The organism is Bacillus basilensis (assembly GCF_050630465.1).
GTDB classification, from domain to species: Bacteria; Bacillota; Bacilli; order Bacillales; family Bacillaceae_G; genus Bacillus_A; species Bacillus_A basilensis.
Genome location: NZ_JBNTQO010000026.1, coordinates 1 through 56257 on the forward strand (window position 1 = coordinate 1; position 56257 = coordinate 56257).

The 56257-nt window shown below is 39.1% G+C and carries 72 protein-coding genes and 2 other annotated features (1 of these 74 cut by a window edge); of the genes, 2 read left to right on the forward strand and 70 right to left on the reverse strand.

Annotated elements, in window-relative coordinates; genetic code table 11:
• Window positions 1-162 precede the first annotated feature (162 nt).
• Entirely contained in the window at window positions 163-381 is a 219-nt protein-coding gene (locus ACQVV1_RS27455; protein ID WP_016089662.1) for a hypothetical protein, read from the reverse strand.
• A 170-nt stretch (window positions 382-551) separates the two neighbouring features.
• Here ACQVV1_RS27455 and pdaB point away from each other — a divergent pair, with 170 nt between their 5' ends.
• Window positions 552-1316 carry a polysaccharide deacetylase family sporulation protein PdaB gene (pdaB, locus tag ACQVV1_RS27460; protein ID WP_063222360.1) on the forward strand — a complete coding sequence of 255 codons (765 nt, stop codon included), beginning with the start codon at window positions 552-554 and terminating at the stop codon, window positions 1314-1316.
• A 118-nt stretch (window positions 1317-1434) separates the two neighbouring features.
• Here pdaB and kbaA read toward each other — a convergent pair whose 3' ends face one another.
• Entirely contained in the window at window positions 1435-2046 is a 612-nt protein-coding gene (gene kbaA, locus ACQVV1_RS27465; protein WP_242256471.1) for a KinB signaling pathway activation protein KbaA, read from the reverse strand.
• Window positions 2047-2185: 139 nt separating this feature from the next.
• Between kbaA and gerD the strand changes: the two genes are divergently transcribed.
• Window positions 2186-2803 carry a spore germination protein GerD gene (gerD, locus tag ACQVV1_RS27470; protein WP_048562644.1) on the forward strand — a complete coding sequence of 206 codons (618 nt, stop codon included), beginning with the start codon at window positions 2186-2188 and terminating at the stop codon, window positions 2801-2803.
• Between the two features lie 56 nt (window positions 2804-2859).
• Here gerD and ACQVV1_RS27475 read toward each other — a convergent pair whose 3' ends face one another.
• The 68 genes from ACQVV1_RS27475 to mcsB form a co-directional block, all read right to left on the reverse strand.
• Window positions 2860-3927, reverse strand: coding sequence for an Mrp/NBP35 family ATP-binding protein (locus ACQVV1_RS27475; protein WP_016089666.1), 1068 nt, complete (start codon window positions 3925-3927; stop codon window positions 2860-2862).
• A 145-nt stretch (window positions 3928-4072) separates the two neighbouring features.
• Entirely contained in the window at window positions 4073-4786 is a 714-nt protein-coding gene (gene cwlD / locus ACQVV1_RS27480; RefSeq protein WP_309259596.1) for an N-acetylmuramoyl-L-alanine amidase CwlD, read from the reverse strand.
• 66 nt (window positions 4787-4852) lie between these two features.
• Window positions 4853-5281 carry a YbaK family protein gene (locus ACQVV1_RS27485; protein ID WP_001101006.1) on the reverse strand — a complete coding sequence of 143 codons (429 nt, stop codon included), beginning with the start codon at window positions 5279-5281 and terminating at the stop codon, window positions 4853-4855.
• A 162-nt stretch (window positions 5282-5443) separates the two neighbouring features.
• Window positions 5444-5836: a 30S ribosomal protein S9 gene (gene rpsI / locus ACQVV1_RS27490; protein ID WP_000079986.1), complete on the reverse strand. Its 393-nt coding sequence runs from the start codon at window positions 5834-5836 to the stop codon at window positions 5444-5446.
• Window positions 5837-5857: 21 nt separating this feature from the next.
• The gene (rplM, locus tag ACQVV1_RS27495; protein WP_001260793.1) at window positions 5858-6295 is read right to left on the reverse strand and encodes a 50S ribosomal protein L13; all 438 of its coding nucleotides are present in this window, start codon (window positions 6293-6295) and stop codon (window positions 5858-5860) included.
• A 152-nt stretch (window positions 6296-6447) separates the two neighbouring features.
• A complete protein-coding gene (truA, locus tag ACQVV1_RS27500; protein WP_309259595.1) occupies window positions 6448-7191 on the reverse strand; it encodes a tRNA pseudouridine(38-40) synthase TruA in 744 nt (247 codons plus the stop codon).
• A 14-nt stretch (window positions 7192-7205) separates the two neighbouring features.
• Window positions 7206-8000: an energy-coupling factor transporter transmembrane component T family protein gene (locus ACQVV1_RS27505; protein ID WP_242256475.1), complete on the reverse strand. Its 795-nt coding sequence runs from the start codon at window positions 7998-8000 to the stop codon at window positions 7206-7208.
• Window positions 7988-8869 carry an energy-coupling factor ABC transporter ATP-binding protein gene (locus tag ACQVV1_RS27510; protein ID WP_242256477.1) on the reverse strand — a complete coding sequence of 294 codons (882 nt, stop codon included), beginning with the start codon at window positions 8867-8869 and terminating at the stop codon, window positions 7988-7990. Before ACQVV1_RS27510 ends, ACQVV1_RS27505 begins: the two co-directional genes overlap by 13 nt.
• Window positions 8845-9687, reverse strand: a complete 843-nt coding sequence (locus ACQVV1_RS27515) for an energy-coupling factor ABC transporter ATP-binding protein (protein WP_142332871.1) — start codon at window positions 9685-9687, stop codon at window positions 8845-8847. The genes ACQVV1_RS27510 and ACQVV1_RS27515 overlap by 25 nt, the downstream gene beginning before the upstream one ends.
• Window positions 9688-9790: 103 nt before the next feature.
• The gene (gene rplQ, locus ACQVV1_RS27520) at window positions 9791-10153 is read right to left on the reverse strand and encodes a 50S ribosomal protein L17 (RefSeq protein WP_000331490.1); all 363 of its coding nucleotides are present in this window, start codon (window positions 10151-10153) and stop codon (window positions 9791-9793) included.
• Between the two features lie 35 nt (window positions 10154-10188).
• Window positions 10189-11133, reverse strand: coding sequence for a DNA-directed RNA polymerase subunit alpha (locus ACQVV1_RS27525; RefSeq protein WP_000569643.1), 945 nt, complete (start codon window positions 11131-11133; stop codon window positions 10189-10191).
• A 180-nt stretch (window positions 11134-11313) separates the two neighbouring features.
• Window positions 11314-11703, reverse strand: a complete 390-nt coding sequence (gene rpsK / locus ACQVV1_RS27530; protein WP_000101797.1) for a 30S ribosomal protein S11 — start codon at window positions 11701-11703, stop codon at window positions 11314-11316.
• A gap of 24 nt (window positions 11704-11727) precedes the next feature.
• Window positions 11728-12093, reverse strand: a complete 366-nt coding sequence (rpsM, locus tag ACQVV1_RS27535; protein WP_000090790.1) for a 30S ribosomal protein S13 — start codon at window positions 12091-12093, stop codon at window positions 11728-11730.
• 21 nt (window positions 12094-12114) lie between these two features.
• Window positions 12115-12228 carry a 50S ribosomal protein L36 gene (rpmJ, locus tag ACQVV1_RS27540; RefSeq protein ID WP_000868344.1) on the reverse strand — a complete coding sequence of 38 codons (114 nt, stop codon included), beginning with the start codon at window positions 12226-12228 and terminating at the stop codon, window positions 12115-12117.
• 35 nt (window positions 12229-12263) lie between these two features.
• Window positions 12264-12482 carry a translation initiation factor IF-1 gene (gene infA, locus ACQVV1_RS27545; RefSeq protein WP_001029884.1) on the reverse strand — a complete coding sequence of 73 codons (219 nt, stop codon included), beginning with the start codon at window positions 12480-12482 and terminating at the stop codon, window positions 12264-12266.
• Window positions 12483-12550: 68 nt separating this feature from the next.
• Window positions 12551-13297: a type I methionyl aminopeptidase gene (map, locus tag ACQVV1_RS27550; RefSeq protein ID WP_000582539.1), complete on the reverse strand. Its 747-nt coding sequence runs from the start codon at window positions 13295-13297 to the stop codon at window positions 12551-12553.
• Window positions 13297-13947 (reverse strand): adenylate kinase, encoded by a 651-nt coding sequence (locus ACQVV1_RS27555; RefSeq protein ID WP_060629213.1) that lies wholly within the window; start codon window positions 13945-13947, stop codon window positions 13297-13299. Before ACQVV1_RS27555 ends, map begins: the two co-directional genes overlap by 1 nt.
• A gap of 56 nt (window positions 13948-14003) precedes the next feature.
• On the reverse strand, window positions 14004-15305 hold the full coding sequence (gene secY, locus ACQVV1_RS27560; protein WP_060629212.1) for a preprotein translocase subunit SecY: 1302 nt from the start codon (window positions 15303-15305) through the stop codon (window positions 14004-14006).
• The gene (gene rplO, locus ACQVV1_RS27565; RefSeq protein ID WP_000766083.1) at window positions 15305-15745 is read right to left on the reverse strand and encodes a 50S ribosomal protein L15; all 441 of its coding nucleotides are present in this window, start codon (window positions 15743-15745) and stop codon (window positions 15305-15307) included. The genes secY and rplO overlap by 1 nt, the downstream gene beginning before the upstream one ends.
• A gap of 33 nt (window positions 15746-15778) precedes the next feature.
• A complete protein-coding gene (gene rpmD / locus ACQVV1_RS27570) occupies window positions 15779-15961 on the reverse strand; it encodes a 50S ribosomal protein L30 (protein WP_001085231.1) in 183 nt (60 codons plus the stop codon).
• 13 nt (window positions 15962-15974) lie between these two features.
• Window positions 15975-16475 carry a 30S ribosomal protein S5 gene (gene rpsE / locus ACQVV1_RS27575; RefSeq protein ID WP_000554646.1) on the reverse strand — a complete coding sequence of 167 codons (501 nt, stop codon included), beginning with the start codon at window positions 16473-16475 and terminating at the stop codon, window positions 15975-15977.
• A 21-nt stretch (window positions 16476-16496) separates the two neighbouring features.
• Window positions 16497-16859 (reverse strand): 50S ribosomal protein L18, encoded by a 363-nt coding sequence (rplR, locus tag ACQVV1_RS27580; protein WP_000628818.1) that lies wholly within the window; start codon window positions 16857-16859, stop codon window positions 16497-16499.
• 31 nt (window positions 16860-16890) lie between these two features.
• Window positions 16891-17430 (reverse strand): 50S ribosomal protein L6, encoded by a 540-nt coding sequence (gene rplF, locus ACQVV1_RS27585; protein ID WP_063222355.1) that lies wholly within the window; start codon window positions 17428-17430, stop codon window positions 16891-16893.
• Window positions 17431-17462: 32 nt separating this feature from the next.
• Window positions 17463-17861: a 30S ribosomal protein S8 gene (rpsH, locus tag ACQVV1_RS27590; protein WP_000245511.1), complete on the reverse strand. Its 399-nt coding sequence runs from the start codon at window positions 17859-17861 to the stop codon at window positions 17463-17465.
• Between the two features lie 29 nt (window positions 17862-17890).
• Window positions 17891-18076, reverse strand: a complete 186-nt coding sequence (gene rpsN, locus ACQVV1_RS27595) for a 30S ribosomal protein S14 (protein ID WP_001085700.1) — start codon at window positions 18074-18076, stop codon at window positions 17891-17893.
• A 33-nt stretch (window positions 18077-18109) separates the two neighbouring features.
• Window positions 18110-18649, reverse strand: coding sequence for a 50S ribosomal protein L5 (gene rplE / locus ACQVV1_RS27600; protein WP_001080830.1), 540 nt, complete (start codon window positions 18647-18649; stop codon window positions 18110-18112).
• Between the two features lie 26 nt (window positions 18650-18675).
• Window positions 18676-18987: a 50S ribosomal protein L24 gene (gene rplX, locus ACQVV1_RS27605; RefSeq protein WP_000558200.1), complete on the reverse strand. Its 312-nt coding sequence runs from the start codon at window positions 18985-18987 to the stop codon at window positions 18676-18678.
• A 38-nt stretch (window positions 18988-19025) separates the two neighbouring features.
• Window positions 19026-19394, reverse strand: a complete 369-nt coding sequence (gene rplN / locus ACQVV1_RS27610) for a 50S ribosomal protein L14 (RefSeq protein WP_000615912.1) — start codon at window positions 19392-19394, stop codon at window positions 19026-19028.
• A 43-nt stretch (window positions 19395-19437) separates the two neighbouring features.
• Window positions 19438-19701, reverse strand: coding sequence for a 30S ribosomal protein S17 (rpsQ, locus tag ACQVV1_RS27615; protein WP_000004106.1), 264 nt, complete (start codon window positions 19699-19701; stop codon window positions 19438-19440).
• 20 nt (window positions 19702-19721) lie between these two features.
• Complete coding sequence (gene rpmC / locus ACQVV1_RS27620; protein ID WP_000855718.1) at window positions 19722-19922, reverse strand: 50S ribosomal protein L29; 201 nt, start codon at window positions 19920-19922, stop codon at window positions 19722-19724.
• Window positions 19912-20346 carry a 50S ribosomal protein L16 gene (gene rplP, locus ACQVV1_RS27625; RefSeq protein ID WP_000928969.1) on the reverse strand — a complete coding sequence of 145 codons (435 nt, stop codon included), beginning with the start codon at window positions 20344-20346 and terminating at the stop codon, window positions 19912-19914. Before rplP ends, rpmC begins: the two co-directional genes overlap by 11 nt.
• Window position 20347: 1 nt before the next feature.
• Complete coding sequence (gene rpsC / locus ACQVV1_RS27630; RefSeq protein WP_000529958.1) at window positions 20348-21007, reverse strand: 30S ribosomal protein S3; 660 nt, start codon at window positions 21005-21007, stop codon at window positions 20348-20350.
• 3 nt (window positions 21008-21010) lie between these two features.
• Window positions 21011-21352, reverse strand: a complete 342-nt coding sequence (gene rplV, locus ACQVV1_RS27635) for a 50S ribosomal protein L22 (RefSeq protein WP_001148024.1) — start codon at window positions 21350-21352, stop codon at window positions 21011-21013.
• A gap of 17 nt (window positions 21353-21369) precedes the next feature.
• Window positions 21370-21648: a 30S ribosomal protein S19 gene (rpsS, locus tag ACQVV1_RS27640; protein ID WP_000124454.1), complete on the reverse strand. Its 279-nt coding sequence runs from the start codon at window positions 21646-21648 to the stop codon at window positions 21370-21372.
• Window positions 21649-21708: 60 nt separating this feature from the next.
• Window positions 21709-22539 carry a 50S ribosomal protein L2 gene (gene rplB / locus ACQVV1_RS27645; RefSeq protein WP_000511584.1) on the reverse strand — a complete coding sequence of 277 codons (831 nt, stop codon included), beginning with the start codon at window positions 22537-22539 and terminating at the stop codon, window positions 21709-21711.
• Between the two features lie 28 nt (window positions 22540-22567).
• Window positions 22568-22858 carry a 50S ribosomal protein L23 gene (gene rplW / locus ACQVV1_RS27650; protein ID WP_001205558.1) on the reverse strand — a complete coding sequence of 97 codons (291 nt, stop codon included), beginning with the start codon at window positions 22856-22858 and terminating at the stop codon, window positions 22568-22570.
• A complete protein-coding gene (gene rplD, locus ACQVV1_RS27655) occupies window positions 22858-23481 on the reverse strand; it encodes a 50S ribosomal protein L4 (RefSeq protein ID WP_001127258.1) in 624 nt (207 codons plus the stop codon). Before rplD ends, rplW begins: the two co-directional genes overlap by 1 nt.
• A gap of 25 nt (window positions 23482-23506) precedes the next feature.
• On the reverse strand, window positions 23507-24139 hold the full coding sequence (gene rplC, locus ACQVV1_RS27660; RefSeq protein ID WP_000160209.1) for a 50S ribosomal protein L3: 633 nt from the start codon (window positions 24137-24139) through the stop codon (window positions 23507-23509).
• Window positions 24140-24173: 34 nt separating this feature from the next.
• The gene (gene rpsJ / locus ACQVV1_RS27665) at window positions 24174-24482 is read right to left on the reverse strand and encodes a 30S ribosomal protein S10 (RefSeq protein ID WP_001040595.1); all 309 of its coding nucleotides are present in this window, start codon (window positions 24480-24482) and stop codon (window positions 24174-24176) included.
• Window positions 24483-24964: 482 nt separating this feature from the next.
• A complete protein-coding gene (gene tuf, locus ACQVV1_RS27670; protein ID WP_001029617.1) occupies window positions 24965-26152 on the reverse strand; it encodes an elongation factor Tu in 1188 nt (395 codons plus the stop codon).
• A 117-nt stretch (window positions 26153-26269) separates the two neighbouring features.
• Window positions 26270-28348, reverse strand: coding sequence for an elongation factor G (gene fusA, locus ACQVV1_RS27675; RefSeq protein ID WP_242256479.1), 2079 nt, complete (start codon window positions 28346-28348; stop codon window positions 26270-26272).
• A 207-nt stretch (window positions 28349-28555) separates the two neighbouring features.
• Window positions 28556-29026: a 30S ribosomal protein S7 gene (gene rpsG, locus ACQVV1_RS27680; RefSeq protein ID WP_063222353.1), complete on the reverse strand. Its 471-nt coding sequence runs from the start codon at window positions 29024-29026 to the stop codon at window positions 28556-28558.
• A 29-nt stretch (window positions 29027-29055) separates the two neighbouring features.
• Complete coding sequence (rpsL, locus tag ACQVV1_RS27685) at window positions 29056-29478, reverse strand: 30S ribosomal protein S12 (protein WP_001142341.1); 423 nt, start codon at window positions 29476-29478, stop codon at window positions 29056-29058.
• 114 nt (window positions 29479-29592) lie between these two features.
• Window positions 29593-29841, reverse strand: a complete 249-nt coding sequence (locus ACQVV1_RS27690; protein ID WP_000121828.1) for a 50S ribosomal protein L7ae-like protein — start codon at window positions 29839-29841, stop codon at window positions 29593-29595.
• Between the two features lie 113 nt (window positions 29842-29954).
• Complete coding sequence (gene rpoC, locus ACQVV1_RS27695; RefSeq protein ID WP_063222352.1) at window positions 29955-33566, reverse strand: DNA-directed RNA polymerase subunit beta'; 3612 nt, start codon at window positions 33564-33566, stop codon at window positions 29955-29957.
• 37 nt (window positions 33567-33603) lie between these two features.
• Complete coding sequence (rpoB, locus tag ACQVV1_RS27700) at window positions 33604-37137, reverse strand: DNA-directed RNA polymerase subunit beta (RefSeq protein WP_060629208.1); 3534 nt, start codon at window positions 37135-37137, stop codon at window positions 33604-33606.
• Between the two features lie 291 nt (window positions 37138-37428).
• On the reverse strand, window positions 37429-38028 hold the full coding sequence (locus ACQVV1_RS27705) for a class I SAM-dependent methyltransferase (RefSeq protein ID WP_063222351.1): 600 nt from the start codon (window positions 38026-38028) through the stop codon (window positions 37429-37431).
• A gap of 76 nt (window positions 38029-38104) precedes the next feature.
• Window positions 38105-38464 carry a 50S ribosomal protein L7/L12 gene (gene rplL, locus ACQVV1_RS27710; protein ID WP_000159737.1) on the reverse strand — a complete coding sequence of 120 codons (360 nt, stop codon included), beginning with the start codon at window positions 38462-38464 and terminating at the stop codon, window positions 38105-38107.
• 67 nt (window positions 38465-38531) lie between these two features.
• Window positions 38532-39032, reverse strand: coding sequence for a 50S ribosomal protein L10 (rplJ, locus tag ACQVV1_RS27715; protein ID WP_029439120.1), 501 nt, complete (start codon window positions 39030-39032; stop codon window positions 38532-38534).
• A gap of 39 nt (window positions 39033-39071) precedes the next feature.
• Window positions 39072-39215, reverse strand: a sequence feature (ribosomal protein L10 leader region).
• Window positions 39216-39264: 49 nt separating this feature from the next.
• Window positions 39265-39957 carry a 50S ribosomal protein L1 gene (gene rplA / locus ACQVV1_RS27720; RefSeq protein WP_063222350.1) on the reverse strand — a complete coding sequence of 231 codons (693 nt, stop codon included), beginning with the start codon at window positions 39955-39957 and terminating at the stop codon, window positions 39265-39267.
• A gap of 176 nt (window positions 39958-40133) precedes the next feature.
• A complete protein-coding gene (gene rplK, locus ACQVV1_RS27725; RefSeq protein ID WP_001085872.1) occupies window positions 40134-40559 on the reverse strand; it encodes a 50S ribosomal protein L11 in 426 nt (141 codons plus the stop codon).
• Window positions 40560-40726: 167 nt separating this feature from the next.
• Window positions 40727-41260, reverse strand: coding sequence for a transcription termination/antitermination protein NusG (gene nusG, locus ACQVV1_RS27730; protein ID WP_000415794.1), 534 nt, complete (start codon window positions 41258-41260; stop codon window positions 40727-40729).
• Between the two features lie 131 nt (window positions 41261-41391).
• The gene (gene secE / locus ACQVV1_RS27735) at window positions 41392-41571 is read right to left on the reverse strand and encodes a preprotein translocase subunit SecE (RefSeq protein ID WP_001241321.1); all 180 of its coding nucleotides are present in this window, start codon (window positions 41569-41571) and stop codon (window positions 41392-41394) included.
• A 32-nt stretch (window positions 41572-41603) separates the two neighbouring features.
• Window positions 41604-41750 (reverse strand): 50S ribosomal protein L33, encoded by a 147-nt coding sequence (rpmG, locus tag ACQVV1_RS27740; RefSeq protein ID WP_002070160.1) that lies wholly within the window; start codon window positions 41748-41750, stop codon window positions 41604-41606.
• 128 nt (window positions 41751-41878) lie between these two features.
• Window positions 41879-42538, reverse strand: coding sequence for an RNA polymerase factor sigma-70 (locus ACQVV1_RS27745; protein ID WP_000387198.1), 660 nt, complete (start codon window positions 42536-42538; stop codon window positions 41879-41881).
• A 67-nt stretch (window positions 42539-42605) separates the two neighbouring features.
• The gene (locus tag ACQVV1_RS27750; protein ID WP_063222349.1) at window positions 42606-43118 is read right to left on the reverse strand and encodes an NYN domain-containing protein; all 513 of its coding nucleotides are present in this window, start codon (window positions 43116-43118) and stop codon (window positions 42606-42608) included.
• A 3-nt stretch (window positions 43119-43121) separates the two neighbouring features.
• The gene (gene rlmB, locus ACQVV1_RS27755) at window positions 43122-43865 is read right to left on the reverse strand and encodes a 23S rRNA (guanosine(2251)-2'-O)-methyltransferase RlmB (protein ID WP_063222348.1); all 744 of its coding nucleotides are present in this window, start codon (window positions 43863-43865) and stop codon (window positions 43122-43124) included.
• Complete coding sequence (locus ACQVV1_RS27760; protein ID WP_000564261.1) at window positions 43862-44269, reverse strand: Mini-ribonuclease 3; 408 nt, start codon at window positions 44267-44269, stop codon at window positions 43862-43864. The genes rlmB and ACQVV1_RS27760 overlap by 4 nt, the downstream gene beginning before the upstream one ends.
• Window positions 44270-44271: 2 nt before the next feature.
• A complete protein-coding gene (cysS, locus tag ACQVV1_RS27765) occupies window positions 44272-45669 on the reverse strand; it encodes a cysteine--tRNA ligase (protein WP_060629205.1) in 1398 nt (465 codons plus the stop codon).
• Window positions 45650-46315 carry a serine O-acetyltransferase gene (cysE, locus tag ACQVV1_RS27770; protein ID WP_431169818.1) on the reverse strand — a complete coding sequence of 222 codons (666 nt, stop codon included), beginning with the start codon at window positions 46313-46315 and terminating at the stop codon, window positions 45650-45652. Before cysE ends, cysS begins: the two co-directional genes overlap by 20 nt.
• 146 nt (window positions 46316-46461) lie before the next feature.
• Window positions 46462-46707 (reverse strand) — a binding site (T-box leader).
• A gap of 47 nt (window positions 46708-46754) precedes the next feature.
• A complete protein-coding gene (gene gltX / locus ACQVV1_RS27775) occupies window positions 46755-48212 on the reverse strand; it encodes a glutamate--tRNA ligase (protein ID WP_098557118.1) in 1458 nt (485 codons plus the stop codon).
• A gap of 89 nt (window positions 48213-48301) precedes the next feature.
• Complete coding sequence (gene ispF, locus ACQVV1_RS27780; RefSeq protein ID WP_000488389.1) at window positions 48302-48778, reverse strand: 2-C-methyl-D-erythritol 2,4-cyclodiphosphate synthase; 477 nt, start codon at window positions 48776-48778, stop codon at window positions 48302-48304.
• Window positions 48779-48893: 115 nt separating this feature from the next.
• Window positions 48894-49574: a 2-C-methyl-D-erythritol 4-phosphate cytidylyltransferase gene (gene ispD, locus ACQVV1_RS27785; protein WP_242256484.1), complete on the reverse strand. Its 681-nt coding sequence runs from the start codon at window positions 49572-49574 to the stop codon at window positions 48894-48896.
• 16 nt (window positions 49575-49590) lie between these two features.
• Entirely contained in the window at window positions 49591-50700 is a 1110-nt protein-coding gene (locus tag ACQVV1_RS27790) for a PIN/TRAM domain-containing protein (RefSeq protein ID WP_242256486.1), read from the reverse strand.
• 160 nt (window positions 50701-50860) lie between these two features.
• Window positions 50861-51934, reverse strand: coding sequence for a DNA integrity scanning diadenylate cyclase DisA (disA, locus tag ACQVV1_RS27795; RefSeq protein ID WP_309259592.1), 1074 nt, complete (start codon window positions 51932-51934; stop codon window positions 50861-50863).
• Between the two features lie 3 nt (window positions 51935-51937).
• Window positions 51938-53314, reverse strand: coding sequence for a DNA repair protein RadA (gene radA / locus ACQVV1_RS27800; protein WP_063222341.1), 1377 nt, complete (start codon window positions 53312-53314; stop codon window positions 51938-51940).
• A gap of 96 nt (window positions 53315-53410) precedes the next feature.
• Window positions 53411-55846: an ATP-dependent protease ATP-binding subunit ClpC gene (gene clpC, locus ACQVV1_RS27805; RefSeq protein WP_060629199.1), complete on the reverse strand. Its 2436-nt coding sequence runs from the start codon at window positions 55844-55846 to the stop codon at window positions 53411-53413.
• Between the two features lie 22 nt (window positions 55847-55868).
• Window positions 55869-56257: the end of a protein-arginine kinase McsB gene (mcsB, locus tag ACQVV1_RS27810; protein WP_063222340.1), read on the reverse strand. It continues 676 nt past the right edge of the window; the window shows 389 of its 1065 coding nt (coding positions 677-1065); its start codon lies off the right edge, out of view — the gene reads right to left on this strand; it ends in the stop codon at window positions 55869-55871.

Here is a 56257-nt window from a genome sequence, read left to right on the forward strand (position 1 = left end):
TTCAAAGAACTACTTGGTCGCTCATTTGCGACTTCCTTATGTTAACATCTTCGTTTTTCGATGTCAACTAAGTTTTTTAATTTCTTTTTTTTCGTCTTCTGCGTTTCTGCATCAGCGACGGTTATTAATTTATCATATAATAACCATTAACGTCAATACTTTTTAATAAAAAGTTCTTTTTCTTACATAACGAATACATTCCTCTGCATTGGCGACTCTTCGAAACAAACAAAAAATGATTTTATATCTTTCTTCCATCGCTTTTTTTACAACCTCATGAATGCGTTCATCTTCAAAGTCAAATAAAAGTTCTTCTAACTCTCTCTTCAATATGTATTCCATTTCTTTTTTCTCTTCTTTCGTTAACATAAATCCAAGCAACTCATCACCTCAATCATTTCTTACAGAGCAATAAACATTCCGCTCATTTTCACTTATCAAAATCCTATCATTCATTATATCCACTACCTACGATATTAATCCCTTGTTCTCTTTTTTATATTTACAGCATATATGTAACTGAAAAGGATTGGACAAAGGGGCGTAATATTATGTTTTTCTTTTTTATTACGAGTAAAAGAAACTTTAAACACATTAGCTTAATAGTGATACTTTCCTTATTTACAGCATGGCTACTCTTTTTGAAAACATATTCACATGAGTCTGCTTTTTCAACTGCTACAGGACCTAAAGTTATTTACAAAGGCGACACCTCTAAAAAACAAGTTGCATTCACGTTTGATATTAGTTGGGGAGACAAAAAAGCAATTCCAATCCTTGATACACTTAAAGAAAAGGACATTAAGAATGCAACCTTCTTCCTTTCTGCAGCATGGGCAGAAAGACACCCTGATGTTGTTGAACGCATCATAAAAGATGGACATGAAATCGGTAGTATGGGTTATAATTACACATCCTACACTTCTCTAGAGACAAATGAAATACGAAGAGATCTTTTGCGAGCACAAGATGTTTTTACAAAACTCGGTGTGAAACAAGTCAAGCTATTACGTCCACCTAGTGGAGACTTTAACAAAGCAACACTTAAAATAGCAGAATCACTCGGATACACTATCGTTCATTGGAGTAATAACTCAAACGACTGGAAAAACCCTGGTGTAAACAATATCGTTTCCACTGTCTCTAACAATTTGAAAGGTGGAGATATCGTCTTATTACACGCATCCGATTCTGCTCTTCAAACAAATAAAGCTTTACCACTGCTCCTACAAAAATTAAAGAGTGATGGGTATGAACAAATATCAGTATCACAACTTATTTCCAACACAAGTACAAAAAGTGAAGATGTACAGTAATTCTTTTCCCTCGTGCCTTCACTCATAAAAAGCTCTACTACCTTTCATTAAGGTAGTAGAGCTTTTTTTATCCCGATATTTACATTCGGACAACTACTCTGCTAAAAAACTATCTTCGTTAGGCCGACTTACTCGTTTTCCCAATTAAACGATGTAATATAAGTAACTGATATGCATTACATAATAATAGCGGTATAACCATTAAATATAACCAATCGGTATCATTAATCCGAAGCGCTGGTACCCATTCGAGAATTGTTACAACAACCATAAAGAACAAAGCAGGCACAAATGCCTTTTTATTCGTTTCTTTACTCTTTACATAAGCAACAATTGCTCCGAACACAAATAATATTCCAGCAACAAGTATGTTATTCCCTAATGAAACTTCCCCATTTGCAATCAGTACGGATCTTAAATACACGAAATCAAATAAAACAAATGCAATAAAGAAAAGCTGTACTGCATTCCATAAAGAAGATGATCGAAACATACCTAGCCCAAAACGATGGATTGTTAAATAGGCAAAGAACCCCATTTGACTTATAACACTAAAAATAAATCCTACACCCATCAACCAAAAGGAAACTGCTAAAATCTCCTTTCCGTCGAAATTTTGAAAAAATTTAGCGTACTTGTCCCACTCCAAAACAAACCCAATAATGACCGTACTAATCCCACCAAGAAACAACGTCGTAAAAAATAGTCGTACCCACTTGCGGCTATTCACAACACATCCCCCATTATCCTTATATTTCTAATTAAATTGTATCAATGACAATTTCAAAAAGCTAGCCATGTTCATGTATAAATTCCTTAAAGATATTTATATTAAAAAGAGAGAACTGTGCTGAAAGGAGTTCCAACTTATGAAACGGATGCTGCTCGTTTTGACTTCTTCTTTTCTATTTCTTGTACTTGTAGCATGTGCACAAGAAAAAGAAGCAAAGTCCGAACTTGATTATGATCAAACAAAGAAAATGATTGTTGATATTTTAAAAACCGATCAAGGTAAGAAAGCCATTCAAGATGTGTTAACTGATGAAAAAATGAAACAAGCACTCATACTAGATGAAACAGTAGTAAAGAAAACGATTGAAGATGCAATGGTATCCGACAAAGGGCAACAATTCTGGGAAAAGCTCTTTAAAGACCCTGAGTTCTCATCAAAATTTGCTAAAAGTATGGGGAAAGAACAAACAACCTTAATGAAAACATTACTAAAAGACCCAGAATACCAAGCAGGCGTTATAGAAATTATGAAAAACCCTGAAGTAGAAAAAATGATGTTACAAACAATGAAGAGCAAAGAATACCGTCAATATTTACAACAAGTACTAACAGAAACTGCTGAAAGCCCACTCTTCCAAGCTAAGATGATTGATATTATTAGTAAAGGTGTACAAAAAGCCGAAAAAAGCGGATCTGATAAGAAAGAAGCAGGCGGCGAGGGGGGTTCCCAAGACGGTAAAAAGGAACAGCAGTAAAAATAATAACGATAATAATGAGTGGACAATATATGTATCGCCCACTCATTATCATTTTATTTTTGTGCAACAGCTGTTTTATCAATTACTGTCTCAGCTATCGTGCGATAAATAAGACCTGTCGTATGTGTATCTTCATATACTGACGGTGCAAAGTCTTCTTTATTCCAATCGGGTTGTTGAAGCGGGATTCTGCCAAGTACTTCTGTTTGAAGTTCTGTAGCTAATTTATCTCCTCCACCTCTTCCGAACACATATTCTTTTTCACCGGTTGTTTTACTTTCGAAATAAGCCATATTTTCAACAACACCAAGAATACTATGTTCTGTACGTAAAGCCATAGCTCCAGCACGCGCTGCTACAAATGCCGCTGTTGGATGCGGCGTTGTTACAATAATCTCTTTACAAGCCGGCAACATTGAATGTAAATCTAGCGCAACATCACCTGTACCCGGTGGTAAATCTAAAACTAAATAGTCTAAATCGCCCCACTCCACTTCTGTAAAGAAATGATTTAACATTTTCCCAAGCATAGGCCCTCTCCAAATAACCGGTGCATTATCTTCTACAAAGAATCCCATCGAGATTACCTTTACACCTAGACGCTCCACTGGAATTATTTTATCTCCTCTTACAACAGGACGTTTTTCTATCCCCATCATATCCGGTACGCTAAAACCATAAATATCGGCATCAATTATACCAACCTTTTTCCCTAGACGAGCTAAAGCAATGGCAAGGTTAACAGAAACTGTTGATTTTCCGACTCCACCTTTTCCACTCGCTACTGCTAAAAATGTCGTTTTTGAATTTGGCGACAATAAAGATTCATTTTGCTCTTCTTCCTGTTCCGGTGCAAACTGAGCTAATTCCTCTTCTGTAAATTCTGCAAAGCGAAGCCCTACTGTTGCTGCCCCTAGTTCTTTTACTAATTTTACAATTCCAGATTGCAACTGCATTTGTTCCGCAGTACCGGTTTTTACAATTGCAATTTTAACACTTACATGTTCCTTCTCAGGCTTGACTGTTACCTCTTTAATTGCACCTGTTTCTTTTAACGTTTTATGTAAAAACGGATCTACAATCCCTTCTAACGCTTCCACTACTTGCTCTTTCGTTACCATAATTAGCCCAGCCCCCTGTATGAAAAATAACGTAATGTTAAATTAAATGTCTCTCTCTTTATTTTTGAAATAAATGCGTTTACATTTCCAGTATAACATATTTTCGGAAAACTTCGTTAACGAGAGAAACTCAAAAAAATCCTCCTTATTCTGGAGGATTTCCTTTTTCCGTGAAATAACGTAATATACCACGATATACTGCAGCCGCTACCTTTTGCTGATATTTCTCCGAATTTAACATATACCTTTCATTTACATTCGATAAAAATCCAGCTTCAATTAAAGCGCCTGGTGTTTTCGCATGCTTTAATAAATACACATGAGAAATTGTTTTAGCAGAACGATTCGTATTCTCTAAACTCGTTCTCAATTCAGCTTGTATAAATTTCGCAGCACGTTCATTTTCAATCGAAGAACGGTAATAGAACGTTTGTGCGCCTTTCGATCCACTACTAGTTAAAGCGTTTAAATGAATACTCGCAAAAAAGTCTACATCAGGTTTATTAATAATCTCTACACGCTTTTTTAAATCCTCTGCTTTACGTCTACTATATGATTTTGTATCTTTCTGAGCTAAATCATAATCTCCATCACGCGTTAAAATGACTAGTGCACCTTGCTCTTGTAAATAATCTTGTACCTTCTTTGTAATCTCAAGCGTAATATCCTTTTCTACAATATCCTTTCCACCAACAGCCCCTCCGTCTGGCCCACCATGCCCAGCATCTAATACAATTACTTTCCCTGATAAGGGTAAATTCCAAGCTCGCCACGATTTTGTAATTTGAAACTCTTGTTTGACTAAAAAAAACAAAACAACCGCAGCGAGTGCAAAAGAGATAATTCGAATTCTCTTCATACCTTTCCTCCTCCAGCTAGTCCCTCTAATTACTTATATGGGACAAGAGGAAAGTTTATGCTTGTCTTAATGAAGCTTTAAACGATATCTTCTTTCACCTTTTTCATACCCCTCCTGCCACCATAAGCCGATAAACTGTTGGCAAGATTCAAAAAGCAATTCCTCATCTTGTAACTTAATTTCCCTCATAGTCATGCTAGTTAAAAATTGAAATAGTGTTTCTGTTAATTGTTGCTCTTCTTCTAAGGCTCTATATTTCACATCAAAGAATGATTCACCATAATAACCAAACTTACTGTATCTCGCTCCTAATAAATACGACTCTATCCCTAATTCAATACAATAATCTTCATACTGACGATGAAGTTCCTGCATCTGAAAGGCATCCCTAATATTTGAACGTAATGTTTTTAATGATAATTCTCGCAGCATCTTCCGTTCATATTTCAACTGCTTTTCTTTTTGTTTTTCTTGTAAGCTGACAATGACATTCATAGTACTTATAAACCTCCCTAATACGTATTAGTCTAAACTTCTAAAGAAGAAGCATACGCGAGAGGATAGCACTAAAATATTCCAAACTACAAAAATCAAAAAAGAGGAATGAAACATAAAAAAACCCCAACCAAAATGGTTGGGGTTTGTAGTTCGCAAAAATTAACGTTTTGAGAACTGAGGTGCACGACGTGCGCCTTTAAGACCGTATTTTTTACGCTCTTTCATACGTGCGTCACGAGTTAATAGACCTGCACGTTTTAGTGTTAGACGGTATTCTGGATCAGCTTTTAATAAAGCGCGAGAAATACCGTGACGAATAGCACCAGCTTGACCAGTGTATCCACCACCATTTACGTTTACAAGTACATCGTAGTTACCTAAAGTTTCTGTTGCAACTAGAGGTTGTTTCACTACTTCACGTAATGCAGCAAATGGGATATAGTTTTCAAAATCACGACCGTTAATGATAACGCGTCCTTCGCCTGGAACTAGGCGTACGCGCGCTACTGAACTCTTACGACGTCCAGTGCCATAGTATTGAACCTGTGCCAAAGTAAGCCCTCCTTTAATTGATTATCCGCGAAGTTCGTAAACTTCTGGTTTTTGTGCTTGGTGTGGATGCTCTGCTCCAGCATACACGTTTAGTTTCTTAGAAACTTGACGGCCTAAGCGTCCTTTTGGAAGCATGCCTTTAATTGCAAGCTCTAACATTTGTACAGGGTAGTTTGTACGCATTTCTAGAGCTGTTCTTTGTTTAAGTCCACCTGGGTGGTTAGTGTGACGGTAGTAAATTTTATCGTTTAATTTATTACCTGTTAAATGAATTTTCTCAGCGTTAATAATAATTACATGATCACCCGTGTCAACGTGTGGTGTAAATGTAGGTTTGTTTTTACCACGTAAAATGGATGCTACTTCACTAGCAAGGCGACCTAAAGTTTGACCTTCAGCATCAACCACATACCATTTACGCTCAACTTCGTTAGCTTTTGCCATAAAAGTCGTACGCATGTGTTTCCCTCCTCGTTATCTTTTCCATAGAAAAAATCTATTGTTTATCTTAAACACGATTTCCTTCCGGGGCTAATCGTGGTTTTAGAAACAATACCATATGTTATGATATACTTTTGAGTTTCTAATGTCAAGCAAATGTTACACCAGGATTAGTTGTTATAGTTTACCTGCCATAAGTAAAGCCCATGACCTGGAGCCATCTTTCCAGCAAACTGACGATTTTGTTTCGCCAAAATCTCTGGAATGCTATCAGGATCAAGCTTTCCCTGCCCTACGCTAAGCAACGTACCAACAATAATTCTGACCATATTATATAAAAATCCATTCCCTACAAAACGAAAAATTAATTCATCGTCTTGCTCAATTAACTCAATTTCATAAATTGTTCGCACTTTATCTTTTTTGTCAGTTTTTGCCGAACAAAAAGAAGTGAAATCATGCGTTCCGATAAAATAAGGAATCGCTTTTCTTATAGAATTGATTTCGAGCGGATATGGATATTGATATACGTAATTTCTACGGAATACATCCGCAGTCTTTGATAATAATACACGGTAACGATATTCTTTTCTCTCGACACCGTAACGCGCATGAAATTCTTCTGTTTTTTTCTCTACCTGTCTGATAACAATATCATCTGGCAGCATTGTGTTTAATGCATTACTCCATTGCCACTCTTCAAGAGACAACGGTGTATCAAAATGTATGACTTGTCCTTTAGCATGAACGGTAGAATCCGTCCTGCCCGATGCCTGAACACGAACAAGTTCTCCTTTATGCAATTTCTGCAAAGCTTTCTCTATCTCTTGTTGAACAGTACGATGCTGCGGCTGAATTTGATAACCACAAAAATGCAGGCCATCATATGCAACCGTACATTTTATTCTATCCATTTCTCTATTCTCCATTACGATCGCACCCATGCCAAAATACAAGCTAAACAAAGTAAGCTTATAATCGTTACTGTATCGCTTATTTTCCAGCGTAGTTGCCTAAATTTAGTACGTCCTTCGCCACTTTGATATCCACGAGCTTCCATAGCAATTGCTAAGTCCTCTGCACGCTTAAAAGCACTAATAAATAGAGGGACAAGTAGTGAAATAATAGCTTTCATCCTATCTTTTATCGGTCCCCCTGCGAAATCAATACCACGTGACGCTTGTGCCTTCATTATTTTACTCGTTTCATCCATTAATGTCGGGATAAAACGAAGAGAAATTGACATCATTAATGCGATTTCATGAACAGGAACTTTTATACGCTTCAACGGCTTTAATAACGTCTCCAGACCATCTGTAATCTCAATAGGTGTCGTCGTTAGCGTTAATAATGTTGTTATTAAAATAATAACGAAGAATCGTATAGAAATGTATATCCCTTGCTCTAATCCTTTTTCATGTATCGAAAACCAACCAAGCTGGAATAGTACTTCCCCTTCTTTATTTGTAAAAATATGCAGGAAAAATGTAAAAAGAAAAATCCATAGAATTGGTTTTAAGCCCGAAAGTACATAACGAATCGGCACTTTTGCAAAAAATAAAGCAATGAGTGCATATAAAAATAAAAATCCATATGAAATCGCATTATTTGCTAAGAAAACAACAAATACATATAAAAAGACAATCAGCAGCTTCGTACGTGGATCAAGTTGATGAATAAGCGAATTCCCTGGAATATACCTTCCAATAATCAACTGCTGCATGATTCATGACCACCTTTTCGTAATACCTGCACAACTTCATGAGTAAGATCCTCTAAAGATAAGGTAGCCTTTGGAATTGAAATACCAAACTTCTCTTCAATCGCACGTTTATACTTTAAAGACATAGGAAGATCCACGCCAATTTTCTCTAATTCATCAGCATGTGAAAATACTTCCTCTGCACTTCCTTGCAAAAAGACCGTTCCTTTATGCATAACTACAATCTGCTGCGCATATTGAGCAGCATCCTCCATATTATGCGTTACAAGGATAACTGTAAGACCTTTCTCCTTATGAAGCTTATAAAACATCTCCATAAGTTCATTCTGCCCTTTAGGATCTAGTCCAGCTGTAGGTTCATCTAAGACAAGCACTTCAGGTTCCATCGCCAGTACGCCTGCTATCGCAACACGCCTCATTTGCCCACCGCTTAACTCAAATGGCGAACGTGTTAACAGTGCTGGTTCTAATCCTACAAGTTCAATTGCCTCTCTTGCCTTTTGCTTCGCTTCTTCTACAGATACTCCAAAATTAGTAGGGCCGAAACAAACGTCTTTCTCCACAGTCTCTTCAAATAACTGATGTTCTGGGAATTGAAAGACAACCCCTACTTTTTTACGTAGTGGCTTTAGCTTTTTCTCTTTCTTTCCTGCCGAAATAAAATGTTCCCCAATTTGAACGGTACCACTTGTCGGCTGCAATAAACCATTTAAATGTTGAATCATCGTCGACTTACCTGAACCAGTATGACCGATAATGGCATAATAGCCCCCACTTGGAAACGACACGTCCACATCATAAAGTGCGCGTCTTTCAAACGGAGTTTTATATTGATAACGATGTTCTACTTTTTGGAATGTAATCTCCAAAGTTCGTTCACCAAGCTTTCCATTGTAAGATGCGTATTTTGCAAGAGAATTTCATTTCTTTTTAATAATTCTGCTATTTTCACTGAAAATGGTACATCTAATCCAATTTCTTGGAGCATATGAGAGGACTTGAAAATTTGTTCTGGAGTCCCTTCCTCTAATATCTCTCCCTTATTTAAAATAATGACACGGTCTGACTGTGCCGCTTCTTCTAAATCGTGCGTAATTGATAACACGGTAATACCTTTTTCATTAACAAGTTGTCTAACCGTTTCTACTACTTCACGTCTCCCTTGGGGATCTAACATTGAAGTTGCTTCATCTAGTATTAAAATAGATGGCTGAAGTGCTAAAATACCTGCTATTGCCACTCGCTGCTTTTGTCCACCAGATAACGAATGAGGCTCATCATTAAGAAAATCTTCCATACGGACAAGTCGCAAGGCCTGTTCTAATCTTTCTATCATCTGCTCTCTTGGCATTCCGATATTCTCTAAACCAAATACAACATCATCTTGCACTGTTGTTCCAACAAATTGATTATCTGGATTTTGAAATACCATTCCAATTTGTTTTCGAACATCCCATACCGTTTCCTCTGATAAAACCATTGTATCGTTTACTGTAATTGTCCCTGCTTCCGGCAAAAACAAACCATTCAATAATTTTGCAAGTGTAGACTTCCCTGAACCGTTTTGTCCAATAACAGATACCCATTCTCCCTCATATAAGGAAAATGAAACATCTTTTAATGCATAAGTGGCTGCCCCAGGATATTGAAATGATATATTTTCTGTCCGAAGTTTCTCTTTTTTCAATACAAGGCACCCTTTCCTTCGCCAAGTTAACCTATTTTTATATTTAAAAAAAAGGGCCATGACCAGTTTCTTGAAAAGAACTGTCCTGCCCTTTTAATTATCATTATACTAACTCGATAATTACCATTGGTGCTGCGTCTCCGCGACGTGGACCAATTTTTGCAATACGAGTGTATCCGCCTTGGCGCTCAGCATAGCGTGGAGCTACATCAGCGAATAATTTTTGAAGTGCATCTTGACCAGTCTCAGCGTTAGCTACTTCATTGCGAATGAAAGCTGCTGCTTGACGACGAGCATGAAGATCTCCGCGTTTACCTAAAGTGATCATTTTTTCCACTACAGAACGAAGTTCTTTTGCACGAGTTTCTGTCGTTTGGATGCGCTCGTTGATAATTAAATCAGTAGCTAAGTCACGTAACATAGCTTTACGTTGCGCACTTGTACGGCCTAATTTTCTGTATGCCATTCGTAGTTCCCTCCTTTGTTGATGGGTTTAAATCCTCAGTCGTCTTTACGTAAACCTAAACCTAATTCCTCAAGTTTATGTTTAACTTCTTCTAAGGATTTACGTCCTAAGTTACGAACTTTCATCATATCTTCTTCTGTTTTGTTCGCAAGCTCTTGTACAGTATTAATTCCTGCACGTTTTAGGCAATTATAAGAACGAACAGAAAGATCTAGTTCTTCGATAGTCATCTCAAGAACTTTCTCTTTTTGATCTTCTTCCTTCTCGACCATAATCTCAGCATTTTGTGCTTCGTCAGTTAAACCAACAAAGATATTTAAATGCTCAGTTAAGATTTTGGCACCTAAAGAGATAGCTTCTTTTGGCCCGATGCTTCCATCCGTCCATACATCAAGCGTAAGCTTATCATAATTAGCCACTTGTCCGACACGTGTCTTTTCCACTTGATAAGTCACACGTGATACCGGCGTATAAATAGAATCAATAGGAATTACTCCTATTGGTTGATCTTCGCTTTTATTTGCATCAGCTGGCGTATACCCACGGCCACGCTTTGCAGTTAAACGCACGCGGAAATGCGCATCTTTTGCTAACGTTGCAATGTGTAAATCTGGATTTAAGATTTCTACATCACTATCGTGAGTAATATCAGCAGCTGTGACAATACCTTCGCCCTGCACATCAATTTCCAACGTCTTCTCTTCTTCAGAGTAGATTTTAAGAGCTAACTTTTTCAAGTTTAAGATGATCGTCGTAACGTCTTCTACTACGCCCTCAACTGTTGAAAATTCATGTAATACGCCATCGATTTGGATAGCAGTAACAGCGGCACCAGGGAGTGAGGATAAAAGAATACGACGTAAGGAGTTACCCAAAGTAGTACCATATCCACGCTCAAGCGGTTCAATTACGAATTTACCATATTTAGCATCTTCGTTAAGTTCAACCGTTTCGATTTTCGGCTTTTCGATTTCAATCATTAACTAAACCCTCCTTCAAAACGTCGAAACCCCGGTTAAACAAAGGTATAACCTCTGTTTAACCGAAAGTCCCCCTTAGGCAGTTCCCGATTGTGCACAACAAGCGATGTTTCTGTACGAAATTTCTCGATAATGCATCATATCCATTATAGACAAAAGGGAAAATTCTATACAGAAAAATTACACACGACGACGTTTTGGCGGACGACATCCATTATGAGGAACTGGAGTAACATCTCTAATTGCTGTTACTTCTAGACCTGCAGCTTGAAGAGCACGAATTGCAGCTTCACGACCAGCACCAGGACCTTTAACAGTAACCTCTAAAGTTTTTAAACCGTGCTCCATTGCAACTTTAGCAGCAGCTTCAGCAGCCATTTGCGCAGCGAATGGAGTAGATTTACGAGATCCACGGAAACCAAGTGCACCAGCACTAGACCAAGAAAGTGCGTTACCGTGAGTATCTGTAAGTGTTACGATTGTGTTGTTGAAAGTAGAACGAATATGAGCTATACCAGCTTCGATATTCTTTTTCACACGTTTTTTACGAGTGTTTGTTTTACGTGCCATTGTTAGTTCAACCTCCTTTACTTATTATTTCTTTTTATTTGCTACTGTACGACGTGGACCTTTACGTGTACGAGCATTGTTTTTAGAGTTTTGACCACGAACTGGTAAGCCACGACGGTGACGAAGACCACGGTAAGAACCGATCTCCATTAGACGTTTAATGTTAAGAGATACTTCACGACGAAGGTCTCCCTCAACTTTAATACGATCGATGATATCACGGATACGTCCTAATTCGTCTTCCGTTAAATCACGAACTCGTGTTTCTGAAGAAATACCAGCTTCAGTAAGAATTTTTTCAGCAGTTGTGCGACCAATGCCGAATACGTAAGTTAAAGAAATAACAACGCGTTTGTCTCGAGGAATATCTACACCTGCGATACGTGCCATTCTGAATGCACCTCCTTCTGATTAACCTTGTTTTTGTTTATGTTTAGGGTTTTCACAAATAACCATTACTTTTCCACGTCTACGAATAACTTTACATTTTTCGCAGATTGGTTTAACTGACGGTCTTACTTTCATGTCTCGAACCTCCTTAAAGATTACGGAGTGCTATATTATTTAAAACGGTACGTAATACGACCACGATTTAAATCGTACGGAGATAATTCTACCGTAACTTTGTCTCCTGGTAAAATACGAATGAAGTTCATACGGATTTTACCAGAAACGTGAGCCAATACGACATGCCCATTCTCTAATTCTACTTTGAACATAGCATTTGGCAACGTTTCAAGAACGGTACCTTCGACTTCAATTACATCATCTTTAGCCATTCAATAGTTCTCCCTTCTTCAAATCAGTAACATTTTACACTGCTCTGAAATCCCGGAGAGCCAGCTACTTATAAAGTGGTAAGGATTTCGTATCCTGCTTCTGTAAGAGCAATCGTGTGCTCAAAATGGGCACACCATTTACCATCTACCGTTACCACTGTCCAGTCATCAGATAGTGTTTTTACATATCGTCTTCCTTGATTCACCATCGGCTCAACACAGATGACCATTCCCGGCTTTAATCTAGGGCCTCTATTTGGTGGACCATAGTGCGGGATTTGAGGGTCCTCATGTAAGTCTTGCCCGATTCCGTGACCAACATACTCCCTAACGATCGAGAATCCATTCTCTTCAGCATGGGTTTGAACCGCATGTGAGATATTTGATAATCTTTCGCCTGGTTTTACTTGTTCTAGACCAAGATACAACGATTTTTCTGTGACATCAAGTAGCTTTTGAACAGATTCAGAAATGTTTCCAACTGGATACGTCCATGCAGAATCTCCATGGTACCCATTGTATTTCGCACCAATATCGATACTGATGATATCGCCCTCTTTGAGCTTGCGCTTCCCTGGAATTCCGTGTACAAGCTCTTCATTTACAGAAGCACATATGCTCCCCGGAAATCCGTTGTATCCTTTAAAAGATGGCGTAGCACCATATTTTTGAATCGTCTTTTCCGCTATTTGATCGAGCTCTTTCGTTGTAATTCCTGGAGTAATGTGCTGTTTTAACTCTTGATGAGTTAAAGCAACGATCCTGCCAGCTTCTCGCATGATTTCTATCTCGCGAGGAGTTTTGCAGATTATCATTACGCTAAGCCTCCGATGAGAACATCGATATCAGCAAATACTTTATTGATATCTTGCTCACCATTAATGCTTTCTAAGTAACCAAGCTCCTCGTAGAAATCAAGCAAAGGTTTTGTTTGCTTAATATTTACATCTAAACGATTTGCTACAGTTTCTTCATTGTCATCAGAGCGTTGGTATAATTCGCCACCACATTTATCGCACACATCAGCTTTCGCTGGTGGATTGAATTCTAAGTGGTAAGTCGCACCGCACTCTTTACAAATGCGACGGCCTGTAAGGCGTTTTAATAACAACCCTGAATCCACATTAATGTTTAAAACATAGTCGATTTTTTTGCCAAGATCTTTCATAATTTCTTCAAGAGCTGATGCTTGTGCAACAGTTCGTGGGAAACCGTCTAGTAAGAATCCTCTTACGCAGTCTTCTTGGCTTAAACGATCACGAACGATTCCGATTGTAACTTCATCTGGGACAAGAGCACCTTTATCAATAAAAGATTTAGCTTGTAAACCCATTTCAGTTTCAGCCTTCATAGCTGCACGGAACATATCTCCTGTTGAAATGTGAGGGATGTTATACTTGGCAACAATCTGTTCGGCTTGTGTACCTTTACCAGCACCAGGAAGCCCCATTAAAATTAAGTTCATCCTTGTTCCCCCTCAGAGTACATGAGCATGTAGGGAAGACGCTTCTTCCCACTTACTCACTGCTTGATAAACCCTTTGTAATGGCGTTTTACCAGTTGGCTTTCTAGCTGCTTCATTGTTTCTAAAGCAACGCCGACAACGATTAACATACTCGTTCCACCAATCTGTGCAGATGGAGGAAGATTTCCCAGTTTCGTAAAGATAACTGGTAAGATTGCAATCGCTGCTAGGAAAATTGATCCTACAAAGGTCAAACGATACAAGATTTTTGTTAGATATTGTTCCGTATTCTTACCCGGACGAATACCTGGAACATATCCACCTTGCTTGTTTAGATTCTCTGACATCTGCTCTGGATTAACCTGAACAAACGCATAGAAATATGTGAAGGCTACAATGAGCGCAACATATATGATCATTCCCACTGGGTGAGAATAGTTAAAGTTTGCAATAATCCACTGCGATACATCATGTTTCGGGAAGAACTGTGCAATAGTTGGTGGTGTAATTAAGAATGAAACAGCAAAAATGACTGGAATAACACCCGCACTATTTACCTTAAGTGGTAAATGAGTGTTTTGTGCTCCAGCATGATTCCCATTCGCTCCTGTTACACGCTTCGCATATTGAATTGGGATCTTTCTAACAGCCTGTTGAATGAAAATAACACCCACAATAACTGCTAGCACAGCTAGTAAGATCAATGCAACTTTAACGATACTCATGAACAATTGATCTCCGATATTTTGAAACTGTTGCTGATACACTTGAGATATAACACTTGGGATCGCTGCGGCAATACCACCAAAGATAAGGATGGAAATACCATTACCTACACCTTTAGCTGTAATCTGTTCACCTAACCACATTAAAAATGCAGTACCAGCAGTCAGTACCGTAGCAATGTATAAATAAGTGCTCCAACCAGGATTCAAAATTAATTGCCCACCTACCATACCGTTAAAACCGATTGACATACCAAACCCCTGAATAAACGCAAGAACAATTGTAAAGTAACGCGTGAATTGCGTTAGTTTACGACGGCCCATTTCACCTTGCTTTGACCATTCCGAAAATTTAGGAACAACATCCATCTGCAATAATTGCACGATGATGGATGCTGTAATATACGGCATGATTCCCATCGCGAAGATGGAAAAGTTTTTCAAGGCGCCACCGCCAAATGTATTTAGGATACCTAAGGCATTTAATTGATCTTGTGCTTTCAGTACGTCTCCATTTGTAAATGGCACGGGGATAAACGTGCCAATCCTGAATACGATTAACATCGCTAAAGTGAATAATATTTTACGTCTTATCTCAGCAACGCGCATAAAGTTGGAGATTGTACGAAACATTAGATCACCTCAACTGATCCGCCAGCTGCTTCAATTGCTTCTTTAGCACTTGAAGAGAACTTGTGCGCTTTAACAGTTAATTTTTTCTCTACTGCTCCGCTTGCAAGAATTTTAACACCGTCGTTTAACTTGCTGATAACGCCAGTTTCCAGCAATAATTCAGGTGTTACTTCTGTACCATCTTCAAAACGATTTAACGTTGATAAGTTTACAATAGTAAACTCTTTACGGTTAATGTTTGTGAAGCCGCGTTTTGGTAAACGACGGAATAATGGAGTTTGACCACCTTCGAAGCCAAGACGAACACCGCCACCAGAACGTGCGTTTTGTCCTTTATGACCTTTACCAGCAGTTTTACCGTTACCAGAACCGATACCACGACCGACACGGTTACGTACTTTACGAGAACCTTCTGCAGGTTTTAATTCATGAAGTTTCATTCCCAGGCACCTCCTTATATTAATGAGTTATCCTTAAGCTTCTTTTACAGTTATAAGGTGAGAAACTTTGTTGATCATACCAAGAATAGCAGGAGTTTCTTCCTTAACTACAGTTGAATTCAACTTTTTAAGACCTAAAGCTTCTACCGTCGCACGTTGATCTTGTGGACGACCAATTACACTACGAGTGAGGGTAATTTCTAACTTTTTCGCCATTTGTTTTCCCTCCTTAACCTAGTAGCTCTTCTACAGATTTACCGCGTAATTTTGCAACATCTTCAGCGCGCTTAAGTTCGCTTAATCCGTTCACAGTAGCGCGAATCATGTTGATTGGTGTGTTAGAACCAAGAGATTTCGAAAGAATATCTTGTACACCAGCTAATTCAAGTACCGCACGAACAGGTCCACCTGCAATAACACCAGTACCTTCAGCAGCAGGTTTTAAGAATACTTCACCAGCTCCAAAATGACCGTTGATTGTGTGTGGAATTGTTGTACCAACTAATGGTACAGCGATTAAGTTTTTCTTAGCGTCTTCGATAGCTTTGCGAATTGCGTCTGGTACCTCTTGTGCTTTACCAGTACCGAATCCAACATGACCGTTTTTATCGCCAACTACAACTAGTGCAGCAAAGCGGAAACGACGACCACCCTTAACAACTTTCGCGACACGATTTATCGTAACTACACGTTCTTCAAGTTCTAATTTACTTGGGTCAATGCGATGCATCAATTTTCCCTCCTTTGACCATTAAAATTGTAATCCAGCCTCACGAGCAGCTTCAGCTAGAGCTTTAACACGGCCATGGTATAAGTAACCACCGCGATCAAATACTACTTCTTTAACGCCTTTCTCTACAGCACGCTTAGCAACTGATTCTCCTACTTTCGTAGCAGCTTCAGTATTGCTAGTACCGTTAAGAGCAAGGTCTTTATCAAGAGTAGATGCACTTACTAACGTTACACCATTCACATCATCAATAACTTGAGCGTAAATATGTTGATTAGAACGGAACACGTTTAAACGTGGACGTTCTGCAGTACCAGTAAGTTTAGCACGTACACGTGCATGTCTTTTCTTACGAGTCGCATTTTTATCAGCTTTAGTGATCATTCTTGTCACTCCTTTCTCTCACCTAACGGGTTTACTTAGCAGTTTTACCTTCTTTACGACGAACAACTTCGCCTTCGTAACGAATACCTTTACCTTTATATGGCTCAGGAGCACGTACAGCACGGATGTTAGCAGCAAATTCGCCAACACGTTGCTTGTCGATACCTTTGATTACGATTTTAGTTGGTGCAGGTACTTCAACTTCAAGACCTGCTTCCGGAGTCATTTCTACTGGATGAGAATAACCTACGCTTAATACAAGTTTATCTCCTTGTTTTTGAGCACGGTAACCAACACCGACTAATTCAAGTCCGCGTGCGAAACCTGTAGTTACACCTTCAACCATGTTTCCGATTAAAGCACGAGTTGTACCGTGTAATGCACGGTGTTCCTTCTGTTCAGATGGACGCTCAACTGTTAGTGTATTTTCTTCAATTTTGATAGACATATCAGCATTGAATTTACGAGTTAATTCACCTTTAGGGCCTTTTACTGTTACAGTATTGTCTTCTGCAATTGTAATAGTAACACCTGCAGGGATTTCAAGAATCTTTTTACCAATACGAGACATGTGGTCACACCTCCGTTCGTTTTAAATATATATTACCAAACGTATGCTACTACTTCTCCACCAGTTTGTAATTGACGAGCGTCTTTATCTGTCATTACTCCCTTAGATGTAGAAACAAGAGCGATACCTAATCCGTTAAGTACACGTGGTACTTCATCAGCTTTAGCGTAAACGCGTAAGCCAGGTTTACTGATACGTTTTAATCCAGTGATTACACGTTCATTGTTTGCACCATATTTCAGGAAAATACGAAGGATACCTTGTTTGTTATCCTCGATGTATTCTACATCACGAATGAAACCTTCACGTTTTAAAAGTTCAGCGATCTCTTTTTTGATTTTAGAAGCAGGAACCTCTAATTTCTCATGACGTACCATGTTCGCATTACGGATGCGAGTAAGCATGTCTGCAATTGGATCTGTCATCACCATGTGTTTTACCTCCTTCCCATTTGTGGGTTTTACCAACTAGCTTTTTTAACACCAGGAATTTGACCTTTATATGCAAGTTCACGGAAACAAATACGGCAAAGCTTAAATTTGCGGTATACAGAATGCGGACGACCGCAGCGTTCGCAACGTGTATACTCTTGTACTTTAAACTTAGGAGTACGCTTTTGTTTCGCTATCATAGATTTTTTAGCCACGTTTTCGCCTCCTCTACTTAGCGTTGGCTTCCATTATTTTTGGAATGGCATACCGAATTGTGTTAAAAGTTCACGAGCTTCTTCATCAGTTTTCGCTGTAGTAACGATTACGATGTCCATACCGCGGACTTTGCTTACTTTATCATAATCAATCTCAGGGAAGATAAGTTGCTCTTTAACACCTAATGTGTAGTTCCCACGACCATCAAATGATTTCTTAGAAACACCACGGAAATCACGTACACGTGGTAAAGAAACTGATACTAATTTGTCGAAGAACTCATACATTTGCTGTCCGCGTAAAGTTACTTTTGCACCGATTGGCATACCTTCACGAAGACGGAAACCAGCGATTGATTTTTTAGCACGAGTTACAACAGGCTTTTGACCTGCGATTTGTGTTAATTCTTCTACTGCATTGTCTAAAGCTTTTGAGTTAGATACCGCGTCACCAACACCAGTGTTGATTACGATCTTTTCGATTTTCGGTACTTCCATCACAGATTTATAGTTAAACTTGCTCACTAGAGCAGGAGTAATTTCCTTTTGGAACTTCTCTTTAAGGCGATTCAATGAAGTGACCTCCTTTCTTAAGAAAATTATTTATCTAATAATTCACCAGATTTTTTTGCAATACGAACTTTTTTACCATCTTCTACTTTGAAGCCTACGCGAGTAGGTTCACCTGTTTTCGGATCTAAAATCATAACGTTAGAAACGTGAATAGGTGCTTCTTTAGTAATAATTCCACCTTGTGGATTTAATTGAGATGGCTTAGAGTGTTTTTTAACGATGTTAACACCCTCAACGATAACACGGTTTTGCTTTGGGAAAGCCACAAGGATAACGCCTTGTTTTCCTTTGTCTTTTCCAGTGATTACCTGTACTTTATCACCTTTTTTTACATGCATCTTAATTCTGCACCTCCTTAGCAAGGCAATACCTTAAATTATAGAACTTCTGGAGCTAAAGAAACGATCTTCATGAAGTTGCTATCACGTAATTCACGAGCTACTGGTCCGAAGATACGAGTACCACGTGGGCTCTTATCGTCTTTGATGATAACCGCTGCGTTTTCATCAAATTTGATATAAGAACCGTCCGGACGACGAGCTCCGCTCTTCGTACGTACTACTACTGCTTTAACAACGTCACCTTTTTTAACAACGCCACCTGGTGTTGCTTGTTTTACCGTAGCAACGATAATGTCACCAATGTTAGCATATTTACGACCAGAGCCGCCTAATACTTTAATTGTTAAAAGTTCACGTGCACCAGAGTTGTCAGCAACTTTCAAACGAGATTCTTGTTGGATCATGTTATGAAACCTCCCTTCGGACTAAAAATTCCGATTCGTCTATTTAGATAATAACCGCTTCTTCAACGATTTCAACTAAACGGAAACGCTTAGTAGCAGAAAGCGGGCGAGTTTCCATGATTTTAACGATATCGCCAAGTTTCGCTTGGTTTTGCTCATCATGGGCTTTGTACTTTTTAGAATACTTAACACGTTTTCCGTACAAGGAATGAGTTTTGTAAGTTTCAACTAAAACTGTAATCGTTTTGTCCATTTTATCAGACACAACACGACCAGTATAAACTTTGCGTTGGTTACGTTCGCTCACTATGCAAACCTCCCCTCAATTTATCGATTAATTCCGATCTCTCTTTCACGAACTACAGTTTTCATACGAGCAATCGCTTTACGCACTTCACGGATGCGAGTTGGATTCTCTAATTGTCCTGTAGCAAGTTGGAAGCGAAGATTGAACAATTCTTCCTTTAAAGCTTTAACTTTTGTTTCGATTTCGGCAGTGGTTAATTCACGAATATCATTAGTTTTCATTAGATTCACCACCATTTTCTTCACGTTTTACGAATTTACATTTCACAGGTAACTTGTGAGCTGCAAGACGTAATGCTTCGCGTGCTACCTCTTCAGATACACCCGCGATTTCAAACATAATTTTCCCAGGTTTTACTACTGCTACCCAGCCTTCTGGTGCCCCTTTACCGGAACCCATACGTACTTCTAGAGGTTTTGCAGTGTAAGGTTTAGAAGGGAAAATTTTAATCCATACTTTACCGCCACGTTTCATGTAACGAGTCATTGCACGACGAGCAGCTTCGATTTGACGGTTTGTAATCCATGAAGCAGCTTGTGCTTGTAAACCGAATTCACCGAAAGCAATTTCAGTTCCACCTTTTGCACGACCACGCATTTTACCACGATGCTCTCTACGATATTTTACGCGTTTTGGCATTAACATATTATTTTCCTCCTTCCTCAGAAGCTTTCTTTTTTGTAGGAAGGACTTCTCCACGGTAGATCCATACTTTTACGCCTAATTTACCGTATGTTGTATCAGCTTCAACTGCTGCATAGTCAATATCAGCGCGAAGTGTATGAAGTGGAACAGTTCCTTCACTGTAAGATTCTGCACGAGCGATATCAGCTCCGCCAAGACGACCAGAAACCTGTGTTTTAATACCTTTAGCACCTGCACGCATAGCACGTTGAATAACTTGCTTTTGTGCACGACGGAATGATACACGGTTTTCTAATTGACGAGCGATGTTTTCGCCTACTAATTTAGCGTTAAGATCAGCTCTCTTAACTTCTAAAATATTGATGTGTACACGCTTGCCTGTTAATTGGTTAAGAGCTTTACGAAGTGCTTCAACTTCAGTACCACCTTTACCAATTACCATACCAGGTTTTGCAGTGTGAATTGTAACATTTACACGATTTGCTGCACGTTCGATTTCTACTTTAGCAACAGCAGAATCTTTTAAGCGTACAGTAATGTACTCACGGATTTTGATGTCTTCATGTAATAATGTAGCGTAATCTTTCTCAGCGAACCAACGAGATTCCCAGTCACGGATAACACCGACACGAAGACCAATTGGATTAACCTTCTGACCCATCGATTATCCCTCCTTCTTTTCTGATACCACAACTGTGATGTGGCTTGTGCGTTTGTTAATTTGGCTTGCACGACCCATTGCACGTGGACGGAAACGTTTCAACGTTGGACCTTCGTCAACGAATACTTTTTCAACAACTAAGTTGTTAATATCCATCTCATAATTGTGCTCTGCATTTGCGATTGCAGATTTTAAAACTTTTTCTACAACTGGAGAAGCAGTTTTTGGTGTGTGGTTAAGGATAGCAATCGCTTCACCCACTTGCTTACCTCGGATTAAGTCTACTACTAAACGAACTTTACGAGGAGCAATACGAACTGTTCTCGCTACTGCTTTAGCTTGCATTGAAGTGCCTCCTCTCATTATCTTCTAGTTTTCTTATCGTCAGCAAGGTGACCTTTATACGTACGAGTTGGTGCGAATTCACCTAACTTATGGCCAACCATATCCTCAGTGATGTACACAGGTACGTGTTTACGACCATCATATACAGCGATTGTGTGTCCGATGAACTGAGGGAAGATAGTTGAACGGCGAGACCAAGTTTTAACAACTTGTTTTTGCTCAGATGCAACTAATTTTTCCATTTTGCTCATTAAGTGATCATCGACAAATGGTCCTTTTTTTAAGCTACGAGCCATTTTGGTGCCTCCCTTCGTGATTGGCGTACGGTTCTTGAAACGAACCGTACTACAATCCCATTATTTTTTACGACGACGAACGATAAATTTATCAGACGCTTTGTTTTTCTTACGAGTCTTGAATCCAAGAGTTGGTTTACCCCATGGAGACATTGGAGACTTACGTCCGATTGGAGAGCGTCCTTCACCACCACCGTGTGGGTGATCAACCGGGTTCATTACAGAACCACGAACTGTTGGGCGCTTACCTAACCAGCGTGAGCGACCTGCTTTACCGATTTTGATAAGTTCGTGTTGTTCGTTACCAACTTGACCGATTGAAGCGCGACAAGCAGATAATACAAGACGTACTTCACCAGAAGTTAAACGTACAAGTACGTATTTTCCTTCTTTACCAAGTACTTGAGCAGATGTACCAGCAGAACGAACTAATTGTCCGCCACGACCAGGCTTAAGCTCGATGTTATGAACAACAGTACCTACTGGAATGTTGATTAATGGTAATGCGTTACCGATTTTAATGTCAGCTTCAGGGCCAGACATAACTTCCATACCTACTTCTAAAGTTTTAGGAGCAAGAATGTAACGTTTTTCACCGTCAACGTAGTTAATTAATGCGATATTCGCAGAGCGGTTTGGATCGTATTCGATCGTAGCAACGCGTCCTGGAATTCCATCTTTGTTACGCTTAAAGTCGATGATACGGTATTGACGCTTATGTCCGCCACCTTGATGACGTACAGTAATTTTACCTTGGTTATTACGACCCGCCTTCTTGCTTAAAGGAGCAAGTAATGACTTTTCGGGTCTGTCAGTCGTGATTTCAGCGAAATCATTCGTAGTCATATTACGACGACCGTTAGTAGTTGGATTATACTTTTTAATTCCCATCTCAATTTCCCTCCTTCTTTAGTAAGAATTAAACACCTTGGAAGATTTCGATTTCTTTGCTGTCAGCAGTTAGCTTAACGATTGCTTTACGACGACGGCTAGTAAAACCAGCGTGACGACCAACGCGTTTTGCTTTCGGCTTGTAGTTCATGATGTTCACTTTTTCTACTTTAACACCAAAGATCGCTTCAAGAGCATCTTTAACTTCTGTTTTATTAGATTTAACGTCCACATCGAACGTGTATTTTTTTTCAGCCATCATTTCCATAGAACGTTCAGTGATAACTGGGCGCTTAATGATATCACGAGGATCTCTCATTATGCAAGCACCTCCTCTACTTTTTCCACTGCCGCTTTTGTCATGATTAGCTTATCATGATGAAGCACGTCTAAAACGTTTACGCCATCAGCAGTGATTACTGTTACTCCAGGGATATTGCGAGCAGATAACTCTACAGATTCGTTTGCATCAGCAGTTACGATAAGAGCTTTCTTCTCAACAGTTAATCCTTTAAGTACTGCTAGCATATCTTTTGTTTTTGGTGCATTTAACACTAGGTCTTCAAGAACTACAATGTTGTTCTCAACTACTTTAGTAGCTAATGCAGATTTGATTGCTAAACGACGAACTTTCTTAGGAAGTTTGTACGCATAGCTTCTTGGTGTAGGTCCGAATACCGTACCACCACCACGCCATTGAGGAGAGCGGATAGACCCTTGACGAGCACGTCCAGTTCCTTTTTGACGCCATGGTTTACGACCACCACCGCGAACTTCAGAGCGAGTTTTTACTTTGTGTGTACCTTGACGTAAAGATGCACGTTGCATCATTACAGCTTCAAAAAGTACAGCTTCATTTGGTTCGATACCGAAAATAGCTTCAGCTAATTCGATTTCACCAACCTGTGAACCAGTTTGGTTATATACAGTAACTTTTGGCATTGGAATTCCTCCTTCCTATTGTGAATTATTTGCTAACCTTCACAGCGCCTTGAACAACTACAAGAGATTTCTTAGCACCTGGAACGTTACCTTTTACTAGTAATAAGTTGCGCTCAGTGTCAACTTGAACGATTTCTAAGTTTTGGATAGTAACTTGGTCTCCACCCATACGTCCAGCAAGTTTTTTGCCTTTGAATACACGGTTCGGAGCAACTGGGCCCATTGAACCTGGACGACGGTGATAGCGAGAACCATGAGACATAGGTCCGCGAGATTGTCCGTGGCGTTTGATAACACCTTGGAAACCTTTACCTTTAGAAATTCCTGTTACGTCAACGATTTCACCTGCAGCGAAAACTTCAACTTTTACCTCTTGACCAACCTCTAATCCGTCCACGTCTGCATCGCGGATTTCGCGAATGAAGCGCTTAGGAGTTGTAGATGCTTTAGCAGTGTGGCCTTGTTCAGGTTTGTTAGTTAACTTTTCACGTTTATCTTCAAATCCTAACTGGATTGCATTGTAGCCATCAGTTTCAGTTGTTTTCTTTTGAAGAACAACGTTTGGATTAGCAGCGATAACTGTTACTGGGATTAACTCACCGTTCTCAGCAAATACTTGAGTCATACCGATCTTTCTTCCTAAGATTCCTTTGGTCATGAGTTACACCTCCTACATTTTTAAGTTATATAATTTATAGTTTGATTTCGATATCTACACCAGACGGTAAGTCTAAACGCATTAATGAATCTACTGTTTGTGGAGTAGGACTCACGATATCGATTAAACGTTTGTGTGTGCGCATTTCGAATTGCTCACGAGAATCTTTGTACTTATGAACAGCACGAAGAATTGTGTAAATAGTCTTCTCAGTTGGTAATGGGATCGGACCAGAAACTGTTGCCCCAGAACGCTTAGCTGTTTCTACAATTTTCTCAGCTGATTGATCAAGAATACGGTGATCATAAGCTTTTAAACGGATACGAATTTTTTCTTTTGCCATTATTTTCCCTCCTTCGTTCGCCTATTTCTAAAATAGACCTTCTCCATGGAAATTTCCCCACACCATGCCATGGCAAAGCGGCCGGGTGTGTCAGCAACCTTCCACTTCATCGCAGTCAAAGACCAACATTGTCTATTATACAATGTTATTCGTCTAGATGCAAGCATCTTTTTGTTTGCACCTGCTTTTCTCTACTTTTGCTATTATACATGGCACTTTAAAGAATTTCAAGTTTTCATCTACCAGAATTCATTTTACAGTTTCTGGGTTTGTTTTATTACTTTTTTATATACAATAGAAGAAACTCGTCAAAACATAAAAATATAATTCATTCATTATATAAAGCGAAACTTTGATCATTGGGTTTTTGTTCATCCCCCAATGATTATTAATTGAACCATTCAGCGTGCTCGTTAATACTCGATAACGGCAAACAAAAACCCCAAGGGAAAATCCCTTGGGGTTTTTTATATCAGTTAAGATTACTCAACGATAGTAGCAACTACGCCGTAACCTACTGTACGTCCACCTTCACGAATAGAGAATTTAGTTCCCTCTTCGATAGCGATTGGAGCGATAAGTTCGATAGTCATTTCGATGTTGTCACCAGGCATTACCATTTCAGTACCTTCTGGTAATTGGATGATACCAGTTACGTCAGTTGTACGGAAGTAGAACTGAGGACGGTAGTTAGCGAAGAATGGAGTGTGACGTCCACCTTCTTCTTTAGATAATACGAAAACTTCAGCTTTGAATTTAGCGTGTGCTTTTACAGAGCCAGTTTTAGCAAGAACTTGTCCACGTTGGATGTCTTCACGAGCAACCCCACGAAGAAGAGCACCAATGTTGTCTCCAGCTTGAGCTTGGTCAAGAAGTTTACGGAACATTTCTACACCAGTTACAGTTGTAGAAGCATTTTCTTCAGCAAGACCGATGATTTCTACTACGTCACCAACTTTAACGATTCCGCGCTCTACACGACCAGTTGCAACTGTACCACGACCTGTGATAGAGAATACATCCTCGATAGGCATTAAGAATGGTTTGTCAGTTTCACGTTCTGGAGTTGGGATGTAAGCATCAACTTCAGTCATTAATTCAATGATTTTTGCTTCCCAATCAGCTTCTCCTTGAAGAGCTTTAAGAGCAGAACCTTTGATTACAGGAATGTCGTCGCCTGGGAATCCGTATTCAGATAATAGGTCACGAACTTCCATTTCAACTAATTCTAATAATTCTTCGTCGTCTACCATGTCGCATTTGTTTAAGAATACAACGATGTAAGGAACACCTACTTGACGAGAAAGAAGGATGTGCTCACGTGTTTGAGGCATTGGGCCATCAGCAGCAGATACTACTAAGATACCGCCGTCCATTTGAGCAGCACCAGTGATCATGTTTTTAACATAGTCAGCGTGACCTGGGCAGTCAACGTGTGCATAGTGACGAGTTTCAGTTTCGTACTCAACGTGTGCAGTTGAGATTGTGATTCCGCGCTCTCTTTCTTCTGGAGCAGCGTCGATTTGATCGTATCCGCGTGCTTCAGCACCACCAGCTTTTGCAAGAACTGTAGTGATCGCAGCAGTTAATGTAGTTTTACCATGGTCAACGTGGCCGATTGTACCGATGTTAACATGGGGTTTAGAACGTTCGAATTTAGCTTTAGCCATTCTAAATTCCTCCTTAGTTTATATAGGTTATTTTATATTTAGACTAGAAAGCGAAACTTGCGTCTCACTTTCTAAGCTTACATAAGTAGTTATACTTGAACAATCGATAAAAATCAATTATTCACCTTTATTTTTTTTAATAATTTCTTCAGAAACAGACTTCGGTACTTCTTCATAATGATCAAATGTCATTGAGAATGTTCCGCGTCCTTGAGTGTTAGAACGTAATGCCGTCGCATAACCGAACATTTCAGAAAGTGGAACCATAGCGCGAACAACTTGTGCGTTACCGCGAGCTTCCATACCTTCTACACGTCCACGACGAGATGTTACGTCACCCATGATGTCTCCCATGTACTCTTCAGGAATTACAACTTCAACTTTCATCATTGGCTCAAGAATTACTGGGTTACATTTAGAAACCGCAGCTTTAAGTGCCATAGATGCAGCGATTTTGAACGCCATCTCAGATGAATCGACATCATGGTAAGAACCGTCAACTAATGCTGCTTTAATGTCAACTAGTGGGTAACCAGCTAGTACACCATTTTTAAGTGAGTCTTCAAGACCCGCTCCAACAGCTGGGATGTATTCACGTGGAACTACACCGCCGACGATTTTGTTTTCGAATTCAAATCCTTTACCTTCTTCGTTAGGTGCAAACTCAATCCAAACGTGACCGAATTGTCCACGTCCACCAGATTGACGAGCAAACTTACCTTCAACTTTCGCAGCAGCGCGGAAAGTTTCACGGTATGCTACCTGAGGAGCACCAACGTTTGCTTCGACTTTGAATTCACGGCGCATACGATCAACGATGATATCAAGGTGAAGTTCACCCATACCAGCGATGATAGTTTGGCCAGTTTCTTGGTCAGTGTGAGCACGGAATGTTGGATCTTCTTCAGAAAGCTTAGATAATGCTGTACCCATTTTATCTTGGTCAGCTTTAGATTTTGGTTCGATAGCTACAGAGATAACTGGCTCTGGGAATTCCATAGACTCAAGGATAACAAGGCTCTTCTCGTCACAAAGAGTATCACCAGTAGTAGTATCTTTTAAACCTACAGCAGCAGCGATATCACCAGCGTAAACTGTTGAGATCTCTTCACGGCTGTTAGCGTGCATTTGTAGGATACGACCTACACGCTCACGCTTACCTTTAGTTGAGTTTTTCACGTATGATCCAGAGTTTAACACACCAGAGTACACACGGAAGAACGTTAACTTACCAACATAAGGGTCAGTCATGATTTTGAATGCTAGAGCTGCGAATGGTTCTTCATCGCTAGACTTACGTTCTACTTCTTCATCTGTATCCGGAAGAGTACCTTTAATAGCAGGTACGTCTAATGGAGATGGTAGGTAGTCGATAACTGCGTCTAACAGAATTTGAACACCTTTGTTTTTGAATGCAGAACCACAGATTACTGGGAAGAATTCTACAGAAGTTGTAGCCTTACGGATACCAGCTTTAAGCTCTTCTACAGTGATTTCTTCACCTTCTAGGTACTTCATCATCATTTCTTCATCAAGCTCAGCTACCGCTTCAATAAGTTTTCCACGGTATTCTGCAGCTAATTCTTTGTGCTCTTCAGGAATTTCAACACGTTGAATGTCTGTTCCTAAATCGTTACCGTACATGTAAGCACATTCTTCAACAAGGTCAATGATACCATTGAACTCATCTTCAGCACCGATTGGTAACTGAATTGGGTGTGCGTTTGCTTGTAAACGATCGTGGATTGTTCCTACAGAGTATAAGAAATCTGCGCCGATTTTATCCATTTTGTTAACGAATACGATACGAGGTACGCCGTAAGTAGTAGCCTGACGCCAAACAGTTTCTGTTTGTGGTTCTACACCAGATTGTGCATCAAGTACTGCTACTGCGCCATCAAGTACGCGTAAAGAACGTTCTACTTCTACTGTGAAATCTACGTGTCCTGGAGTGTCAATGATGTTTACGCGATGACCTTTCCATTGTGCTGTAGTTGCAGCAGAAGTAATTGTGATACCACGCTCTTGCTCTTGCTCCATCCAGTCCATCTGAGATGCACCTTCGTGAGTTTCACCGATTTTATGAATACGTCCTGTGTAATACAGAATACGCTCAGTTGCTGTTGTTTTACCAGCATCGATGTGAGCCATGATACCAATATTACGAGTGTTTTCTAAAGAGAACTCTCTTGCCATTTGGTGTCTTGCTCCTTCCATATATGGATTGGATTTTTTATTTTAAGTAGCAAAAAAGCCACTTTATATTGTTACACATGTCAGTATGTCCAGTACCCTCATTATGTAAAACGAGCGCCCAACGAAAGGGAGAGGCATTCTCCCTCTCCACACTTCCATAAGCGACAAATAAAGCGGTTTATGCTTACATTTATTTTACGTTGAATCCTACCAACGGTAATGAGCAAATGCTTTGTTAGCTTCTGCCATTTTATGAGTATCTTCACGTTTCTTAACAGATGCACCAGCGTTGTTAGCTGCATCTAAGATTTCGTAAGCTAGACGCTCTTCCATAGTTTTTTCACCACGAAGACGAGCATAGTTTACTAACCAGCGAAGACCTAAAGTTGTACGGCGTTCTGGACGAACCTCAACTGGAACTTGGTAGTTAGCACCACCAACACGACGAGCACGTACTTCAAGAACAGGCATGATGTTCTTAAGAGCTTGCTCGAATACTTCCATAGGGTCTTTATCTGAACGTTCACGAACGATATCGAAAGCGTTATAAAGAATTGTTTGAGATTTACCTTTTTTACCGTCAACCATCATTTTGTTGATAAGGCGTGTTACTAGCTTAGAATTGTACATTGGATCTGGTAACACGTCACGTTTCGCAACAGGTCCTTTACGAGGCATATTGAGTTCCTCCTTTCATTTTAAAGTTATTATTTTTTAGCAGGTTTTGGTCGCTTAGTACCATATTTAGAACGTCCTTGCATACGTTTGTCAACACCAGCTGTGTCAAGCGCACCACGAACGATGTGGTAACGTACTCCCGGTAAATCCTTTACACGACCACCGCGAATTAATACTACGCTATGCTCTTGTAGGTTATGACCGATACCTGGGATGTAAGCTGTAACCTCGATACCGTTTGTTAAACGTACACGAGCGTATTTACGTAACGCTGAGTTAGGTTTCTTTGGAGTCATTGTACCAACACGAGTACATACACCACGTTTTTGAGGTGCAGAGATATCAGTTGATTTTTTCTTTAAAGAGTTGAACCCTTTGTTTAACGCAGGTGATTTAGATTTCCATACTTTATCAGTACGACCATTTCTCACTAATTGGTTAATAGTAGGCATTTGATTATCCTCCCTTCGCATGTTTGTATGACCACATATCCAGGTGGTTCATTATTAGTTGAAAACAAAGTTTTTGCAAGGGAGAGCAAATGCTCTCTCCTCACAAAAACAGTTTTAACTTATTATTCCTATTGCTGAAGCTCCCACTTGAATCCCCGAAACTTTTCCAAGCTTACGAACTGATTCAACTTTAGTTATGGGTATGTTATGTTGCAAGGCAGTACGAATGATCATATGGGTTAACCGCATATCAGCATCTTCCGCAATGACAACTTCTTTAACTATACCATTTTTGATTGCTTCCAATGTGCGTTTATGACCAACGACTACATTTTCAGCATTTGACACTTTTTGATAAGACATATAAATATCCTCCAAAGCATCGTTCAGGAGCAACCTTGATTATAGTAACATTTTGACTCATACAATGTCAACTAGGATTAACTGTTTTTATACAAAATTTACGACGGAAAATTTTACTGTTCCACATAAACTTCATCGTTTTCTACATTCATGTCATCTTGTGTTGTTTTAACAAGATCCACTTTGCGATAACGATTCATACCTGTTCCAGCAGGAACAAGTTTACCGATAATAACATTTTCTTTCAATCCTAGAAGCTCATCGCGCTTACCTTTAATTGCTGCATCAGTTAAGACACGAGTTGTTTCTTGGAACGATGCTGCAGATAAGAATGAATCTGTTTCAAGTGAAGCTTTTGTAATACCAAGTAGAACAGGTCTAGCTGTCGCTGGCTGTTTACCTTGCAGTAACACCTTCGCATTCGCATCAGTAAACTGATGGATATCTAGTAATGTTCCTGGTAATACATCTGTTTCACCTGCATCACTTACACGAACTTTACGTAACATTTGACGTACCATTACTTCTACGTGTTTGTCACCAATTTCTACCCCTTGCATACGGTATACTTTTTGAACTTCACGTAATAAGTATTCTTGAACTGCCGTAATGTCCGTTACTTTTAGTAATTCTTTCGGATCAATAGAACCTTCTGTTAACTCTTTACCGTGGCTAATTTGCTGTCCTGGAGTTACTTTCAGACGAGCACCGTAAGGAATAGCATACGTACGAGCTTCAACTTCACCCTGTACTACTACTTCTTGGCGATCTTTAACATCGTTGATCGCTGCGATAACACCGTCGATTTCACTGATAACTGCCTGACCTTTCGGATTACGAGCTTCGAAGATCTCCTGGATACGAGGTAAACCTTGTGTGATATCATCTCCGGCAACCCCACCTGTATGGAACGTACGCATCGTTAACTGTGTACCTGGCTCACCGATAGATTGAGCTGCGATAATACCTACCGCTTCCCCTACTTCTACGTCTGTTCCAGTTGCTAAGTTACGACCGTAACACTTCTTACATACACCGTGGCGAGTGTTACACGTGAACGCTGAACGAATGTTTACAGTTTCAACACCCGAATTTTCAACGATATGAGCAATATCTTCAGTAATTAATTGATTTTCAGCAACTAATACTTCACCTGTTTCAGGATGTTTTACAGTTTTTCTTGCAAAACGTCCAACAAGACGATCATATAATGACTCAATAACTTCATTACCCTCTTTAATCGCACCAATTAATAAACCACGATCTGTTCCACAATCATCTTCACGAACGATTACATCTTGTGCAACGTCAACAAGACGACGTGTTAAGTAACCAGAATCGGCAGTTTTTAGTGCTGTATCGGCAAGACCTTTACGCGCACCATGCGTAGAGATGAAGTACTCAAGTACTGTTAAACCTTCACGGAAACTTGATTTGATTGGAAGTTCGATGATACGACCAGATGGATTGGCCATCAGACCACGCATACCAGCAAGCTGAGTAAAGTTCGATGCGTTACCACGGGCACCGGAATCACTCATCATGAAGATTGGGTTGCGTTTATTCAAGGATTTCATCAGTTTTCCTTGAATAACATCTTTTGCATTACTCCAAATAGAGATAACGCGATCGTAACGTTCTTCTTCCGTGATTAAACCGCGACGGAATTGTTTAATTACATTATCTACTTTTGCTTGTGCTTCGTGGAGAATTTCATCTTTTTCGCCTAATACAAGAATGTCAGATACCCCAACTGTAATACCAGCTTTTGTAGAGTACTTGAATCCTAAGTTTTTCATACGGTCAAGCATGCGAGACGTTTCTGTAATTTTGAAACGTTTAAACACTTCCGCAATGATATTACCAAGGATTTTCTTGCTGAATGGCGCCACTTCTTCGCGACTAGCAATAATTTCTTTAATGTTCGCACCTTTTTCAACGAAATATTCCGCTGGTGTTTCTTTTTCAAGGTTTGAGTTTGTCGGTTCGTTAATATAAGGGAACGACTCTGGTAAGATTTCGTTAAATATTAATTTACCAACTGTTGTTAATAGAAGCTTACCTTTTTGCTCTTCAGTAAATGTTACGTTATTTACTGAACTTGCAGCAACTGCAACACGTGTGTGCAGATGTACATACCCATTTTGGTATGCAAGTATCGCTTCGTTTGCATCCTTGAAGACCATACCTTCACCGATTGCGCCTTCACGCTCAAGTGTTAAGTAGTAGTTACCTAATACCATATCCTGAGATGGAGTAACAACTGGTTTTCCGTCTTTTGGATTCAAGATGTTTTGTGCCGCTAACATAAGAATACGAGCTTCTGCTTGTGCCTCTGATGATAACGGAACGTGAACCGCCATTTGGTCACCGTCAAAGTCCGCGTTGTATGCAGTACATACAAGTGGGTGAAGACGAATTGCGCGACCTTCTACTAATGTAGGTTCAAACGCCTGGATACCAAGACGGTGAAGTGTTGGTGCGCGGTTTAGAAGTACTGGATGCTCTTTGATCACAGATTCTAAAACGTCCCAAACTTCAGGTTGTACACGCTCGATTTTACGTTTCGCACTCTTAATGTTGTGTGCTAATCCTTTTTCAACTAACTCTTTCATTACGAAAGGTTTGAACAGTTCAAGCGCCATCTCTTTCGGTAATCCACATTGATACATCTTTAAGTTCGGTCCTACAACGATTACAGAACGACCAGAGTAGTCAACACGTTTACCTAATAAGTTTTGACGGAAACGTCCTTGTTTACCTTTAAGCATGTGAGATAGTGATTTTAATGGACGGTTACCTGGTCCAGTAACTGGACGGCCACGGCGACCATTATCGATTAATGCGTCTACAGCTTCTTGTAACATACGTTTTTCGTTTTGAACGATGATGCTTGGTGCACCTAAGTCCAATAGACGTTTTAAACGATTATTACGGTTAATTACACGACGGTATAAGTCGTTTAAGTCAGAAGTAGCAAAACGTCCACCATCCAACTGTACCATTGGGCGTAGTTCTGGTGGGATAACTGGAAGAACATCTAGGATCATCCAAGATGGGTGATTTCCAGAGTTACGGAATGCTTCTAATACTTCTAGACGTTTAATAGCACGAGTACGGCGTTGTCCTTGTGCTGTTTTTAATTCTTCTTTTAAGAAGTCTACTTCTTTATCTAAATCGATGTCTTGTAGTAGCTTTTTAATCGCTTCTGCACCCATAGCAGCTTGGAATGTGCTACCATATCGATCACGATATGCACGGTATTCTTTTTCAGAAAGTAATTGCTTCTTATCAAGTGGTGTATCTCCACTTTCTGTTACAACATAAGAAGCGAAATAAATTACTTCTTCAAGCGCGCGAGGGGACATGTCTAAGACAAGTCCCATGCGGCTCGGGATACCTTTGAAATACCAAATATGAGATACAGGAGCAGCTAATTCGATATGACCCATACGTTCACGACGAACTTTTGCACGCGTTACTTCAACGCCACATCGATCACAAACTACACCTTTATAACGTACACGTTTGTATTTTCCGCAATGACATTCCCAGTCCTTTTGTGGTCCGAAAATACGCTCACAGAACAAGCCATCTTTTTCAGGCTTTAACGTACGATAGTTAATTGTTTCTGGTTTCTTAACTTCACCGTATGACCAAGAACGAATCTTGTCAGGTGAAGCAAGTCCAATCTTCATATATTCAAAGTTATTTACATCTATCAAGGGGCCTACCTCCCTTTTAGTCTACAGGTTATCCCAATTATTCCTTAGTTGTCTCAACTTCGACATTCAATTTATCTGCTGATTGATGATCATCGTCATCTTCCGTATCACGCATTTCAATCTCTGTATCGTCGCTAGACATCATTTTAACGTCCATACCTAAACTTTGCAGCTCTTTAATCAATACTTTGAATGATTCAGGAACGCCTGGTTCTGGAACATTTTCACCTTTAACAATTGCTTCATATGTCTTAACACGTCCAACAACATCATCAGATTTCACTGTTAAGATTTCTTGAAGAGTATAAGCAGCACCGTAAGCTTCAAGTGCCCAAACCTCCATCTCACCGAAACGCTGTCCACCGAACTGAGCTTTACCTCCAAGAGGCTGCTGCGTTACAAGTGAGTATGGTCCAGTAGAACGAGCATGAAGTTTATCGTCAACCATGTGCGCAAGTTTGATCATATACATGACACCAACAGATACGCGGTTATCGAATGGTTCACCAGTACGTCCGTCATACAGGATTGTTTTCGCGTCATTTGCCATACCAGCTTCTTCAATTGTGCCCCAAACATCTTCCTCACGAGCACCATCGAATACTGGTGTTGCAATGTGAATGCCAAGGTATCTTGCTGCCATACCAAGATGAAGCTCTAATACCTGACCGATATTCATACGAGATGGTACCCCTAATGGGTTTAACATGATATCGATTGGTGTACCGTCTGGTAAGTAAGGCATATCTTCTTCTGGTAAGATACGAGAGATAACACCTTTGTTACCGTGACGTCCGGCCATCTTGTCACCTTCAGAAATTTTACGTTTTTGAACGATATATGCACGTACAAGTTGATTCACGCCTGGTGGCAATTCATCGCCATCTTCACGGTTGAATACTTTTACGTCTAAGATAATACCGCCACCACCGTGTGGTACACGTAGTGATGTATCACGTACTTCACGTGCCTTTTCACCGAAGATCGCATGTAATAGACGTTCTTCTGCTGTTAACTCTGTTACACCTTTAGGTGTTACTTTACCAACAAGTAGGTCTCCATCTTTTACTTCAGCACCAACGCGGATAATACCGCGCTCGTCAAGGTTGCGTAATGCATCTTCCCCAACGTTCGGAATGTCACGTGTAATTTCTTCTGGTCCAAGCTTCGTATCACGAGCTTCTGATTCATATTCTTCAATATGAATAGAAGTGTACACATCATCTTTTACAAGGCGCTCACTCATAATGATCGCATCCTCATAGTTATAACCGTCCCAAGTCATGAAGCCAACAAGCACGTTACGTCCAAGTGCTAGTTCACCTAATTCCATAGAAGGACCATCCGCAAGGATTTCACCTTTTACAACTTCATTTCCAACACTTACGATTGGACGTTGGTTGTAGCAAGTTCCTTGGTTAGAACGAATGAATTTTTGCATTTTGTAGCGATCTAAGTCGCCTTTTACTGTTTGACCGTCAACTTCTACATAGCGACGTACCCAAACTTCACGTGCTTCTACGCGTTCAACAACACCAGGGTGTTTACAGATTACTGCAGCACCTGAGTCTTTTGCTGATACGTACTCCATACCTGTACCTACAATCGGAGATTCCGGATTCATTAACGGAACCGCCTGACGTTGCATGTTCGCTCCCATAAGTGCGCGGTTAGAGTCATCGTTTTCTAAGAACGGAATACAAGCTGTCGCTGCCGACACTACTTGTTTTGGAGATACATCCATGTAGTCGATGCGTTCTTTATTTGTAACAATGTTTTCACCACGGAAACGAGCTACGATATCTTCACTAAGGAATTCTCCTTCTTCAGATAACTTCATATTCGCTTGGGCTACAACATAATTATCTTCTTCATCTGCTGTTAAATAATCAACCTGCCCTGTTACAAGACCAGTTTCTGGGTCAACACGACGGTATGGTGTTTCAATGAAACCAAACTCATTTACTTTCGCGAACGAAGATAATGAGTTAATCAAACCGATGTTTGGTCCCTCTGGTGTTTCAATCGGACACATACGACCATAGTGAGAGTAGTGAACGTCACGTACTTCAAAGCCTGCGCGCTCACGCGTTAAACCACCGGGTCCTAATGCAGATAGTCTTCGTTTGTGAGTTAACTCTGCTAATGGGTTTGTTTGGTCCATGAACTGAGATAACTGAGAACTTCCGAAGAACTCTTTAATAGATGCAATAACAGGACGAATATTAATTAGTGCCTGTGGTGTAATTGCATTTGTATCTTGGATCGACATTCTCTCACGAACAACACGTTCCATACGAGAAAGACCGATACGGAATTGATTTTGTAATAGTTCTCCAACAGAACGCAGACGACGGTTTCCTAAGTGGTCGATATCATCTGTATCCCCTACTTTATACAGTAGGTTGAAGAAGTAACTGATAGAAGCAAGGATATCGCCTGGTGTGATGTGTTTTACATCACGAGTAATATTTGCATTACCAATTACATTAATTACGCGTTCGCCTTCTGACTCAGGAGCATAAATCTTAATAGATTGCAGCTCAACATCGCCTTCTACCACTCCACCCATTGGTTTCGCTGTTTTGAATCCAATGTTTTTCTCTAAGTAAGGTAAAATGCGATCAAGTGTACGACGATCTAAGATTGTTCCTTCTGCCGCTAAAATTTCACCAGTTTCTGGATCTACTAATGTTTCAGCTAAACGTTGGTTAAACAATCTGTTTTTAATGTGTAACTTCTTGTTGATCTTATAGCGACCTACATTTGCTAAATCGTAGCGCTTTGGATCGAAGAAACGAGACACAAGTAAGCTCTTTGCATTTTCTACTGTTGGTGGTTCACCAGGGCGTAGACGCTCATAAATTTCAAGCAATGCTTTTTCTGTGCTATCTGTGTTGTCTTTTTCTAATGTGTTGCTTAAGTATTCGTTATCACCTAAAAGCTCGGTGATTTCTTGATCAGAGCCAAACCCTAATGCGCGTAACAAAACAGTTACAGGAAGTTTACGCGTACGGTCAATACGCACATATACAACATCCTTAGCATCTGTCTCATACTCTAACCAAGCTCCGCGGTTTGGAATTACAGTAGCAGTAAAACCACGTTTTCCGTTTTTATCCACTTTGCCACTATAGTATACGCTTGGAGAGCGAACTAACTGGGAAACGATAACACGTTCTGCACCGTTAATTACGAATGTTCCAGTCTCTGTCATGAGTGGGAAATCTCCCATGAACACATCTTGTTCTTTTACTTCACCAGTTTCCTTGTTGATTAGACGCACTTTTACACGAAGTGGTGCTGCATACGTCACATCACGCTCTTTGCATTCGTCTACAGAGTATTTAGGTTCACCTAAGCTGTAGTCGATAAATTCAAGCGATAGATTTCCCGTAAAGTCTTCAATCGGAGAAATGTCTTGGAACATTTCTCGCAAACCCTCATCAAGAAACCACTGATAAGAAGAGGTTTGAATTTCGATAAGATTTGGTAACTCTAATACTTCACTAATACGGGCATAACTTCTTCGTTGGCGGTGGCGTCCGTATTGAACTAGTTGACCTGTCAACTGCTTCACCCCTCAAATCATGAGTATTATAAATGCACAAAAAAATTTGTGCAAAATCACAAATAAATACAACTACTGCTATTAGCGTAGTTTCTTTCTCTTAAAGATAAATACGTTGAGTCTTTCTACCTGCTCAAAAAAGAAAAATGGCTTCTAGAAGAAAACCATCATTCTGTTTCATAATCTGCTGATTTTACTATCTTTTCCAAGAGAAACAAAAATATACATCTTTCTCAACGCAGAAAATCATATATTGGCATTGTATAATGTTAACATAGCCAAAAATAACCGTCAACGTTTTTTTGATTTTATGATATAATATCCTTTTTTCTTTTCTACAACTTCGACTTCAGAAAATACTTCTTCTAGTTTCTTCAGTGCAGATGGTGCACCTTGCTTCTTTTGAATAACAATCCACAACTCTCCACCTGGAACTAAATACTCTACAGCCTTTTCTAAAATCTCATGCACGATATCCTTACCTGCACGAATTGGAGGATTAGATAGAATAGCAGCATACATACCATCTACATTTTCATAGACGCTACTTTGAGAAATGTGTACATTTCCAATTCTATTGTTAGCGGCATTTTCTTTCGCAAGCTCAAGTGCCCTTTCATTCACATCCACCATGTGAACTTTACGGTCTTGAAACTCTTTCGCCAACGATAAACCAATCGGTCCATATCCACAACCTACGTCTAATATATCACCTTTAATATCCGGCACTTGAAACGCTTCAATTAAAAGACGAGAACCAAAGTCCACTTCGTTTTTCGAGAACACCCCACGGTCAGATAAGAAAGTAAATTGAGATCCACGAAGTGTAAATTCCCATCGCTTACGATCACTTTTACTAGAAGGGTCGTTAGAAAAATAATGGTCTGCCATATGGCCACCTCTTTTCTTTACAGTTAAAAAAAAAGCTCGCATGAGAGCGAGCTTTTTTTAAAGCATCAAAAGTTAATTACTTAACTTCTACAGCAGCGCCAACTTCTTCAAGTTTAGCTTTCATTTCTTCAGCTTCCTCTTTAGAAACGCCTTCTTTGATTGCTTTTGGAGTGTTGTCAACTAATTCTTTAGCTTCTTTTAAGCCAAGACCAGTGATTTCACGTACAGCTTTGATAACTTTGATTTTTTGAGCGCCAGCACTTGCAAGTACTACGTCAAACTCAGTTTTCTCAGCAGCAGCTTCACCAGCGCCACCAGCTACAGCTACAGGAGCAGCAGCAGTTACGCCGAATTCTTCCTCGATAGCTTTTACTAAGTCGTTAAGTTCTAATACAGTCATAGATTTAACTGCTTCAATGATTTGTTCTTTAGTCATTGTAAATATCCTCCCTTAAATAGGTTTGTATTGTTTTATCGATAATACGTAATTATCTTTTAAAAAATTAAGCGCCTTGCTCTTCCTTTTGGTCTGCAACTGCTTTAGTAGCAAGTGCAAGGTTACGGATTGGAGCTTGAAGAACGCTAAGAAGCATAGAAAGTAAGCCTTCACGTGATGGAAGAGTAGCGATAGCTTTAACCTCATCAAGTGTTACAAGTTTACCTTCGATTACGCCCGCTTTAATTTCTAAAGCTTCATGATCTTTAGCGAAGTCGTTTAATACTTTCGCAGGAGCAACTACATCCTCGTTACTGAACGCGATTGCGTTTGGTCCTGTTAAGAATTCATTTAACTCAGCCATTTCAGCAGATTCTGCAGCACGACGAGTTAGAGAGTTTTTGTAAACTTTGAACTCAACGCCAGCTTCACGTAAGTTCTTACGTAATTCTGTTGCTTCAGAAACTGTTAAACCACGGTAGTCAACAACGATTGTAGATTTACTAGCGCGAAGTTTGTCCGCGATTTCAGTCACAACTTGTTGTTTAGTTTCGATTACTTTGCTCATGTTATTACACCTCCTGTAGATTATATAGAAGATGTACCGAAAGTGCACTAAAAACCTCCATGCCCAACTTGTAGACATGGAGGCATATAGTCACAGAAAAAATTTCCGCTTCGTATATTAACACCTAGGTAGGAAATTAAGTCTATTGACACCTACTGTCTACGGTACACTATTTAAATTCACAACATAAATGATTATATAAAAACTTCTTTATGAAGTCAACTTCCAAAATTTACGCTAATGTAGAAACGTCTACACGTACGCCAGGTCCCATTGTAGAAGCAACTGTTACGTTCTTCATGTAAGTACCTTTTGCAGCAGCTGGCTTAACTTTTTGTAAAGTGTCAGCAATTGTTCTGAAGTTCTCTACTAATTTAGCATCTTCGAAAGATACTTTACCGATTGGAACGTGGATGTTACCAGCTTTATCAACGCGGTATTCAACTTTACCAGCTTTGATTTCGTTAACAGCTTTAGTTACATCGAAAGTAACTGTTCCAGTTTTAGGGTTTGGCATTAAACCTTTAGGTCCTAATACGCGACCAAGTTTACCAACTTCACCCATCATGTCAGGAGTTGCTACTACTACATCGAAATCGAACCAACCTTGTTGGATTTTACCGATGTAATCTGTATCGCCTACGAAGTCAGCTCCAGCAGCTTCAGCTTCTTTAGCTTTTTCGCCTTTAGCGAATACTAATACACGTTGTACTTTACCAGTACCGTGTGGAAGAACTACTGCACCACGGATTTGTTGGTCAGCTTTCTTAGGGTCAACACCTAAACGGAATGCAGCTTCTACAGTTGCATCAAATTTAGCTGTGTTTGTTTTCTTTACTAATTCTACTGCTTCTGTTGCAGAGTAAGCAGCTGCACGATCAACAAGCTTTGCAGCTTCTACGTACTTTTTACCTCTTTTAGCCATTTTTATTTCCTCCTCGAATGTGGTTTTAGCGGAATAACCTCCCACGTTTACGCTTATTTTCAGGTATAACCTGAGGATGCGCGCCATCCATTTATTTAAAAACGATAATCATTTACGATAATAAAGGTTGCGAATTGGAATTCCAGACCCGCAACCTTTTTTAAAAACAAATCGAATTAGTCTTCGATAACGATGCCCATACTGCGTGCAGTACCTTCAACCATACGCATTGCAGCTTCTACGCTAGCAGCGTTTAGGTCAGGCATTTTAGTTTCAGCGATTTCGCGTACTTTATCACGCTTAACAGTTGCCACTTTATTACGGTTTGGTTCACCAGAACCAGACTCAATACCAGCTACTTTCTTAAGAAGAACAGCAGCAGGAGGAGTTTTAGTAATGAAAGTGAATGAACGGTCCTCAAATACCGTAATTTCAACAGGGATGATAAGACCAGCTTGATCTGCTGTACGAGCGTTAAACTCTTTACAGAAGCCCATGATGTTAACACCTGCTTGTCCTAATGCTGGACCAACCGGTGGAGCTGGGTTAGCTTTACCTGCAGGAATTTGAAGTTTTACCATTTTAATTACCTTTTTAGCCACGAGACACACCTCCTTAAGTCCGTGATGTGGTCAATTGGACAGTGATTTGCCCTCCCACGTCATATTTTATCTGTAAGGATAAAATCTTTCAAAAAACGTCTCCGATAACGAAGACGTACTGACTTAAAAGATATTATCACTTTTTACAAATCATTTCAAGTTTCATTTTATAATTTTTCAATTTGATGGAAGTCAAGTTCAACTGGAGTCTCGCGACCAAACATGTCCACAAGCACGCTAACCTTTTTCTTCTCCACATCAATTTCTTCGATAGCACCTGTATAATCTGCGAATGGTCCCTCATTTACACGTACTGTCTCATGAAGTTCAAAGTCGAAATCAACCACTTCGTTGTCCATTCCCATATGTTTCATAATGGTAACAACTTCCTCTTCTAATAGAGGTGATGGTTTAGATCCAGAACCAGAAGAACCAACGAACCCAGTTACACCTGGCGTGTTACGTACAACATACCAAGAATCATCAGTCATGATCAATTCTACTAATACATAACCTGGGAACACTTTCCTTTTCATTAATTTTTCTTTACCGTTTTTCATTTCTACTTCTACTTCTTCCGGGACAACAACACGGAAAATTTTATCTTGCATACCCATTGATTCTACACGTTTCTCTAGGTTTGCTTTTACTTTATTTTCATATCCAGAATAAGTATGGACAACATACCAACTTTTTTCCATTCATTTAGGACGAGCGTCCTTCCCTCCCTGACGTACATTTTTTTGCGCAAATGAAAAAACCCGTTCACCGGGCTTTTACACAGTTCTTATAAATAACATTATATCATGGATAAGTGCTTCTTATTCAAGAATTAACCAAGAATTAACCGAATTAAAGAAGAAATGCCCATATCAACCACTGCGAAGAAAATCGCAAAGAAGACAACTGTAGCGATAACAGTCGCTGTTGAACGGAGTAATTCATCTTTTTTAGGCCAACTTACTTTTTTCATTTCGCGACCTACATCGCCGAAAAAGTTCGTTAAACGCATCTACGGGACCTCCAGTGTATTATTTCAATTATTTATTTTGTTTCCTTGTGAACTGTATGCTGATTGCATGTTTTACAGAATTTCTTTATTTCAAGTCGCTCTACCGAGCTCGTATCTTTCATCGTAGAGTAGTTTCGATTTTTACACTCTTCACATGAGAGTACAACTTTTTTCCTCATTAGTTACACCAACCTTGTAACATTATGTCCCTAAAAATGTATCATACAACAAAAGACAATGTCAATGACATGCCTTTTGTACTCTCTGCAAAAAGAAAACAGGTGATTTTTTACACCTGTAGCACTTGTTATGAATTTAAAGTGGTACTCTCTCTCATTTCCATATATCGTTCCAATTTCCGCTTCACCCTCTGTAAAGCATTATCAATAGATTTCACATGTCTATTTAACTGTTCCGAAATCTCTTGATAAGAACGACCGTCTAGATATAAAGAAAGCACTTTCCTTTCTAAATCGCTTAATAATTCAGATATTTTAGATTCTATGTCTGTATATTCTTCCTGACTTATAATCATTTCTTCAGGATCAGTTACCTTCGCTTCCGAAATAACATCTAATAATGTCCGATCAGATTCCTCATCATAAATCGGCTTATCTAAAGACACATACGAATTTAACGGAATATGTTTTTGCCTGGTTGCTGTTTTAATAGCGGTAATAATTTGTCGAGTGATACACAGCTCAGCAAATGCTTTGAATGAAGACAGCTTGTCCTCTTTATAATCACGAATCGCTTTAAACAATCCAATCATACCTTCTTGCACAATATCTTCTCGATCGGCACCCACTAAGAAATAAGATCTTGATTTGGCGCGAACAAAGTTCTTATATTTGTGAATCAAATATTCTAGAGCGTCAGTATTACCTTTTCGAACTAACTCAACGATTGCCTCATCCTCTAAATCACGAAATGTAACGTCGCCTACACTTACGAAGCCTGCTTCCACCTTGATCCCTCCGACCGCTATTTATTTAGCAATATTATACAGTAAAAAGATAAAGAGCGTCAATGCTTCAACGCTCTCCTCTTCTTAATTTTTCTAATTTTTCTGTAATATCTTTACTAAATATCTTTCGCATGGCGGGTTGCTTTTCTTTTGTGTCTTGTGTACGCCTTCTTACTTGTTGCTCCATCGCTTGTACTTCTAACTCTAATTCACGTGCAGATTTTCGAAGAGCACCTTGTGCAAATATAACCCATTGTTCCGTATAATCAGAAGTCGCAACATATATTTGCGTATTTATATTTCTAAGCTCGATCGCAAGCTGCTCTATCTTTTCATCTGCAGTTTGATTCTTCCTCGTGAATATGACTTCCACATGCGATTGTTTCATCTTTTTTTCAATACCGTGGACTGTATAAGCATCAAAAACTATCATTACCTTTGTACCTGTGTACCCTTGGTAATCCGCCATCTTATCAATCAGTGCATCTCTTGATGATTGCAAATCTACATCCCGTAGTTTCTTCAATTCTCCCCAAGCTCCGATAATGTTGTAACCGTCAACGATTAAAATATCGTTCATTTTTTATTTACCAATTTCGTGACGTTTACGATATACCTCATACATTAACAAACTTGCGGCTACTGAAGCATTTAAGGATGTAACTTTACCGACCATCGGTAAAGTTATTAGGAAATCACATTTTTCACCAATAATACGACTCATACCTTTTCCTTCACTGCCAATTACTAATCCAATTGGCATTTTACCATCTAAATTACGGTAATCCGTTTTCCCTTTTGCATCCGTACCAGCGATCCAAAGTCCACGTTCTTTTAATTCATCAATTGTACGAGATAAATTCGTTACGCGTGCAACGGGAATATATTCAATTGCTCCAGTAGATGCTTTCGCAACTGATGCTGTAAGTCCCACAGCTCTTCTTTTTGGAATAATAATTCCATGAGCTCCTGTTGCATCCGCAGTACGCATAATAGAACCTAGGTTATGCGGGTCTTCAATTTCATCTAAAATTAAGAAGAACGGATCTTCATTACGCTTCTCTGCTACTTTGAATAGATCTTCTAACTCAGCATATTGATAGGCAGCCACTTGAGCAATTACCCCTTGATGGTTCCCCTCAACTAATTGATCTAACTTCTTTTTTGGTGCATGTTGTAAAATAATCTTATTTTCTTTCGCTAGTGCTAGTACAATTTGTACTTGTCCTTTGGCAGCACCTTCTGCAACCCAAATTTTATTGATATCTCTTCCTGATCGTAACGCTTCAATTACAGGGTTACGTCCGATAATATATTCACTACTCATGATGATGTGCCCCCTTCCTTCTCTTCTAAAACAGCAATTGCCTTATATACAATTTCGTCTAATCTTTCACGATTATTTAATAAGTGATGATAGCCAATTAGCGCTTCAAATGCTGTACTATGTCGATATGTTTGTACATCCGTATTTTTCGGAACAGTACCTGAGTTTGCATTACGCCCTCTTCTTAGTACCGCTTCTTCTTCCTCAGTTAAAAATGCTGTCTCTAATAAATGATAAACAACTTTCGCCTGTGCTTTTGCCGAAACAAAGCTCGTCCCTAATCGATGCAATTGATTAGGACGAACTTTCCCTTTTTGAAGTAGGTGATAGCGGATATATTGTTCATATACCGCATCACCCATATATGCTAACGCTAAGCTGTTTAATTGCTTTGCATCAATCATTCTTATCCTCTTTTCCATCTTGTACCTTGAGCGGTATCTTCTAAAATAATATTACGGTCTTTTAAATCATCGCGAATTTTATCTGATAACGCAAAATCACGATTTTTACGAGCTTCAATGCGTTTTTGAATAAGCGCTTCAATTTCTTCATCAAGCAACTCGTCTTGCGCTAATTCTAACCCTAGAATATCAAATAATGTTTCAAGTTGTTTTACATAAGCTTCAATTACCACTTTAGACGTATGCTCTTCCAGTAAATATTGATTCGCATGATTTGCTACATTATATAATTCAGTGATTGCATTAGCAGTGTTGAAGTCATCATTCATTGCTTCTTCAAATGCAGTCTGGAATTTTTCCAGCTCAGCTAACCATTTCTCATTATGATCTGTTAAATCCGTACTACTTTCCATACGGTGTTTTAAGTTACCGTAAGCCGTTTTAATTCTTTCCAGTCCGTTATTTGTGCTTTGTAATAACTCTTCACTGAAATTAATTGGGTGACGGTAATGTACTGATAGCATAAAGAATCTAATTAACTGTGGATCATATTGCTTAATGATATCGTGAACCAAAATAAAGTTCCCAAGTGACTTAGACATCTTCTCATTATTAATATTAATATATCCATTGTGCATCCAATAACGTGCAAATGTTTTTCCTGTTAACGCCTCAGACTGCGCAATTTCATTCTCATGATGAGGAAATGCCAAGTCTTGACCACCAGCGTGAATATCGATTGTATCTCCTAAGTATTTACGTGCCATTGCCGAGCATTCAATATGCCACCCTGGACGACCTTTACCCCAAGGGCTTTCCCAGAAGATTTCTCCTTCTTTCGCAGCTTTCCATAAAGCAAAATCAAGAGGGTCTTGTTTCTTTTCTCCTACTTCAATACGCGCACCGTGGCGTAAGTCTGCGATTGGTTGATGCGATAATTTACCGTACCCTTCGAATTCCTTCGTTCTAAAGTACACATCGCCTTCTGATTCATATGCATATCCTTTATTCACAAGTTCTTGAATAAATTCAATAATGATATCCATATTTTCCGTTACACGCGGATGAACCGTTGCATGTTTGCAACCTAGTGCTGTTACATCTTCAAAGTACGCTTCAACGAAACGGTCAGCAATTGTCGGCACATCTTCACCTAATTCATTTGCTGCTTTAATTAACTTATCATCTACGTCAGTAAAGTTAGATACGTACTGCACATCATACCCTTTATATTCTAAATAACGGCGTACTGTATCAAATACCATAGGTGGTCTTGCATTCCCAATGTGAATATAGTTATAAACTGTAGGTCCACATACATACATCTTTACCTTATTTTCTTCTAATGGAGTAAACTCTTCCTTTTGACGTGTTAACGTATTATAAATGTGAATAGTCATTTTTATCCTTCCTTTCTACCTTTACTTCAAGTTGTTTTTTCAATTTATCAAGTTCTACTTCCATGACCTTTAATTTATCAAAAATTGGGTCTGGAAGGTCAGAATGATTTAATTCTTGACCGATCTTTACTCCATTTTGAATAACGACTCGGCCAGGTATACCTACAACTGTAGAATGCGCAGGGACTTCTTTTAATACGACAGACCCCGCTCCAATTTTAGAATTCTCTCCAACTGTAATAGAACCTAGTACCTTAGCACCTGTTGCAATTAATACATTATCCTGAATTGTAGGGTGCCTCTTTCCCTTTTCTTTACCTGTACCACCTAATGTAACTCCTTGATAGATTGTTACATCATCACCAATTTCACACGTTTCTCCAATTACAACCCCCATTCCATGGTCTATGAAAAAACGACGACCAATTGTTGCTCCTGGATGAATCTCAATGCCAGTAAAGAAACGACTAACCTGTGAGATCCAACGTGCAATAAAGAAGAAATTCTTTTTATAAAAAGCATGTGCAATTCGATGGGCCCAAACTGCATGTAATCCAGAGTAAGTCAAAATGACTTCGAAATAACTTCTTGCCGCTGGATCCTGTTCAAAAACGACTTCAATATCTTCCCGAAGCCTCTTAAACATCGACGTTCCCTCCCCTTTATGGGATGCTTTTTCGAGCGAACTAACTCCCTTAACTCCCTACTTATCCCCCTAAATCTTTGTGCACGGGGATAAAACTTATACTCATACCCATTTTTACAGTATAAAAAAGACGCCTCTGTCATATTGACAGAGACGCCTTATAAGCGCGGTTCCACTCTGTTTAGGCTAAAGAAGCCTCAAACTCATCTCTGATAACGGTACACACCGCTTCTGCTTACTTTACGCCCTAAGACGTTTCACAAAACAATTTGCTGTTCAGCAGAAGACTCGAAGGGGCATTTCAAAAATCCGCTTATAAACCACTTCCAGCCTAAAGGTGGTTCTCTCTGTAAAAAGCCTGATTTTCTACTTCTCCTTCTCGTCGCTTTTCCTTATTAGGTTTTAAGTATACTTATTATATTTCTAAACCTAGAAAATGTTAACCAATTACTTTTTGAAGACGATTTAACACTTTTTCTTTTCCAAGAAGTACAATAGCATTAGGAAGTTCTGGACCATGTGTTTGACCAGTAGTTGCAACACGGATTGGCATAAATAAGTTTTTACCTTTATGACCTGTTTCCTTTTGGACTGCTTTAATAGCCGCCTTAATTGCTGCTGGTTCCATCGCTTCTAGTGCTTCTACTTGACCGGCAAATGCACGAAGTACTTCTGGTACTTGTTCACCTTTTAATACTTCTTGTCCTTCTTCTTCATAATCAACATGATCTTTGAAGAACATTTCAGAAAGCTCTACAATTTCAGCTCCAAAACTCATTTGGTCATGATATAACGCAATTACATCACGAATCCAAGCTTGTTCTTGTTCACTTAAAGTTTCACCTATACGTCCAGCTTTCACTAGATGCGGTAAGCTTAATTCTACCACCGTATCTAAATCTTGCTTTTTCATATATTGGTTGTTCATCCATTTTAGTTTTTGAGAATCAAATAATGCAGGTGATTTTGATAAACGAGCTGCATCGAACATTTTGATAAACTCTTCTTGAGAGAAGATTTCTTCTTCTCCTACTGGCGACCAACCTAGTAATGCAATAAAGTTAAAGATTGCTTCTGGAAGATATCCAAGCTCTTTATATTGCTCAATAAATTGAATAATAGATTCATCACGCTTACTTAATTTTTTACGGCTTTCATTTACAATTAAAGTCATATGACCGAATTGCGGAATATCCCAACCGAAAGCTTCATAAATCATCATTTGTTTTGGCGTGTTTGAAATATGATCATCACCACGAAGTACGTGTGTAATTTCCATTAAGTGATCATCTACTGCTACCGCAAAGTTATAAGTTGGAATTCCATCTTTTTTCACGATAACGAAATCACCGAAATCATTTGAATGGAATGCAACTTCATCTTTTACAATATCTTTAAATGTGTAATCACGGTCAGCTGGTACACGGAAACGAATACTCGGAATACGTCCCTCAGCTTCAAATTCTTTCACTTGTGCTTCAGTTAAATCACGGTGGTTACCTGCGTAACGAGGTGTTTCACCACGAGCGATTTGCCCTTCACGTTCCGCTTCTAGCTCTTCTTCTGTCATATAACATTTGTAAGCTAAACCACGCTCTAATAAATCTTCATATAATTTTTTATACATATCTAAACGCTCTGTTTGACGATATGGTCCAAATTCACCACCAACATCAACACCTTCATCCCAGTCCATACCGAGCCATTTCAAGTATTTTAATTGGCTTTCTTCTCCACCAGCAACATTACGTTTTACATCAGTATCTTCAATACGAATAATAAACTTACCATCTTGATGACGAGCAAATAAATAATTAAATAATGCCGTACGCGCATTTCCGATATGTAAGTGTCCTGTTGGACTTGGCGCATAGCGCACTCTCACTTGCTTTTCCATAATTGGTACACCTTCCATTCTTAATGTCAACACATTCTATAATTGTACACCAAAAAAATGTGATTATCCATCTTACGAATTAAAAACCATTATTTTTTCTGTAATAAAACAACTGCTTGAGAAGCAATTCCTTCTTCCCTACCTGTAAATCCTAATTTTTCTGTTGTTGTTGCCTTTACATTGATATTATCAACAGACGTTTCTAATAGTTCGCTAATGCGTTTACGCATACTTTCAATATGTGGTGCCATTTTCGGCTTTTGGGCGATAATTGTACAATCTAGGTTCCCTAGCTCATAACCTTGTTCACGTACAAATTCCCAAACCTTCTGTAACAACACAGCTGAATCCGCATCTTTAAAGGCAGGGTCTGTATCCGGGAAATGTTTTCCAATATCACCTGCCGCAATTGCACCTAAACATGCGTCTGCGATCGTATGTAATAGTACATCTGCATCCGAGTGACCGATCAATCCCTTCTCATGAGGAATTGTAATTCCACCGATAATTAACGGTCTACCTTCCGCAAATTCATGTACGTCAAAACCTTGTCCAATTCGAAACATTCTTTACATCCTCCTCAAGCTAAACTACTAAGCTTTATGACTCTATATTATATCGCTATCCCTATAAAGAAAAGCCCGGCCTTTGCCGAGCTTTTCTTCGCTATAATCCTTGCTATTATTTCTTTTGAACGTGAAGAAAGCTTTCAGCAATTAGTAAATCCTCTGGAGTCGTCACTTTAATATTATAGTAACTCCCCTCTACTACACCTACTTGCTTCCCGATACGTTCCACGAGACTTGCATCATCTGTACCAAGGAAACAACTCTGCTTCGCACTTCTATGAGCTTCTAACAAAAGAGAAACAGAGAACCCTTGCGGTGTTTGTACAGCTTTAAGCTGAGATCTTTCTACTGTTTCGACAACAACACCCTGCTGTACTTTCTTAACGGTATCTTTCACTGGCACCGCACAAATGGAAGCTCCATATTTTTCTGCTGCAGTTAATACATCTTGGATCACTTTATTTGTTACGAACGGGCGCGCACCGTCATGTACAAGAACATACCCAACATCACTCGTATGCTGAATCGCGTTATACACACTATCTTGTCTTTCAGCTCCACCCTGAATAAATTGTACTGGCTTTTCAACCGGATACTTCTGCATTAGCTCTTCAAAATATGGGCGCTCTTCTTCGTTAATTGCCATGATAATATTTTTACATGCTTTATCCTTTTCAAAAGCACGTAACGTATGCACAATAATCGGTACTTCATTAATAAGTAAAAACAACTTATTTTTGCCAGCACCCATTCGCTTTCCTTGACCAGCTGCTGGAATAATTAATGTATACATATTAATAATCCTCTACTTATAATGCTTTTTCTAATAATTTACGTTTGGCGAAAATCATACGACCAGCTGATGTTTGTAACACACTCGTAACAAGTACATTGAGTTGCGAACCTACGTATTCTCTACCATCTTCTACTACAATCATCGTGCCATCATCTAAATATGCAACACCTTGATTTTGTTCTTTTCCATCTTTTACAACATAAACGCTTAGTTCTTCACCTGGGAGTACAACAGGTTTAATCGCATTAGCTAAATCGTTAATGTTTAACACCGTTACCCCTTGTAATTCAGAGACTTTATTTAAGTTGAAATCATTCGTTACTACCGTTCCACCAGTAATTTTCGCCAACTTTACAAGTTTGCTATCCACTTCTTGAATATCATCAAAATCACCTTCATAAATTTCTACCGGAATCGGCATCTCTTTTTGAATACGATTTAAAATATCTAATCCTCTGCGACCACGATTACGCTTTAAAGCATCAGAAGAATCGGCAATGTGCTGAAGTTCTTCTAACACGAATTGTGGAATCACAATTGTTCCTTCTAAAAACTTTGTTTGGCAAATATCAGCAATACGTCCATCGATAATTACACTAGTATCAAGAATTTTCCAATGAGTTGTAGATTCTTCTACCTCAGTTTCAGTTTCTTCATTCTCACTATTATTATTTTTCTTCTTCCCACGTTGTGGTAATGTAAATAATCCTAGCAATTCATTCCTCTTCTTAAACCCTACTTGGAATCCTAAGTATCCAAGTAAAAGAGTAAAGAACACTTGCAACACTGTACTAATAACTGGAATTGTAAATTCACGAATTGGTATTAAAATTAAATATGCAACAATAAGACCAGAGATTAACCCTAATGTACCAAATAAAACATCCGCTACAGGCGCCTTTACAAGGGCCTCTTCAATATGCTTAATAAGTTGAACGATATAATCTACAAGCCAAAATGTTGTTAAAAATAAAATAATTGCACCAATAATTGCACGAACATACGATCCTTCCAATAAAGGAACGGCACCCATGTCTAATACATTAATAACTTTTGGGATTAAGTAAATCCCTAATGCTCCCCCGATTACTAAAAAGAAGAGCTGTACAATCCGTTTTAACATCCAACCACCTCCTACTCATTATTAACCATTGTTTCGCTAATCAAAACGCCGAATGCAAAAGCGGACGTGTTTTTTTATAAATAGTTTTATTTACCAATATATCATATCATATACCAAAAGTGTTCTAGTGTCGTTATATTATGGAATCAATGTAATATTCTTAATTGTGTCTACTCATATAGAGATGCTCTTGAATTCTTTTTAGGCCTTCTCGTATTTTCTTCGCCCTGACTTCCCCAATTCCTTCCACATCATCTAATTCATTAATAGTTGCCCGACAAACACCTTGCAAAGTTTTAAATCGATTAATTAAATTTTCAATGATAAGTGGTGGAACACGTGAAATTTTGCTGGTGATTCGGTATCCTCTCGGTGTCACACTTTCTTCTAAACTCGTTTGCCCTGGATATCCAAGCAATTTAACTAAATCACTATCCTCTAGAAGTTGTGTATTTGCAAGTTCTTGTAACTTTTTCAAAATTTGATGATGGTCTTGTGTTTTTTCTTGATGGTAATCTTTTATTAATAGCGCTGCCTCTGCTTCTAAATCAGCTAGTAGTTCAGTAAGTTGTAAACGAATTAACCTACCTTCTGTTCCTAGTTCATGAATATAGCTCAATATTTCATTTTTAATACGTAGTACCATTTCAACACTATGTAAAACATGAACCACCTCGGACATTGTAACAACCTCTTCAAATTCTAGAATGCCCAAATTCGTAATCCCATCATTCCATACAGCTTTATATTTTTCTAACGTTTGAATAGCTTGGTTTGCCTTTGTTAAAATAACACCTATATCTTTTAGTGTATAACGTAAATTCCCTTGATATAGTGTAATTACGTTACGTCTTTGTGAAATAGCCACAACAAGGCTACCTGTCTGCTTCGCTACACGCTCTGCCGTTCGGTGACGCATTCCCGTTTCAATAGAATCAATAGATGCCTCTGGAACTAATTGTGCGTTCGCAATTAAAATTTTACTTCCTGTTTCATTTAAAATAAGTGCCCCATCCATTTTTGCTAACTCGTATAAACTAGCAGGAGAGAATGCACAATTAATATGAAAACCTCCATCGACAATACTTTTAATCTGCTCGTTATATCCAAGAACAATTAATCCCCCTGTTTGTGCGCGAAGTACATTATCTATCCCCTCGCGCAGTGGTGTTCCCGGAGCCACGAGCTGTAAAATATTAATCATACTTTTGACACGTTGCTTGTTTTCTTCCATAGCCTAGCCTCCTAATGTCAAACGAAGCGCTTCTCCCAAATTAGATACACCTACTACCTCAATCCCATCCGGAATTGTCCATCCTCCCAAATTTTTTCTAGGAATAATAGCACGTTGAAATCCTAATTTAGCCGCTTCTTGTACACGTTGTTCAATTCTTGATACTCTTCTTATTTCTCCAGTTAATCCTACTTCTCCTATTACTGCATCGGTTGGTGCCGTAGATTTATCTCTAAAACTTGAAGCTATACTTAAAGCCACAGCTAAATCAATTGCTGGTTCATCTAATTTCAAACCACCTGCTACTTTTAAATATGCGTCTTGATTTTGCAATAATAAACCTGTTCTTTTTTCTAACACTGCCATAATAAGTGATACACGGTTATGATCAATTCCCGTCGCCATTCTTCGAGGGTTTCCAAAACTAGTAGGGGAGATTAATGCTTGTATTTCTACTAAAACTGGTCTTGTTCCTTCCATTGAGGCTACCACTGTTGATCCTGCAACCCCAACAGGTCTTTCCTCAAGGAAAATTTCAGAAGGGTTTAAGACTTCCGCAAGGCCAAGTTCTTTCATTTCAAAAATACCCATTTCATTCGTGGAACCAAAACGATTCTTCACAGCTCGCAAAATACGATATGTATGATGACGGTCTCCTTCAAAGTAAAGAACTGCATCGACCATATGTTCTAACATACGAGGTCCTGCAATTGCACCTTCTTTTGTCACATGTCCGACGATAAAAATAGGGATTCCTTTCGTTTTTGCAAGTTTCATTAATTCTGCTGTACATTCACGTACTTGTGCCACGCTTCCCGGTGCTGACGTCACCTCAGGTAAATGTATCGTTTGAATAGAATCGATAACAACAAAAGCTGGATTCATCTCTTCAATGTGTGCTGCAATTCGCTGTAAATCCGTTTCTGCTACAACAAATAGATTACTACCCTTTACATGCAAACGATCTGCACGAAGTTTAATCTGCTTTGCTGACTCCTCACCCGATATGTATAGTACATCATATGAAGAATCCGCTAATTGTGATGAAATCTGTAATAACAATGTTGATTTTCCAATCCCAGGATCTCCACCAATAAGTACTAAGGACCCATCTACAATCCCGCCTCCAAGTACACGGTTAAACTCTTGAAATTTTGTTTCAATACGCGCCTCAGACTTTGTTTCTACTTCAGTAAGACGTCTTGGCTTTGTTACTTCTGTTTGAATCGCATTGGCATAATTAAGGCGCCTTGATGATATAACCGGCTCCATCTCTTCAACAAGCGTATTCCATTGACCACATCCAGGGCATTTCCCCATATATTTCGGTGACTGATAACCACACTCTTGACATGTGAATTTTGTTTTCTTTTTAGCCATATCGTTTTATATTTCACTTCACTTTCATCTATAAACAATTTATCCTTCTCGTACAAGAAAGAGGGCTATCTCGTAGCCCTCTTAGTTTGTCTATACTTATTTTACCTTTTCAGCACTATGAATGACAAATGATTCTCCTTCAACATCAAAGATAACTTTTTGTCCTTTCTCAATAGCACCTTTTAAAAGTTCTTCCGATAGTCTATCTTCTACATGTTTCTGAATTGCTCTACGAAGTGGGCGAGCACCGTACTCTCGGTCAAACCCTTTATCAGCAATGGCTGAAATCGCTCCTTCTGTTAAATGCAATTCAATCTCTTGCTCTTTTAAGCGATTCACTAACTGATTCACCATAAGTGTTACAATCTCTTGAATATGTTTTTTCTCAAGCATATGGAACACGATAATTTCATCAATACGGTTTAAGAATTCTGGACGAAATGCTTTTTTCAGTTCATCCATTACTTTACCTTTCATATCTGAATAATCGCGGCTCTCATCTTGTACGTTAAATCCAAGATGTTTATTACGTTTTAACGCGTCTGCACCAACATTAGATGTCATAATAACAATTGTATTACGGAAATCAACCGTACGCCCTTTAGAATCCGTTAAGCGACCATCTTCTAATACTTGTAGTAAAATATTAAACACATCAGGATGAGCTTTCTCTACTTCATCTAATAGGACAACTGAATATGGCTTACGGCGAACCTTTTCTGTTAATTGTCCACCTTCTTCATATCCAACATATCCTGGAGGAGATCCAACTAAACGAGAGGTAGAATGCTTCTCCATGTACTCAGACATATCGATGCGAATCATTGCATCCTCATCACCGAACATAGATTCTGCTAACGCTCTTGCTAGCTCCGTCTTACCTACACCTGTTGGTCCTAAGAAAATAAATGAACCAATCGGACGTTTCGGATCTTTCAATCCTGCTCTAGCACGACGAACGGCTTTCGCTACAGCTACTACCGCTTCATCTTGACCAATAACACGATCGTGAAGAATGGATTCTAAGTTTAATAATTTATCAGTCTCTGTTTGTGCAAGTTTAGAAACCGGAATACGCGTCCACGTAGATACGACATTTGCAATATCTTCTACTGTTACTTCTGAGTTTTCTTGTCCTTGTTTCTCTTTCCACTGGCGCTTCGTATCTTCTAACTTCTCACGCAAGCGTTGTTCCATATCACGTAAGGAAGCAGCTTTTTCAAATTCTTGACTTTGTACAGCTGCATCTTTTTCTTTTCTAATTTCCTCAAGCTTCACTTCAAGCTCTTTTAAATTTGGTGGTGTTGTATAAGAGCGTAAGCGAACCTTAGAAGCAGCTTCATCAATTAAATCAATTGCTTTATCTGGTAAGAAACGATCTGTAATATAACGATCTGAAAGCTTTACAGCTGCATCAATTGCATCATCTGTAATAGATACGCGGTGATGTGCCTCATAGCGATCACGTAAACCTTTCAAGATTTGAGTTGATTCATCTAAACTTGGCTCATCAACATGGATTGGTTGGAAACGTCTCTCTAAAGCCGCGTCTTTTTCAATATATTTGCGATATTCATCTAACGTTGTCGCCCCAATACATTGTAACTCCCCGCGAGCTAAAGAAGGTTTTAAAATGTTCGATGCATCAATAGCACCTTCTGCTCCACCTGCACCAATTAATGTATGAAGTTCATCAATAAATAGAATAATATTTCCTGCCTGACGGATTTCATCCATTACTTTCTTCAAACGATCTTCAAATTCACCACGATATTTCGTTCCAGCTACCACTGTACCCATATCTAATGTCATAACACGCTTATCTCTTAAAGTTTCAGGAACTTCATTATTTACGATTTGTTGTGCTAATCCTTCAGCAATCGCCGTTTTACCTACACCAGGCTCTCCAATTAATACAGGATTGTTTTTTGTTCTACGGCTTAACACTTCAATTACACGTTGAATTTCTTTACCACGTCCAATAACAGGGTCTAAACGATTTTCACGTGCAACAACTGTTAAATCACGTGCTAAGCTATCCAGTGTTGGTGTATTTGCATTTGTTGAAGAACCACCTTGGTGACCTGAACTTGCTTCATTACTTCCAAGAAGTTGCAATACTTGTTGTCTTGCCTTATTTAGGCTAACACCTAAGTTATTTAAAACACGTGCCGCTACACCTTCACCTTCACGGATTAAACCAAGTAAGATATGTTCTGTTCCAACGTAAGAATGACCTAATTTACGAGCTTCATCCATAGACAACTCAATAACCTTTTTAGCACGCGGTGTATAATGTACCGTTTGAGACGCTTCTGTTCCGCGTCCAATTAACGCTTCTACTTCTTTTTGAACTTTCTCTGGACTTAATCCTAGAGCAATCAACGCTTTTGCTGCAATTCCTTCCCCTTCGCGTACAAGCCCAAGTAAAATATGTTCTGTTCCAATATTATTATGCCCAATGCGAATTGCTTCCTCTTGAGATAAAGCTAATACTTTTTGTGCTCTTTCTGTAAATCTTCCAAACATCATAGAAATCGCCTCCTACTTGCGCTTAGTTTTTTTCAATACGTAATCGCTCACGGATTAAGGTTGCTCTTCGATAATCTCTTTCTTCTGGTCCTAAAGGTCCTCCTGCATATTGTTGTAAAATGCCTGGTTGTGTAAGGACCATTAGCTCAGTCAAAATATTTCTCGATACACCTTTTATATATCCTAAATCAATACCAAGTCGTACATCTGATAAGCAAGTGGCTGCTTCCGCAGATTGAATTAACCGACTGTTTGCTAGTATGCCATAAGAGCGATAAACTTTATCTTCAAGCTCAATGCTTGAATTTTGTACAATTAATTCTCTAGCCATTTTTTCTTGTTGTATGATTTGTTGAATGACACTCTTTAAATCTGCAATAATATCTTCTTCAGATTTTCCTAGCGTCATTT

Excerpts from the sequence above, each read along its gene's own strand:
- pdaB (WP_063222360.1), top strand. The coding sequence starts at position 552 with ATGTTTTTCTTTTTTATTACGAGTAAAAGAAACTTTAAACACATTAGC.
- gerD (WP_048562644.1), top strand. The coding sequence starts at position 2,186 with ATGAAACGGATGCTGCTCGTTTTGACTTCTTCTTTTCTATTTCTTGTA.
- ACQVV1_RS27475 (WP_016089666.1), bottom strand. The coding sequence starts at position 3,927 with ATGGTAACGAAAGAGCAAGTAGTGGAAGCGTTAGAAGGGATTGTAGAT.
- cwlD (WP_309259596.1), bottom strand. The coding sequence starts at position 4,786 with ATGAAGAGAATTCGAATTATCTCTTTTGCACTCGCTGCGGTTGTTTTG.
- ACQVV1_RS27485 (WP_001101006.1), bottom strand. The coding sequence starts at position 5,281 with ATGAATGTCATTGTCAGCTTACAAGAAAAACAAAAAGAAAAGCAGTTG.
- rplM (WP_001260793.1), bottom strand. The coding sequence starts at position 6,295 with ATGCGTACGACTTTTATGGCAAAAGCTAACGAAGTTGAGCGTAAATGG.
- truA (WP_309259595.1), bottom strand. The coding sequence starts at position 7,191 with ATGGATAGAATAAAATGTACGGTTGCATATGATGGCCTGCATTTTTGT.
- ACQVV1_RS27505 (WP_242256475.1), bottom strand. The coding sequence starts at position 8,000 with ATGCAGCAGTTGATTATTGGAAGGTATATTCCAGGGAATTCGCTTATT.
- rplQ (WP_000331490.1), bottom strand. The coding sequence starts at position 10,153 with ATGGCATACAGAAAATTAGGCCGTACAAGTGCGCAACGTAAAGCTATG.
- ACQVV1_RS27525 (WP_000569643.1), bottom strand. The coding sequence starts at position 11,133 with ATGATTGAAATCGAAAAGCCGAAAATCGAAACGGTTGAACTTAACGAA.
- rpsK (WP_000101797.1), bottom strand. The coding sequence starts at position 11,703 with ATGGCACGTAAAACAAACACTCGTAAAAAACGTGTGAAAAAGAATATC.
- rpsM (WP_000090790.1), bottom strand. The coding sequence starts at position 12,093 with ATGGCACGTATCGCAGGTGTAGATATTCCTCGAGACAAACGCGTTGTT.
- rpmJ (WP_000868344.1), bottom strand. The coding sequence starts at position 12,228 with ATGAAAGTAAGACCGTCAGTTAAACCAATCTGCGAAAAATGTAAAGTT.
- infA (WP_001029884.1), bottom strand. The coding sequence starts at position 12,482 with ATGGCTAAAGATGATGTAATTGAAGTCGAAGGTACCGTTCTTGAAACG.
- map (WP_000582539.1), bottom strand. The coding sequence starts at position 13,297 with ATGATAATCTGCAAAACTCCTCGCGAGATAGAAATCATGCGAGAAGCT.
- ACQVV1_RS27555 (WP_060629213.1), bottom strand. The coding sequence starts at position 13,947 with ATGAACTTAATTTTAATGGGGCTTCCTGGTGCTGGTAAAGGTACACAA.
- secY (WP_060629212.1), bottom strand. The coding sequence starts at position 15,305 with ATGTTTCGTACAATCTCCAACTTTATGCGCGTTGCTGAGATAAGACGT.
- rplO (WP_000766083.1), bottom strand. The coding sequence starts at position 15,745 with ATGAAACTTCATGAATTAAAACCTGCAGAAGGTTCTCGTAAAGTACGT.
- rpmD (WP_001085231.1), bottom strand. The coding sequence starts at position 15,961 with ATGGCGAAAAAGTTAGAAATTACCCTCACTCGTAGTGTAATTGGTCGT.
- rpsE (WP_000554646.1), bottom strand. The coding sequence starts at position 16,475 with ATGCATCGCATTGACCCAAGTAAATTAGAACTTGAAGAACGTGTAGTT.
- rplR (WP_000628818.1), bottom strand. The coding sequence starts at position 16,859 with ATGATCACTAAAGCTGATAAAAATGCGACTCGTAAGAAAAGACATGCA.
- rplF (WP_063222355.1), bottom strand. The coding sequence starts at position 17,430 with ATGTCTCGTATTGGTAAAAAGATTCTTGAAATCCCTGCAGGTGTTACT.
- rpsH (WP_000245511.1), bottom strand. The coding sequence starts at position 17,861 with ATGGTGATGACAGATCCAATTGCAGACATGCTTACTCGCATCCGTAAT.
- rplX (WP_000558200.1), bottom strand. The coding sequence starts at position 18,987 with ATGCATGTAAAAAAAGGTGATAAAGTACAGGTAATCACTGGAAAAGAC.
- rplN (WP_000615912.1), bottom strand. The coding sequence starts at position 19,394 with ATGATCCAACAAGAATCTCGTTTGAAAGTTGCTGACAACTCTGGTGCA.
- rpmC (WP_000855718.1), bottom strand. The coding sequence starts at position 19,922 with ATGAAAACTAATGATATTCGTGAATTAACCACTGCCGAAATCGAAACA.
- rplP (WP_000928969.1), bottom strand. The coding sequence starts at position 20,346 with ATGTTAATGCCAAAACGCGTAAAATATCGTAGAGAGCATCGTGGTAAA.
- rpsC (WP_000529958.1), bottom strand. The coding sequence starts at position 21,007 with ATGGGTCAGAAGGTTAATCCAATTGGTCTTCGTGTCGGTGTTATCCGT.
- rplV (WP_001148024.1), bottom strand. The coding sequence starts at position 21,352 with ATGCAAGCTAAAGCAGTAGCGAGAACAGTTCGTATTGCTCCTCGTAAA.
- rpsS (WP_000124454.1), bottom strand. The coding sequence starts at position 21,648 with ATGGCTCGTAGCTTAAAAAAAGGACCATTTGTCGATGATCACTTAATG.
- rplB (WP_000511584.1), bottom strand. The coding sequence starts at position 22,539 with ATGGGAATTAAAAAGTATAATCCAACTACTAACGGTCGTCGTAATATG.
- rplW (WP_001205558.1), bottom strand. The coding sequence starts at position 22,858 with ATGAGAGATCCTCGTGATATCATTAAGCGCCCAGTTATCACTGAACGT.
- rplD (WP_001127258.1), bottom strand. The coding sequence starts at position 23,481 with ATGCCAAAAGTTACTGTATATAACCAAACTGGTTCACAGGTTGGTGAA.
- rplC (WP_000160209.1), bottom strand. The coding sequence starts at position 24,139 with ATGACCAAAGGAATCTTAGGAAGAAAGATCGGTATGACTCAAGTATTT.
- rpsJ (WP_001040595.1), bottom strand. The coding sequence starts at position 24,482 with ATGGCAAAAGAAAAAATTCGTATCCGTTTAAAAGCTTATGATCACCGT.
- tuf (WP_001029617.1), bottom strand. The coding sequence starts at position 26,152 with ATGGCTAAAGCTAAATTCGAACGTTCTAAACCCCATGTTAACATCGGT.
- fusA (WP_242256479.1), bottom strand. The coding sequence starts at position 28,348 with ATGGCAAGAGAGTTCTCTTTAGAAAACACTCGTAATATTGGTATCATG.
- rpsG (WP_063222353.1), bottom strand. The coding sequence starts at position 29,026 with ATGCCTCGTAAAGGACCTGTTGCGAAACGTGACGTGTTACCAGATCCA.
- rpsL (WP_001142341.1), bottom strand. The coding sequence starts at position 29,478 with ATGCCTACTATTAACCAATTAGTGAGAAATGGTCGTACTGATAAAGTA.
- ACQVV1_RS27690 (WP_000121828.1), bottom strand. The coding sequence starts at position 29,841 with ATGTCTTATCAAAAAGTGTCAAATGCTGAAAATGTAGTCGTTGGTCAT.
- ACQVV1_RS27705 (WP_063222351.1), bottom strand. The coding sequence starts at position 38,028 with ATGGCAGACCATTATTTTTCTAACGACCCTTCTAGTAAAAGTGATCGT.
- rplL (WP_000159737.1), bottom strand. The coding sequence starts at position 38,464 with ATGACTAAAGAACAAATCATTGAAGCAGTTAAATCTATGACTGTATTA.
- rplJ (WP_029439120.1), bottom strand. The coding sequence starts at position 39,032 with ATGAGCAAAGTAATCGAAACTAAACAACAAGTTGTGACTGAAATCGCG.
- rplA (WP_063222350.1), bottom strand. The coding sequence starts at position 39,957 with ATGGCTAAAAGAGGTAAAAAGTACGTAGAAGCTGCAAAGCTTGTTGAT.
- nusG (WP_000415794.1), bottom strand. The coding sequence starts at position 41,260 with ATGGAAAAAAGTTGGTATGTTGTCCATACTTATTCTGGATATGAAAAT.
- secE (WP_001241321.1), bottom strand. The coding sequence starts at position 41,571 with ATGCGTTTAACGAACTTTTTCGGCGATGTAGGTCGCGAAATGAAAAAA.
- rpmG (WP_002070160.1), bottom strand. The coding sequence starts at position 41,750 with ATGAGGAAAAAAGTTGTACTCTCATGTGAAGAGTGTAAAAATCGAAAC.
- ACQVV1_RS27750 (WP_063222349.1), bottom strand. The coding sequence starts at position 43,118 with ATGAACGATATTTTAATCGTTGACGGTTACAACATTATCGGAGCTTGG.
- rlmB (WP_063222348.1), bottom strand. The coding sequence starts at position 43,865 with ATGAGTAGTGAATATATTATCGGACGTAACCCTGTAATTGAAGCGTTA.
- ACQVV1_RS27760 (WP_000564261.1), bottom strand. The coding sequence starts at position 44,269 with ATGATTGATGCAAAGCAATTAAACAGCTTAGCGTTAGCATATATGGGT.
- cysS (WP_060629205.1), bottom strand. The coding sequence starts at position 45,669 with ATGACTATTCACATTTATAATACGTTAACACGTCAAAAGGAAGAGTTT.
- cysE (WP_431169818.1), bottom strand. The coding sequence starts at position 46,315 with ATGTTTAAGAGGCTTCGGGAAGATATTGAAGTCGTTTTTGAACAGGAT.
- gltX (WP_098557118.1), bottom strand. The coding sequence starts at position 48,212 with ATGGAAAAGCAAGTGAGAGTGCGCTATGCGCCAAGTCCAACAGGACAC.
- ispF (WP_000488389.1), bottom strand. The coding sequence starts at position 48,778 with ATGTTTCGAATTGGACAAGGTTTTGACGTACATGAATTTGCGGAAGGT.
- ispD (WP_242256484.1), bottom strand. The coding sequence starts at position 49,574 with ATGTATACATTAATTATTCCAGCAGCTGGTCAAGGAAAGCGAATGGGT.
- ACQVV1_RS27790 (WP_242256486.1), bottom strand. The coding sequence starts at position 50,700 with ATGTTAAAACGGATTGTACAGCTCTTCTTTTTAGTAATCGGGGGAGCA.
- disA (WP_309259592.1), bottom strand. The coding sequence starts at position 51,934 with ATGGAAGAAAACAAGCAACGTGTCAAAAGTATGATTAATATTTTACAG.
- radA (WP_063222341.1), bottom strand. The coding sequence starts at position 53,314 with ATGGCTAAAAAGAAAACAAAATTCACATGTCAAGAGTGTGGTTATCAG.
- clpC (WP_060629199.1), bottom strand. The coding sequence starts at position 55,846 with ATGATGTTTGGAAGATTTACAGAAAGAGCACAAAAAGTATTAGCTTTA.